This is a genomic window from Acinetobacter sp. GD03645, assembly GCF_029845285.1.
Taxonomy (GTDB): Bacteria; Pseudomonadota; Gammaproteobacteria; order Pseudomonadales; family Moraxellaceae; genus Acinetobacter; species Acinetobacter corruptisaponis.
In genome coordinates this window covers 1-47871 of sequence record NZ_JAOCLL010000025.1, presented here as the reverse complement: position 1 = coordinate 47871, position 47871 = coordinate 1, and the positions used below count along the sequence as shown (strand labels likewise).

Here is a 47871-nt window from a genome sequence, read left to right as displayed (position 1 = left end):
ATTGGGAAAAAATAGAGAATATTATAAATAATGAAAAGAAGAATGTTAAAGGCTGTTTAGCTCCTTTAGGATCGCCTCATTAAACTGAGGGATGTCATCTGGGCAGCGTGAGGTGATCAGGGGCCATTCATGGGTATTGCAGCGATGAACTGCTTCATCCACCCAATGTGCACCTGCATTTTCCATGTCGAGGCGGATACTTTTATAGGAGGTCAGGTTCTTATCCTTGATTCGGTCGGCATTGATCAAGGTCCAGGGTGCATGGCAAATGGCGGCAATTGGTTTGTTTTGATCGGTGAAATATTGAATGATCCTATGGGCATGTTCATTAAGACGGAGGGTGTCTGCGTTGACTGTACCGCCAGGAATGACCAGAATATCGTAGTCTTCCACGGAGACCTGCTCCAGGGAAGCCTGTGGAGGGTAGCTTGTTCCAGGTTCTTTATCACTTTTTACCGTTTGTACAGGTTCCGTCTTTTCGGCGGCATGTATGACTTCAATTCCCTTGCTTTTTAAAAATTCCAGTGGCTGAATCAGCTCATCATGCTCTACGCCTACATTTGAGGTGATAAATAATGCCTTTTTAACCATTGTGAAATTCCTCAATATTATTTGATTTCTAGGTTAACAATGCAAAAGCATGAAAAGTGTAGGGCTTTCATCGGCGGATTGTATCTCGATGGATACGCTGTCAAATTCTGTTACACGATAAGAATAATAAAAAAAGAAGCCCCATCATCCTGACAGGGCTTCTTTTATATTCAGTTTATTGTCGTTTATTTCCTATAAACAACCACATCCTGTGCATCTTGTTATTCTAAATGAGACTTCCTGTCTCTCTATGTTTTACATGATAGTGAAAATCTCCAGATGGGTATATTCGCCAATCTCTGCGATTGTTGTAGGTTTCGGCTTACATTGAGGTTTAGGAATCTATAGTTTTAGATATAAAAAAACGGAATCACTTGATTCCGCTTTTTAATCTGGCCTGGTATTTAGAAATGGATGTCTAAGCCAATATAAGGACCCTTGAAATTGAATTTAAGGTCATTTTTTTCGTAGTCGTCCAATTTAATGTCCAGAATACGGTAACCTGCCTTTAAGCCCACATCAACCAGTAGGTTATCAATAAAGTTGTACTGTAGTTCTGCCTGGGCATCGGTGATCTTGGCATCATTGAAGTTGCTATACAGTACTTCGCCCTTGGCACTTAAACCTGTAAATGGAAGTTTTGCACCTGCTGTTGCATAGATCACAGGAACGGTCTTATCAATATCTGTTTTGCTGAGAGCAAGGGTGGTGACATGGCCGTTCAGGGTGGTTGCACCCACACCAACATCTGCATTTACAATATTATCCAGAATTTCATAGTATAGAATGAAGTCTGCGTGATCCATGTCAATGTCATAGACTGGTTGTCCAGCAACTTCATTTTCAGTTTGGGTTTTCAAATTTACATAGCGAATTTTGGCATTTGGAATAAGTGGAACAGGGTGTTCAATTGCCAGTGACAATTGGGCTGCACCTTTACGCTCAAGGTCCTGATCACTTGCCGCTGTCTGTGCAGCCATGTTGGCCTGACCATCATAAGCCCAGTAACTTAGGTCACCCTTGACACCAATGACATCTGCCTGTGCCAAACCGCTTAAGCCCATTCCTAGAGCAAGCAGTGATAATTTTAATACTTTCATTGAATTGTCCTAATTAAGTCACTAAAAAAGTAATGAATTGTTGTGAATTCATCCAAGATTGGGCGAATCATATAGTGATCCAGAAAAATATGCAGTAGTCTAAATTTAATTTTTTAAAAAGGACAAATGCAAAAGGCTTAGGTGGAAGTGGATTTCACTTGAATATTTTATATGCTGGATGGTAATAATTTGACTATACGGTCAAAAACACATTCAGTTGAAAAATAATCACTTGTATGGAAAACATGATTTTTCCATGCAGAATTTACAGTAAAAAGAAATAAAAACGGGTATTGTTCGGCTATTAAAAAGCAGAAAAACAAAACCCAGTCTTTATGGAAGATGGTTTGGTTTTTGCTTGTTTGTTCATGGAAAAGAGCGGCTCACAAGGTTGAATTTTCATGCAGGCAGAACAGAATTTTTATGGCACTTTTCATGTCTGCTGGATAATAAAAACCTAACGCAGTGTGGAAAATGCCAGTTGTACATATTTAGGTGTTTTATGACAGATTCTCGTGAAAACTGGACATCACGATCTGGTTTTATTATTGCAGCCGTTGGTTCGGCTGTAGGCTTGGGTAATATTTGGCGTTTTCCTTATGTTGCCTATGAAAATGGTGGCGGAGCGTTTCTGATTCCCTATTTACTGGCGTTGATTACTGCTGGTTTACCACTTTTATTCCTTGATTATGCGACAGGGCATCGTGCCCGCAATTCACCACCCAAAGCCTACCGTGCCCTGTTTAAAGGCGGCGAGACGCTTGGCTGGTGGCAGGTGTGTGTCTGTATCATCATTGGTTTGTACTATGCCAGCGTCCTGACCTGGGCGGGAAGTTATATCTATTTCTCAGTCGGTCAGGCGTGGGGCAGTGATCCAGAAAGTTTCTTCTTCAATACCTATTTGCAGACTTCAAAGGCAACGGGTTTTGATTTTCAGTTTGTCAGTCACCTGTTCTGGCCAATTGTGGGAATCTGGGCGCTGACCTTGGTCATTCTATATGGTGGTGTAAAAAAGGGTGTTGAATTATCCAACAAGATTTTCATGCCATTGCTGTTCGTACTGTTCACCATTCTTGTGATTCAGTCACTACGCTTGCCTGGTGCGGTTGAGGGCTTAAACGCATTCTTTACCCCGAACTGGTCTGCGATGATGGACTATAAAGTGTGGCTGGCGGCGTATGGTCATACATTCTTCTCACTATCTGTTGGTTTTGGGATCATGGTGACCTATGCCTCCTATCTCAAGCCTAAAACCAACTTGACAGGTTCTGGTTTGATCGTTGGCTTTGCCAATGCATCGACTGAAATCCTGGCGGGGATTGGTATTTTTGCGGCGTTGGGCTTTATGGCGCATACCGCAGGCAAGGAAGTGCAGGACGTGGTCAGTGGTGGTATTGGCCTTGCATTTATTGCATTCCCGAAAATCATTTCAAGTCTGGGTGCGGGTGCTGACCTGTTTGGCTTATTGTTCTTCTCCTCACTGTTTGTGGCGGGTATTTCCTCCATGGTCAGTATTCTGGAAGTGCCAATTGCGGCAATGCAGGACAAGTTAAAATGGGGCCGCACCAAGGCAGTGACCATTATTGGTGGGGGCAGTGCGCTGGTTTCAGTCATCCTTTTCTCAAGCGTGAATGCGATCAAGCTGGTGGATATTGTCGATCACTTCATCAATAATATTGGCATTATTGGTGGCGCATTGATTTCAATCATCAGTATCGCCTGGTTTAAACGTTCAGCCCTGCTTGAGCTTCGTGACCATGTCAACCGTATTTCCACCATTCAACTGGGCAAGGGCTGGGATTTTACCCTGACCGTGATTACTTCACTCATCCTGCTGACCACCTTGGGCATGACTGTATTCAATCTGATGAAAAATGGATACGATAGTTATAGCATGAGTTTGCAGGGCATCTTTGGCTGGGGCAGTGTGATTTTCTGTGCTGTGGTTGCAATCGTACTCAGCAAGATGAAAGATCGCTAGGAGAATATAGATGAATACCTCAGCAATCGTAATGATGATTATTTCAATGCTGTTTTTATGGGGTGGACTGGCGTTGTCAATCCTGCACCTGATGAAAAATCCAGAAGAACTGGATGACGTTCTGGAAGATGTAAAAGACCAGCATACGCTTTAGTAAATGAGTAAAAAAACAGCCCTCCAATATAGGGCTGTTTTTTTATACGCATTCAAATCAGGCGGAGACCTACAGGGGAATCGGCAGGACACAGCAACAGAAAGCATTCATGGGCTGGGTTGGATGTGCAGCAAGGGTTTTGGCAGCCTGATGGCAACTGGAAAATTGCTGATAAATTGTGGGTAGGCCTGAAATCAGACCCTGTTTTTGGATAATTTTTTTGACTGCACCTGAACAGGTCGTGCCATCATAAAGCTGACCCGCGGCGCATTTAAATCCCTTTATGGGTGATAGGTGTTGCTGATAGGCTTCAATTGTTTTAATTGCCAGTGTATCGGTGAGTTTAGACAGAATAGCCATTTAAAATACCCATTATAATTGTATTTGACCTACCCAAATTAACTGATTTCCTGAAATAATTAGGTTAAAGCCTGTTTGCTTTTTATAATGAAATCGCAGCAATCGTAACAGTTTAAATCACTTGAATTAACTCAATAAAAAAGCAGGCCTGATGCCTGCTGTATGACTTAAGCCAGTTTTTTGATCTGGCAATAATAGAAACCATCACCCTGACCATGACTCGGCAACAGTTGACGGCCATGAAGTTGTTCAATTCCCCAGTCGGCTGCAATTTTAATTTCTTCAGCATCAGGATGTGCTGCCAAGAATGTTGCCATTTGCTGCTCATTTTCAGCCTTTAAGACTGAGCAGGTGATATACAGTAAGGTGCCGCCTACTTTAAGCTGCTGCCACATGTGCTGCAAAATTTGTTGTTGCAGTGCTACGGTCTGGGCAATATCGGTGGACTGTCTAAGCAGGCGAATGTCAGGATGGCGACGAATCACGCCTGTGGCGGAACAAGGTGCATCCAGCACGATACAGTCAACAGGCTCTTTGGCTTGCCATGTAGTGGCATCGGCTGCAACAATCTCAATATGGTCTTGGTTGAGCTGTAAACGCTGTAAATTTTCACTGACCCGAACCAGACGTTTTGCATCATGATCCAGCGCAATCAGTTTTTGAGGATTAAAGCGCTCAAGGATGTGTGCGGTTTTACCGCCTGGCGCAGCACAGGCATCGACAACCACTTGGTTATCTAGGTTGGGTAACAGCATTGCGCACAATTGTGCATGTTCATCCTGAACGGAAAAACCACCTTCTTCAAAACCTGGTAAATGGGTAATATTGCCCGTTTGTTCCAAAACAATACCCACATTTGAAAGCATGCAAGGATGAGCATCAATCTGTTCTTCGTCCAAAATCTCTAAATATTCGTTACGACTGACTTGGCGTTCATTGATGCGCAGGGTCAGTGGTGCAACTTGTTTTAAGGCTTGGCATAGCGACTCTACCTGCTCAGGCCAATCTTTTTTGAGTCGTTTGAATAACCAACTTGGTAAACCATGTGTATTATTCAAAGCTGTTTGAAATTCCGCTGTTTCACGTGAAACACGACGCAGAATTGCATTGACCACGCCACTCATGGGTTCGAAACCGAGTTGCTTGGCAGCATTTACAGTTTCTGAAATCGCAGCATGTACAGGAATGCGCGTACATAAAATTTGATATAAACCAAGATATAAACAACTTTCTAATGCTTCATTGTCTAATGGTTTTGTGAGCAATGGTAAGGTAATCGCTTTTAAAGAATACCATTGGCGTAAACAACCTAAAGTCAGTTCGTGATATAAACCACGGTCACGTTCAGACACCATATTGATATGTTGATTCAAAACGGAAGACAAAGATTGCCCATTTTGAACAGCCAAAAGTGTTTTGATCACTTGCGCACGCAGATTTAAATTTTTTGTAGATGATTGATTCATTTGGCTCATGGCAGGATTTGTCCAATATGCAATTTCTGGGTCTGGGCGATTTGTACGGGGTTGAGGGCCTTGCCACCTGACCATTGCAGGCTGGTGAGGCATACCGCACTATTATCACCACAAGCCACATGAATACCCTGTTTATCCATCGCCAGAATTTCACCGACTTGCGCATCTGCCTTGCTGTGTTCAGAGAACATTGAACCCCAGACACGCAGGGCATTATTTTCATCCAGTTGGATAAAGGCCACAGGCCACGGGTTGAACGCACGGATATTACGGTCAATTTGTACGGCACTCTGCGTCCAGTTAATACGGGCTTCGGGTTTCACCAATTTATGTGCATAAACGGTCAGCGCCTCATCCTGTACTTCACGTTTGGCAATAAAATCCTGCAAGCTTTGCTCTGATTCAAGCACGGTACAAATCGCCTCTGCACCCTGAACAGCCAGTTTGTCATGCAATGTGGCAGAAGTATCTTCGGCTGTGATTGGGCAATAGGTTTTATACATCATATCGCCTGTATCCAGACCTGCGGCCATTTGCATGATGGTAATGCCTGTTTCAGCGTCGCCCGTAGCAATGGCGCGTTGAATCGGTGCCGCACCACGCCAGCGTGGCAGAAGTGAACCGTGAATATTCAGGCAGCCATATTTCGGGGTATCCAGAACGGCCTGTGGCAAGATCAGGCCATACGCAGCCACCACCATGACATCGGCATCCAAGTCCGCCAATTGTTGCTGGGCAGCCAGCCCCTCATCTGTCGATGCTTTAAAATGCAAAGGTTGATAAACAGGTAAATCGTGTTCAAGCGCCAGTTGCTTAACAGGGGATGGGGTTAGTTTTTGCCCACGACCCGCCTTACGGTCAGGCTGGGTGTAAACCGCAATGATCTGGTGTGGTGTTTTTAATAATGCCGCCAATGCGGTTGCCGCAAATTCAGGCGTACCAGCAAAAATGATCTTCACAAAGATAATCCACAGAAAATTTACCCCAAATTATAAGCCAAAAAGCCACTAGCCCCTAATTAGGTGAAAGGAATTGTCTTTGAACAAAAAAAGATAGGTTCGCTGGTCATCAGTTAAACGATAACTTGTAGTATGATGGGAAAAGCTCAGTATCATTTCGCCAGAGAGAATGTCCTATTCATCTCGAGCACAAACTTGTTGGGAATAAAAAATGCCTGATTATCGTTCGAAAACATCAACACATGGAAGAAATATGGCTGGCGCGCGCGGTTTATGGCGTGCGACAGGTATGAAAGATGAAGATTTTGGCAAACCTATTATTGCGGTCGTCAACTCATTTACCCAATTCGTTCCAGGTCACGTGCATCTTAAAGATTTAGGGCAACTGGTTGCACGAGAAATTGAAGCTGCTGGTGGTGTAGCGAAAGAATTTAATACCATCGCGGTAGATGATGGTATTGCGATGGGGCATGACGGCATGTTGTATTCATTGCCATCACGTGATTTGATTGCGGACTCAGTTGAATACATGGTCAATGCGCACTGTGCAGATGCGATGGTTTGTATCTCGAACTGTGACAAGATCACACCAGGAATGCTCATGGCGGCTATGCGCCTTAATATTCCAGTGGTTTTCGTTTCTGGCGGTCCAATGGAAGCGGGTAAAGTTAAATTCCGTGGCGATGAAAAAGCGATTGACCTTGTTGATGCGATGGTTGTTGCTGCTGATGAAAGCTATACCGATGAAGAAGTTGCTGCTTTCGAACGCTCTGCGTGTCCAACCTGTGGTTCATGTTCAGGTATGTTTACTGCAAACTCGATGAACTGTTTAACAGAAGCATTAGGTTTATCATTACCAGGCAATGGTTCAATTGTTGCAACTCACGCCAATCGTGAAAAATTATTCCTAAAAGCGGGTCGTTTAGTTGTTGAACTTGCGAAGCGTTATTACGAACAGAATGATGACAGCATTTTGCCGCGTTCAATTGCAACTAAAGCTGCGTTTGAAAATGCAATGACGCTTGATATTGCAATGGGTGGTTCAACTAACACCGTATTACACTTACTTGCAGCTGCACATGAAGCTGAAGTTGATTTTACAATGGATGATATTGATCGCTTGTCTCGTCAAGTACCAGTGTTGTCTAAAGTTGCACCTGCAAAATCTGATGTACATATGGAAGATGTGCATCGTGCGGGCGGTATTATGGCGATCTTAGGTGAGCTTGATCGTGCCAATCTACTGAATACCTCATGCCCAACCGTACATGAAAAAACACTGAAAGATGCTTTAGATAAGTGGGATATTATTCGCACTGAAGATCCTGATGTTTATGAGTTCTATCGCTCTTCGCCAGGCGGTGTTCCTACGCAAGTCGCATTCTCACAAAACCGTTATTATTCAACGCTTGATGGTGACCGTGAGAAAGGTGTAATCCGTAATGCGGAACATGCGTTCTCTAAAGACGGTGGTTTGGCGGTACTTTACGGTAACATCGCATTAGATGGTTGTATCGTTAAAACAGCGGGTGTAGATGAATCGATTCTGAAATTCACCGGCACAGCACGTGTTTTTGAAAGCCAAGATTCAGCGGTTGAAGCAATCTTAGATCATAAGATCGTTGCAGGTGACATTGTGGTGATTCGTTACGAGGGGCCTCGTGGCGGACCAGGCATGCAGGAAATGCTGTATCCAACCAGTTATTTAAAATCGAAGGGTTTGGGTAAGGACTGCGCCCTGATTACTGATGGCCGTTTCTCTGGTGGTTCTTCAGGTCTCTCCATTGGTCATGTGTCGCCAGAAGCGGCAGAGGGCGGTGCGATTGGTCTGGTTGAGGATGGTGACACCATTCAGATCGACATTCCGAACCGTACCATTCACCTTGATATTGATGATGCAACCATGGCGCATCGCCGTACCGTGCAGGAAGCCAAAGGCTGGCATCCAGCGGAAGAACGTAAACGTAAAGTATCTAAATCATTGAAAATTTATGCGATGCATTCAACCAGTGCTGCCAAAGGTGCGGTACGAGTTTTGTAAAATCCCCCTAAATCCCCCTTTTTCAAAGGGGGACTTTTTTGATGTTTGATTTTTATAATATAAAATACACTTGATTCTCATTTGCCAGTACACTTGAAAGCACAACTTTCATTTTTATAAATTTTCATTAGGCTTAGAGGCGATTGACATGTCTTTGTTACGTCGTTGGTTTGATCCCATCCGATCGAGTTGGTTCTATCAGAAACCCTCTCGTCAGGCGGTGTTACCCACGGAACAGGGTTTAACTATTTACCTGCGTCTGGACGATGTTTATAGCTATCTTGCCGTACAGCAGCTTGACCAACTCAATGAAATCCTGAGTGATGAACTCAAGCCGTTAAAAGTCATTATTTCCAGACAGGATGCCGAACCCCCCAATGGCATGTCCAGACAGGAGTGGCAAAGCTACTGCCTCAATGACGCAAAGATTCTTGCCAGGCAGCACCGTTTTGGCTTTGATGACACCCCAGAAATTCCCAGTGCGGAATCCTTACAGCAAGCCGAAACCATTTTAAGAAATACCCCGTTACGCGAACAAAACTTCCTGCATTTGCTTGAAGATGTGTTTCACATGCTGTGGCAGCAGCAATATGGAAAATTGCGTACCCTGTATGCGATGGCGAGTCGGCATCAGAAAGCACAGGATTATCCTGAGCGTATCTTCAGGGATGTACCTGTCGCCGCCAGTTATTTTGAATTTGGTGAGCGGAAATATCAGGCGGTGGATGACCTGTTGCGTCTTACCCGACGTTTAAAACAGCAGAAACTGCTGACGGGCAACCCAATTTTCCTGATCAATCATATCGAGTGGCGTGAGCACCTGATTAATGATGGTGAGGCACTGACTGAAGTTCAGGCCCTGCATCCCGAGCTGGATTTGTATATTGCGCTTGAAGACCCGATGAGCTGGCTGCTGCTGGCCTATATCAAGGAAGAGCTTGCCAACTACTACAATATTCAACTGAAGGTTTACCCACTGAGTTACCACGGACGCGACTGGTTTGACTGGAGTCTGGCCACCCGTGTCTCGAAACGTACACAGGTGGCATTTACCCCATTCTGTCGTCCGACAAGGGAAGCCACCTATGAAATGGCAAAGCTGTTTTACAGTGTGACTGAAGAGCAGCAGGTGGATGTGATCCACCAGATTCTGGAAAGTGTCTGGACACGGGGCAAGGATTTATCCTTTAAGGCGCATTTTCATCGGATGCAAAAGCGCTTGCAGATTGAGCAGGTCACTGAACAGGATGTTGAGGCCCTGTTAAAACAGAATGATGAGCTATGCCAGCAGAAGCATCAGCCTGACTTTCCTGTACTGGAACTGCGCATTGATGGACAAAGCTATGTGTTTAATAGCCTGTATCGGGTCTGGATGATTGAAAGTATTATCAGTAATGTGCTGGAAGAGAAATATAAGCAGGACAGTCAGGAATAAATAAAAAGGCAGCCTTGGCTGCCTGTAATTCTAGTTTTTATCTTTTAAACTAAATAATAAATTCAGGAAAATCGCAGCAAAAGTTGCTGTGCCAATCCCACCTAGGTTAAAGCTACCAAATAATAATTCAAAGTTGCCTGCACCCAGAATAATGGTCACTGAAGCCACAATCAGGTTTTTATTGTTGGAGAAGTCGACCTTGTTTTCGATCCAGATTTTCGCTCCAGCAATGGTGATCAAGCCAAACACCACGATGGAGGCACCTGTCAGAACCGCCGTTGGAATGGTGCTAATCACCGCACCAAACTTTGGCGAAAGCCCCAGAAAAATGGCAAACACACCAGCGATCACAAATACAATGGTCGAATACACACGGGTCACCGCCATCACCCCAATATTTTCCCCATAGGTGGTCATGCCTGGCGCACCGACACTGCCTGAGAGGGTGGTGGCTAAACCATCGGCAACAAAGGCCTTGCCCAACTGTGGGGTCAGGTTTTCGCCTGTCATCGCTCCCACTGCCTTGATATGGCCTAAATTCTCGGCAACTAGAATCAGTGCCACAGGTGCAATAATCAGAATCGCGTTCATGTCAAACGCTGGATGTGAGAAGCTTGGCATACCGAACCATGGCGCGGCTGCAATCTGGGAAAAATCAATGGCTTTGCCAAAGCCGAGCACATTGGTTGCAACGGCATACAGTCCGTAGGCAATCAACAAGCCCACCAGTAAAAGTAAACGTTGTAGCAGACCTTTGGTAAACACCGCGATAATACCCATACACAGTACGGTGATCAGTGCCATCCACATTTCAAACGGTTGTCCCGCCACACCCTTGATGGTCACAGGGGCAAGGTTGAGACCAATGATCATCACGATTGCGCCTGTCACCACAGGTGGCATCAGTTTTTCAATCCAGCGTGTGCCTGTGAGCATGACGGCAAAGCCAATCAGGGCATAGAAAATACCACAGGCAACAATACCGCCAAGTGCAATCGCAAGGTTTGGATTTGCCCCCGAACCCGTGACATGGCCTGTTGCAGCCGCCACCACACCAATAAAGGCAAAGCTTGAGCCCAGGTAACTTGGTACACGTCCACCTGTGATCAGGAAGAAGATAATGGTACAGATCCCTGACATTAAAATGGCCAGGTTGGGGTTGAACCCCATCAGCAATGGGGCAAGTACGGTTGCGCCAAACATTGCAAAAGCATGTTGAACCCCGAGCACCGCACTTTGTAAGGGCGGTAAATATTCGTTTGTCGCAACAGGGCGATGATCAATCTTTCCCTGATACGGCTGCCATTTTGGAAACCAACTTGACATAGATAAACTCTTGATCAGATAAATCAGCCGCTATGATACTCTGCCTGATCTGCAACTTTCATCTGGTCATGTTGGGCAATGGCTGCAATATCGTGGGTTTAAATGCTTATTTTTATCATTTGGTAAAATATATTTAAAGCTAAGCGCTCATATTCATTGTGGATTTATACAAAGTTGACTATTTGACTCAACAAATAAAAAAGATGGGTTTTTATCATTAAAAAATGACTGAGTAGACATATAGCATCTACAACAGGTTTTGTAGATGCTGCATCAGTTTAAATCATCAGCCTGTATTCCTTAACCCTGCCGCAATCCCAGCAATACTGACCATCAAGGCATGATCGACAGGGCTATGTTCAGTTTGGTGCTGTGCCAGATACAGACGACGACGCTTCATCAATTCTGCCTGTAATAAATGCAACGGCAGTAAATACGGTTTACGCACCTGCATGGACTGGTCCAGCACTTTATTGTTGCTGAGCAGTTTAGATTCACCTTTTAGACCAAGCAGGGTATCGACCGCATTTTGTAGCCGCTGGCGTAACTCTATACCCAATAGTTTTAGCTCCTGATCCTGGGTCAGGTGCGACTCATAGTACAGGGCAATATCGGCATCGGATTTGGACAGCACCATTTCCAGCATATCAATCAGGGTCTGGAAATAGGGCCATTGTGCCAGCATCTCATCGAGCGTCATCTTGTATTGTTCATGCACCTGATTAATCGCCGTACCTGTACCCAGCCATGCAGGCAACATCAGGCGAATCTGGGTCCATGCAAATACCCATGGAATTGCCCGTAGTGATTCGATGCCACCGCTGACCTTGCGTTTGGCTGGACGTGAACCGAGCGGCAACATTTGTAGCTCCAGTTCAGGGGTCACTGTGCGTAGATAGCTGACAAAATGTGGATTTTCCCGCACGGTCTGGCGATAGACCTGTACCGATAAATCGGTCATCTGGTTCATCAGCTCACGCCATTGTTTTTTTGGTTCAGGCGGTGGCAGCAGGGTCGCCTCCAACGTGGCTGCGGTATAGATTTCCAGATTCTGTAGCGCAATGCCCTCCAAACCAAACTTGAAGCGGATCATTTCTCCCTGTTCGGTGACTCGAATCGCGCCAGAAATTGAACCTGGCGGCTGGGAAAACAAGGCTTGCTGGGTCGGTGCGCCGCCACGGCTGATCGAGCCACCACGTCCGTGAAACAGGGTCAGTTGTACGCCATGATTTTTGGCAACAGCAGTCAGTTCTTCCTGCGCCCGATATTGCGCCCAGTTCGCTGACATAAAGCCTGCATCCTTGGCCGAGTCCGAATAACCAATCATCACTTCATGCCTGCCCTGAATATGCTGCTTATACCAGTGCATATTGAACAGGGTGTTCATGGTTTTGGCTGCCCCATCCAAGTCCTTTAATGTTTCAAATAAAGGCACCACACGAAGCGGATGCTGAATCCCAGCTTCTTTTTGCAGTAGCAAAACGGCGAGGACATCACTTGGATATTCTGCCATTGAAATAATATAGGCACCCAGGCTTTCAGTCGGCTGCTCAGCCAGGGTCCGCATGGTGGCAAACACTTCCAGTACGTCAGGATGCTGAATCAGACTGCCCTCTGGTTCATCCAGATATTTAGGCAGCAACGGGCGCTTGCTTTGTAATTCCTGAATCAGGAAGTTTTGGCGCGCCTGTTCTGTCCATGATTCAAAATTACCCAGACCCAGATATTCGGTAATCGCTGAAATGGCCTGACGATGGCGGCCTGATTCCTGACGGATATCCAGTTTCAGCAGTTCGATGCCAAAACAGTTGACACGGTAAATGAAATCCAGCAACTGCCCATTGGCAATTTCGGCTAGATTACTGTCAATCAGGGAGCGATAGCACAACAATAAAGGCTGTAGTAGTTCATCCTTGGTCTTGATGATCTGGCTGTCATCCGCATCCAGCCCATGTAGACGTTGCGTCAGCCAGTGTCGGGTGGCTTTCAGGCGTTCACGGCTATCACGCAGATATTCACGGTAGGGTTCTGGATGATCTGAGCCCAAGGCCTGCTTCATTTCTTCTGAACAGGTTTGAATCGACAGTTCCCAACGCAGGTTTTCAATATCACGTAAATAGAGATCGGCCGCCTGCCAACGTGACAGCCACAATACTTCCTGCGTCACCTGATGGGTGACATTGGGGTTGCCATCACGGTCTCCACCCATCCACGAGGCAAAACGAATCGGGGCAATATCCAGAGGCAAGGATTGCTGGCAATGTTGCTGGGTTAGTTCATTCAGTTCACGGATAAATTGAGGCACTGCATTCCATAAACTCTGTTCAATGGTGGCAAAGCCCCATTTCGCTTCATCCACAGGAGTAGGGCGATGCTGGCGAATCTCATCGGTTTGCCATGCTGAACTCACCAGTTGCTTGAGTGTAGCAATGGTCTGCTGGCGTTCTCTCGGTGTGAGTTTCTGTTGATCAAGCTGTGATAGGCAGTCGGTAATGTCATCATATTTCTGGATCAGGGTACGGCGGCTGACTTCAGTCGGATGCGCGGTGAGCACCAGTTCGATGTTGAGGTCACAGATTTGCTGGAACAGTTGCTGTTCACCAATTTGCTGGGTTTTGAATTTTTCAAATAAATGTGTAAGCGGGTTTGGACTGGGTGCCTGCTCGTCAAACTCAGCCTGACGGCGGTTACGCACCACATGGTATTGCTCAGCGATATTGGCAAAGTTGAGGAAATATGAAAATGCACGGGTCAGTGGCAAAATCTCTTCATCTTTTAGACCGAGGAAAAGTTGTTCGAGCTGTTTTTCTGACTCAATCTGTCCATCACGGGCACCCTTGGCCAGGGCACGAATCTGCTCAACCTGATTAAACAAATCCTGTCCTGCATGCTGCTTTAAGGTCTCACCCAGTAAATTACCCAGTAAACGAACATCTTCTCGTAATGGCGCAGTGATTTGTTGTGTCATTATGCTTCTCCTCTGCTCATGTCTTGACTATAACCTGATTGTCAGACATTCCAAGTGGAGAACGTAAGGAAATGTGAAATTTCTTTAAAATCCAGGTTGATATTTAAGCAGAAAAAGTTCAATGGCCTGTTCAATCATCTGCTCAATTTCAACCGTGGTTGGCACCGAATCCAGACCCAGTAAAACCTTGTGGTGGCGTGTGCCGAGCATCAGCGCCACGATCAGTTCGGTCTGTTTGAGAGGATCATCTGCCTGAATAAAATTGAGTGTGATGGCCTGCTCAAAAAAACCACACCAGATATTACACATACGTGTGTGTGAGGCATCAAAAAACTGCTGGGTGAGGGGGCTTTGTTCAGCGGCAAGTTCAAACAGCACCCGATCCAGCTTCAGCGCTTCAGGCAGGTAAATAATGCCTAGGGCGCGCTGGCACATTAAATACAATGCCTGCCTAAAGTCGGACTCAGGTGTGAGTTCAAACTGCTTGGCCCGAATGGACTCCTCACAGCTTTCCTCAATCGCACAGGTAAACAGGTTGGCCTTGTCCTGAAAATGGTTGTACACCGTGAGTTTGGTGACACCCGCCTCTTTGGCAATCTGGTTCATGCTGGTGGCGTGATAGCCCATTTTTAGAAAAATAGATTTTGCAGCCTGCAAGATCTTGGCTCTTTTTTCTAAATCTTTCGGGCGACCACTGGTTGTCTGCACGTTATCGTTCCCTTTTAATTCAGTTAGAAATCAGGTTGCTAGATTTAATTTTTAATTAATGTACTCATGAGTATATTAATTAAAAATTAAACAATTTATGATGGTCAGGGTCTGTTGACACTTCATCTATGACTTGCGTTATGAGCTAAAACAACTCAAACGAGGCATGAAACGCAGGTAATGGCGACCCCCTTATCAAGTTTCATAACGAAGTTTGAGGAAGTTTTAGCCATAACCCTTTGGGACAGGGATATTTTTTGCCGCTACTACGTTATGTTCTGCTCATTTAGAAAGCTAAATTTCGCAAAACATGCCTTGTATCAACTAAAAATATCCTCTGTCGCAAGCATTTGTGAAGTGTGAACAGACCCTATTGTGCCTTAAAAAATCAATTTGAATAAGAGCGAAAAAGAGATGAATCTGCTAAATCATGTAATTGTGGGGTTGCTCGTACTCAGCAGTGTCACTTTAACAGCATGTCAAAAAGAGGTTCCCAAGACCGAGGAAATTCCCTATGTCATGGTGACGCAGCCAAGTAGCAATCATATTGACCAGAAAAGCTATGCGGGTGATGTACAGGCGAAACAACAGACCGCGCTGGCATTCCGTGTTGGGGGACAGATTACCGAACGTTATGCTGATGTCGGGGATCGGGTTAAGGTCGGGCAGGTGTTGGCAAAACTGGACGTGAAAGATGCGCAGCTGCAAATGAATGCAGCCAAAGCCCAACTGGACAGTGCACAGGCTGCTGCAAAAATTGCATCGGAAGAATATAAGCGTTATCAGCAACTCCTGCCTGTCAATGCGGTGAGCCGTTCGCAATTCGATGCCATTAAAAACCAGTATGAGTCGGCACAGGCAACACTGCAACAGGCCCGTTCAAACTATGAGGTTTCCTCCAACCAAACAGGCTATAACCAGTTGGTCTCCAATAAAAATGGCGTGATCACCCAGCGCAATATTGAAATTGGTCAAGTGGTGGCGGCAGGACAGGCTGCCTATCAACTGGCGATTGATGGCGAGCGTGAGGTGGTGTTTGGTGTGCCTGAGCAGGCGGTCAGTACCCTCAAGGTGGGGCAGCCTGCCTGGGTCACCTTATGGTCACAGCCAGATACACGTTTTGCCGCAAAAGTCCGTGAGGTGTCACCAGCCGCTGACCAGTCACGTACCTTTACTGTCAAGGTCTCCCTGCTTGAGGGACAGTCCACGATTCAACTTGGACAAAGTGCACGGGTGTTCTTTGTGGCAAATGAAAACAATGTCCTGAGCGTGCCTTTATCCAGCGTGACTGCCAATGGCCAGCAGGCCTATGTCTGGGTGGTGAACGCCAACCAAACCCTGCGTAAGGTGCCCGTTACTCTGGGTGCCTATGGCCGTGACAGTGTGCCAGTTGTTTCAGGTTTAAAGGCGAGCGACTGGGTGGTGGTTGGGGGTGTACACCTGCTACGTGACCAGCAAAAGATTCACCCTGTAGACCGTGATAATCGTGAAGTCACGGTAAAAGCGGGAGCCTGATTATGAAATTTAACCTTTCAGAATGGGCGCTCAGGAATAAGGGCATCATTCTCTACTTTATGCTGTTGCTGGGCATTGTTGGGGTGATGTCCTATTCCAAGCTGTCACAGAGCGAAGACCCGCCATTTACCTTTAAGGTGATGGTGGTGCAGACCTATTGGCCAGGAGCAACGGCTCAGGAAGTTGCAACCCTGGTGACAGACCGTATTGAAAAAGAACTGATGACCACAGGGCAATATGAAAATATTCGGGCATATTCACGGCCTGGCGAGTCGATGGTCACCTTTATTGCCAAGGACTCTTATCGTTCCAGTGAAATTCCTGATGTTTGGTATAACGTGCGCAAAAAGGTCAATGACATTCGCTCGCAACTGCCAAGCGGTGTGCAGGGGCCGTTCTTTAATGATGAGTTCGGCGACACGTTCGGCAATATCTATGTACTGACAGGCAAGGACTTTGACTATGCGGTAATGAAGGAATATGCCGACCGTTTGCAGTTGCAACTGCAACGGGTCAAGGATGTCAGCAAGGTCAATCTGGTGGGTCTACAAGATCAGAAAATCTGGATTGAGCTGTCCAATACCAAGGCGGTGCAGCTTGGTGTCCCTGTCACAGCCATTCAGGAAGCGATTCAAAAGCAAAATGACATGGCAGGTGCGGGCTTCTTTGAAACAGGCACAGACCGTATTCAAATCCGTGTCAGTGGACATTTGCATAGTGTTGATGACCTGAAAAAAATGCCATTGCTGGTCGGTGATAAAACCATCCAATTGGGTGACGTTGCTGATGTCTATCGTGGCTTTAGTGAGCCTGCGCAGCCACGTATGCGCTTTATGGGCGAAAATGGGATTGGCATTGCCGTTTCCATGCGTAAAGGTGGTGACATCATTGCGCTGGGTAAAAACCTTGAAACTGAATTTAACCACCTGCAAAAAACCTTACCCTTGGGCATGAAACTGCAAAAAGTGTCTGACCAACCTGTCGCAGTACAACGCAGTATTCACGAGTTCTTAAAGGTCTTGGCGGAAGCGGTCATCATCGTATTATTGGTCAGCTTCTTCTCACTTGGTTTCCGTACGGGGCTGGTGGTGGCGTTGTCGATTCCACTGGTATTGGCGATGACCTTTGCAGGCATGAACCTGTTTGATGTTGGACTACACAAGATTTCATTGGGCGCACTCATTCTGGCCCTAGGTTTGCTGGTCGATGATGCCATTATCGCCGTGGAAATGATGGCGATCAAAATGGAGCAAGGTTATAGCCGACTCAAGGCCGCAGGCTTTGCATGGCAAACCACCGCCTTTCCAATGTTGACAGGAACCTTGATCACTGCGGCAGGCTTCCTGCCTATTGCCACCGCGCAGTCAGGAACAGGGGAATATACCCGTTCGATTTTTCAGGTGGTCACCATTGCCCTGATTGTGTCATGGATTGCCGCAGTTTTGTTTGTACCTTATCTGGGTGAGAAGCTACTGCCTGACTTCACCAAACAGCAGCAGAAAGCGGCATGGTATCTACACCTATGGGCGCGACTGCGTAAGCAACCTGAGCCTGTGGTTGAGGCACATGGAGCGCATCATGATCCGTATCAATCCAGGTTTTACCAGTCTTTCCGCAATGTGGTGGAAATCTGTATCACCTATCGTAAAACCGTGATTGCCGTGACGGTGGGTATTTTTGTGTTGTCAGTCGCCATGTTTAAACTGGTGCCACAGCAATTCTTCCCTCCATCCAATCGTGCAGAAATTCTGGTGGACTTAAAACTGGAGGAGGGTGCATCGCTCACTGCCACTGAGCAGGCGGTGCATAAGGTGGAGCAGTTCCTGTCGAAGCAAAAGGGGATTGATAACTATGTGGCTTATGTCGGCACAGGTTCACCACGTTTCTATCTGCCTTTAGATCAACAATTGCCACAAGCCAGTTTTGCCCAGTTTGTGGTGCTGGCATCGTCTTTAGATGACCGTGATGAAATCCGCCGTTCTTTAGAGACGCAAATTAAGCAGTTGTTGCCTCAGGTACGTACCCGTGTGTCCTTGCTCGAAAATGGCCCTCCTGTGGGTTATCCATTGCAGTATCGGGTCTCAGGCGAAGATTTGGCAACGGTTCGGGTAGAGGCACAGAAAGTGGCTAAAGTGCTGAGCGAAGACCCAAACACCACCAATGTACATCTGGACTGGGGTGAACCAAGCAAGATCATTGCCATTGAGATTGATCAGGACCGTGCGCGTCAAATGGGTGTTTCCAGTGTTGACTTAGCTAATTTCCTGAATGCCTCAGTGACAGGCGCGGTGATGAATCAATACCGCGAAAAGCGTGAGTTGATTGAAATCCGCTTGCGTGGTGATAAAACCGAGCGGGCCGAAGTGGCTTCCTTGGCCAGCTTGGCTGTGCCAACCAGCAAGGGAACAACCGTGCCATTGGCACAAATTGCAAAAATTGAATCACGTTTTGAAGAGGGCTTGATCTGGCACCGTAACCGCCTGCCAACCATTACGGTTCGAGCGGATATTCGTACCCATTTACAACCAGCGACTGTGGTTCAGCAGTTGGCGGAAAAGATGCAGACCTTGCGTGCAGATTTACCAAATGGCTATCTACTTGAGGTTGGTGGTACGGTTGAGGAATCGGCCAAAGGGCAAAACTCAGTCAATGCGGGCATGCCGTTATTTCTGGCGGTAGTCATGACCCTGTTGATGATCCAGTTGCGTAGTATGTCTCGTGCGACCATCGTCTTGCTGACTGCACCGCTTGGTCTGATTGGGGTGGTGGCGTTTCTGTTGCTGTTCAATAAACCCTTTGGTTTCGTGGCCATGCTCGGGACCATTGCCCTGTCTGGCATGATCATGCGTAACTCGCTGATCCTGATTGACCAGATTGAGCAGGACATTCAGGCAGGGCATGAACCGTGGGACGCGGTGATTGGTGCCACCATGCGCCGCTTCCGTCCGATTGTGTTGACGGCCCTGGCGGCGGTGCTGGCCATGATTCCCTTATCACGCAGTATTTTCTTTGGTCCGATGGCGGTTGCGATTATGGGAGGCTTGATTGTGGCCACCCTGTTGACCCTGTTTTTCCTGCCTGCGCTCTATACAGCGTGGTTTAAGGTCAAGAAAGCAACACATCTATCGTAATTATTTTGTGAATAAAGGTGCGAAATATTGAAAATTTCAATATAGTAGCACCTATATTTTAAGACCAAAAAATAATTGAATTTCATTGCATGACTGGTTTGGCAAAATGCGGTGAATGAGGTGATATAGAGCATGGGGCAAGACAATATTGAGCAGCATCGCCGCTATGTGGCGATTTCGTACGTGTTCATGTTTCTTGCATTATTTACAATCGTGTTTGCAGTGTTCGCATACCTGCTGGCACGAAAAGTTGCGATTGTGGATAATGCTGAAGTATGGATACATGCGCATGCACTCTGGATTATGCGTAATGTGCTGCTGTTTATCTTGATGGCTTTCTTTGCTGCCCTATGGTTTATTCCACTGTTCTTTTTTGCCTGGAACAGTGCACTCTGGGTGACTGCCATGACGGTCGCAGGTGTGGTGTTTAGTTCGATTGCATGGTTGTTTTTATTGAATGCATGGCTGAAAGGTATTGCCAAGTACTTTAGAAATAAAGCGGTTTTTTAAATTTATCGCTTTTTTATCACAGGCACCCTTGTAAACGTATTGTACAGCCCCTATTAAGGCTCTGTTGACTTTAGAAATAAAATGTCAGCAGAGCCTATTTGTTTTTTAAGTTTGAATAAATTCCGTGAGGAGCATCGCCAACCATGGCTAAACGTGATTATTATGAGGTTTTAGGCGTTTCGAAAACCGCAGGTGATGATGAGATCAAGAAAGCCTATCGTAAGTTGGCGATGAAGTATCATCCAGACCGTAACCCAGACAACGCTGAGGCGGAAGAGAAATTCAAGGAAGCTTCGGAAGCCTATGAAGTGCTTTCTGACGGTGAAAAGCGCAGCATGTATGACCGTGCTGGACACAGTGCCTTTGAGGGTGGTTTCGGTGGGGCTGGGGGTGGTTTCGGCGGTTTTAGCGCAGAAGACATCTTTAGCCAGTTTGGTGATATCTTCGGTGGTGCATTTGGTGGCGGTGGTCGCCAGCAACAACGTCAGCGCCGTGGTTCAGACCTCCGTTATGTGATGGAGCTGACCCTTGAGGAAGCGGTCAAGGGCGTAAAGAAAACCATCACCTTTACTGCGCCAGCGCCGTGTGAAAGCTGTGATGGCAAGGGTTCGAAAAATCCAAATGATGTGGAAACCTGTCGTACCTGTCATGGTGCGGGTCAGGTGCGTATGCAGCAGGGTTTCTTCTCGGTTCAGCAAACCTGTAGCACCTGTCGTGGTCAGGGCAAAATCATCAAGAATCCATGTAACACCTGTCATGGTTCAGGCGTTGCAGACCGCCAGCAAACCCTTGAAGTCACCATTCCAGCGGGCGTGGACAATGGCGACCGCGTACGCCTAACAGGTAAGGGCGAGGCGATTCGTGATGGTCAGGCAGGCGATCTGTACGTTGAGGTTGTGGTGCGTGAACATGAAGTCTTCCAGCGTGACGGTGCAGACCTGTATATGGATGTGCCTGTCAGTATTGCTGATGCGGCTTTAGGTAAGGAAATTGAAATTCCGACACTGGAAGGTCGCGTTAGTCTGAAAATTCCAGAAGGTACACAGACAGGTAAGCTGTTCCGCCTACGTGGCAAGGGTGTTCGCCCTGTACGTAGCAGCATGGTGGGCGATCTACTTTGCCGTATCGTGGTGGAAACCCCTGTTAATTTAAACAGTCGTCAGCGTGAATTGTTGAAAGAACTGCAAGCGTCTTTTGATGGTGATGGTCATGCTTCATCGCCAAAGAAAAAATCATTCTTTGATCGTTTATTTGATTAATAGACGGCAACAGAAAAACCTGCTTCGGCAGGTTTTTTTATGGGAAATTTTTAGCGTAGGCACAGAGTTTTGCTATAGTAGCGGAATTGTTTAAATAAAAGACTGGGAAAAAATTATGTCAACTTCTCCACGCATTGGAATCTTGGGTGCAGGCGGACGCATGGGGCGAATCCTGATTCAGGCGGTACAACAGGCAGGCTATCAACTTGCGGCGGCCGTTGAGCGTCCTGAAAGCAGCCTGATCGGTGCGGATGCAGGTGAGCTTGCGGGTGTGGGAAGTTTGGGCATCAAGGTGGTGGGAAGCTTGAGTGAAGTGCTCAAGGATTGTGATGTGGTGATTGACTTTACTGCACCAGCCGCCACCGAACAGCACTTGAAGCTGTGCCGCGAAGCGGGTGTGGCCATGGTGATTGGCACCACAGGCATGAATGATGAACAGAAAGCATTTCTGGATGAAACGGCAACACAAACACCAGTCGTGTATGCTGCGAACTATTCTGTGGGTGTAAACGTTTCCATTAAATTACTGGAACTTGCGGCAAAAGTGTTTGGCGATACCGTTGACATTGAAATCATTGAGGCACATCACCGTCATAAGGTGGACGCGCCATCAGGCACTGCGTTTATGATGGGTGAGGCGATTGCGGATACGCTGGGACGCAACCTCAAGGAAGTGGCGGTATATGGTCGTGAAGGCTACACAGGTCCTCGTGACCGTCAGACTATCGGTTTTGAAACCATTCGTGGGGGTGATATCGTGGGTGAGCATACCGTGATGTTTATTGGTGAGGGGGAGCGTGTGGAAGTCACCCATAAAGCCACCAACCGTATGAACTTTGCTTCAGGTGCAGTACGTGCAGCCGCCTGGGTGGTGGGTCGTGAAGCCCGTAAATATGACATGAAAGATGTTTTGGGCTTTAACGACATTCAGGTATAACACATCAATTTTTGCACTATCCAGCGCCTGATTAGCCCCCATTTGTAGGGGTGAAACAGGCGCTCACGACCATTAAAATAAATTGAGCATGACATGAAAAAAAAACATATTGTTGCCGCACTTCTCAGCATCACCAGCCTGACAGCCACGGCTGCAACAGACACAGCCAAACTCAGCCTAAACCGCAATAACATTAAAGTCTGGACCTATCAGACAGAAAACAACCCAATTATTCAATATCGGGCTGAAACCACTTTTGATGTGCCATTGGAGCGTGCCGTTGCGGTGGTGCTGGATGTTGAGCGCACACCGCAATGGGTGCCTTATGTCGGTAAGGCGCAGGTGTTGTCGCGTGATGAGAAGAAAGGCGAGTTTATCCTGTACATGGTGCTGGATTTTCCATTCCCTTTAAAAGATCGTGACTTGGTCATTAAAGGCAAGATGAGCAAGAATGCGGATGGCAGCATCAGTATTAAGAATAACGTCATTCAGAATAACTACCCTGAGCAGCCTGATGTGGTTCGCCTCACCAAATATACAGGCGACTGGACCTTTCAACGCGTGGGCAACAACAAGGTCAAGGTCACCACCACGGGTTATGCCGATCCAGCAGGTTCGATTCCATTGAGTTTCGTGAATATGTTTGTGCAGCAACAACCGTATCAAATGCTGATGAAAATGAAAAAGGAAGTGAATAATCCCTTGTATGCACAACCGCATCTGCCTGACTTACTGAAATAAATAAAAAAGCCTGATTCAATCAGGCTTTTTTATTGGTATTTAACTCTGAGGACATTGCTGTAATGCTGAATTTGCCTTGGTGGATAATTTGATCTGGATAAATACCAAGATTAAACCAATCGCTGCCAACACCGCCCCAATCATGGAAACCGCAGAGTAGTTGAGGCCAAGGCTAAGTACGGCACCGCCTGCTGCTGCGCCAATGGCATTGCCCAGATTAAACGCCCCGATATTGACGGAAGAGGCCAGACCCGAAGCCTCATGCGCAACCGACATCACCCGCATTTGTAAAGGTGGAACGATGGCGAAAGCTGCTGCGCCCCAGATCACCAAACCGATTGCCGCACCGAGTTGTGTTTGTGCAAGCATTGGGAAAATCAGCATTAATCCAATCAATAATCCCAAAAAGCCAATCAGGGTTTTATTCACTGATATATCAGCAAACTTGCCTCCCAAATGGTTACCAATCGAAAAACCAATCCCGATCAACACCAGCATCAGGGTGATAAAGGTCGGTGAGGCATGGTTAAACTCAACCAGACTTGGCGCGATGTAGGTATAGAGGGTAAACATCGCTGATGCGCCAAATACTGTTGTAAGCAATGCCAATACCACAGGCAGGCGAGTCAGGACTTTAAGCTCCATTTTCACATTGGGCTTTTGACCTACAGCACCTATAGGTAGTGCTTTCCACAGCGCCAGCATGGTGATGATACCGAGTGCGGAAATGGCAAGGAACGACATGCGCCAGCCGATGTTCTGCCCCACCCATGTGGCGAGTGGCACACCTCCAATATTGGCAATGGTGAGGCCCATAAACATGGTGGCCACTGCACTGGCCTGTTTATTGGCAGGCACCACACTGGCGGCCACCACTGAACCAATCCCAAAGAAAGCACCATGATTGAGACTGGTTATCAGGCGGGCACCCATCAGGCTCATATAGTTCGGTGCAAAGGCTGCGATCAGGTTACCAATGGTAAAAATTGCCATCAGTAGAATCAGCGCATTACGACGGGCAAAACCACCAAACCATAGGGTCATGATCGGTGCACCGAGCATCACGCCCAGCGCATAACCCGTGATCAGCATGCCCGCACGTGGAATGGAGGCGCCTAGATCATGGGCAATATTGGGCAACAGGCCCATGGGCGAGAACTCAGTGGTGCCAATGGCAAAGGCGCCAATCGCCAAAGCCAGCAAGGGAAGATTGATGCGACTGCTCATGTTATTGGTCCCATTCAGGCGCATAAGGTTCAGGGCTCACTTCACGGCCATTGCGTTCCAGTTGAGCGATCAACTTCATTTCCTCTGCACTTAAAGTTAATTCTTGGGCTTTTAAGTTGCTAATCAGGTTTTCACGCTTGGTGGAAGATGGAATCACGGCATAGCCATTTTGTAAGGCCCAAGCCAATGCTACCTGTGCGCTGGTGGCTTGATGTTGTGTTGCAATTTCAATTAGGGTCGGGTCATTCAGCACTTTGCCATAGGCCAGCGTCATGTATGAGGTCACATCAATATTTTGTTCACGTAAATAGTTCACCAAGTTACGGTTCTGTAAATACGGACTCAACTCGATCTGGTTGGTGGCAATGTGTTCCACGCCAATACTGTCAATAGCTTGCTGGGTCAAGGCGATATTAAAGTTTGAAATCCCGATATGCTGGGTTAAGCCCTGTTGTTTTGCTTCCAGCAGCAGCTGCATCACCTCTGGAATCGAGACATCGAGTTGCGGCGCAGGCCAGTGAATTAATGTCAGGTCAACTGCATCGGTATGTAGGTTTTGCAGGCTGTTTTTTAAACTTGGGATAAATTTATCTGGGGCAAAATTGTCAACCCAGATTTTAGTGGTGAGGAAGATGTCCTGACGTGGCACACCACTTTCCGCAATTGCCTGTCCAATCGCCGCTTCATTGCCATAAATCTGGGCGGTATCGATGGCCCGATAACCTACGTCCAGCGCAGTTTTAACTGAGTCAATCACGGGCTGATCTTTAAGACGGAAAGTTCCTAAACCAAATTGAGGAATACGCATACTGTTCACCTAATCTTTTTCGCTATTCTGTTGATGGCTGCAATTTTGCGATGATTATTGTTGCTAAAAAATAGATGAATTTGCAAAATACAGTTGACGAAATATCAACAATTGAGGCGAGGCAATGAAATCAACCGTGGAAGAACTTGTTGCCTTTATGACTATTGTTGATACGGGTTCCTTTATTGCCGCCGCGGAACGACTCGGGCAGACTGCATCAGGCATGAGCCGTTCACTCAGTCGTCTGGAATCAAAACTTGAAGTCACCTTGCTGGAACGCACCACCCGAAAATTAAAATTGACACAGGAGGGGCAGCAGTTTCTACAGCAGGCCCGTAAAATTCTAGGTGACCTCAGTGCGGCTGAGGAGGCGCTACAAAAGTCCGATCAGGACACCTCAGGCATTATTCGGATTGATTCGGCCACACCCTTTATCCTGCATGTGATCGCACCACTGGTGCAGAAATTTCAACGCTGTTACCCGAATATTGAAATCGAGCTAAATAGCAATGATCTGGTGATTGACCTATTGGAACATAAGACCGATGTGGCGTTTCGTTTTGGGGAGCTGCATGATTCCAGCCTGCATGCCAAGCTGGTATGTAAAAGCCGAATTTATATCGTGGCCAGTTCAGACTATCTCAGGCGTAACGGTACTCCACAGCAGCCATCAGAGCTTCTTGAACATGAGGTGATTGGTTTTACCCGTCCCAGCTATATTAATAAATGGCCGATTAAGGTGAACGGGGAATATTTTCTGGCTCAACCCAAAATTAAGGCATCCAGTGGCGAAACGGTACGGCAACTGTGCTTGCGTGGACAGGGGATTGCACGACTGTCAGAGTTTGAAATCTGGAAAGACCTGAATGAGGGACATTTGCTGGCATTATTTGAAGACCAGATTGAACATTCTTATCAAAGCATCCATGCAGTATATTATCAGCAGGAACACTTGCCGAAACGGGTCCGTTTATTTATTGAGTTCTTGTCTGAGCAATTAAGTCACGGCTTTTCGGTGTGCCAATAGTTTGCTGAGGCAGTTGTAGCTCCAGTACCTGAACATTTGATCCTGTAGGCTGCTTGATTGCCAGCGTGATACGTTGCTGTTGCTGGCGACATACAAACTCTACTGTCGGTAGCAGCAAATTCGACATGATCACGCCATTTTCAGTTGGTTGTTTATAGGTCAGCCTGAGTGTGCTTTGCTGTGCCTGAGTCTGCACCTTTTCCAGCCGCCAAAACTCATAAGTCTGTTGATTCTGGATTTTTAAGTAACCTTGCGCCAAAGTCTTACAGATATTTTGCTGTTGTTCAGCGCCTTGATCTGGCGCATGACAACCCATTAGTAGAACCATACTGAATATAAATAAGCTATTATTTTTCATGATTTTATCCTTTGAATGTTGATTTTGATAGCTTAACCGTGTTGTATAAACCAATACAGATACAGAAATTTATAAAAAAGCAGTACAGAGATGACATTTCAATATCAGCGTCTGGCCGATCAACTGGCACAAAAGATTTATCAGCATGAACTGCAACCCCAGCAAAAGTTAAGTTCGCTGAGGGAGTTTGCCCGTCAGCACAAGGTCAGCCTGAGTACCGCCCAGCAATGTTATGAATTGCTGGAAGCCAAGGGGCTGATCTATGCCAAGGCAAAATCAGGTTATTTTGTCAGTTCACGGCAATATCAAAGTCCAATGCCAGAGAGTCCATCTTTTGAGTCGATGCCTAGACAGGTCTCCAATCTGGACTTGCAGAACCAGATTCAAACTGCCTCCATCCAGAGCCACCTCACACCACTGGGTGCAATTCAGCTTTCTCCACATTTAATCCCCGTGGATGGCTTGCGTCGCTCCTTGCAGCGAGCATTGAAACATTGTCAGCCTGAAGATTTTTTGTATTGCAATAAACAGGGCCATCAGCAGCTTCGACAGGCTTTGTCCGACCATTGGCGGGAAGATGGGATTTATGTGGCAAGTGAGGATATTTTTATTAGCAATGGCTGTATGCCCGCCTTATCGTTGTTGATTCAGCAGCTCAGCAAAGAGGGCGACAGCATCCTGATTCCGACTCCGACCTTTAATGGTCAGTTGCAAATGCTGGCAAGCATGAAACGTAAAATTATCGAGATTCCAGCCGATCATCGTGGCATCGATCTTGAACGTCTGGAATTTTTTATGCAGCAGGGCAGTGCCAAACTGTGTTTATTGACCGCCAACTTTCAAAATCCCTTGGGCTATTGCCTGAGCAATACGCAAAAACAGCAGATCGCCAAACTGGCACAGCAATATCAGTGCTTTATTCTGGAAGATGATATTTATGGTGAATGTAGCTTTCAGAATGAACGGCCTTTGCCGATTCGTTATTGGGATCAGCAGGGCTATGTGATCTGGTGCGGATCGGTATCGAAGTCATTATCCACGGCTTACCGTGTGGGCTGGTTCTGTCTGGGGCCGCAATTAGACGATTTAAGGCCACAATTACTGGCAAATAATGTGGGAGTCAATACACCGCTACAGTTGGGCTTGGCTGATTTTATTTATAGTCGGGGTTATCGGGAACATCTGGATCGTTTAAGACCACAACTGATGCAGCAGGTTGAACAATATCGGGCCTGTATTTTGGAAACCTTTAAAGGAATTCCAATTGCCCTGAGTCAGTCACAGGGCGGTTATGCCTTATGGATACAGCTTCCAGACACGATTACAGGGCTAGAGTTGTATTATCTGGCGCAGGAACAGGGCATTAATATCGTGCCAGGTGAAGTGTTTGGTGAGGATCAGCGTTATCAGCATTTTCTGCGTTTAAATGCAGGACATGCCCTGACCGATGAAATCCGCCAGGCCATTCAGCAATTGGCGGATTGGGTCAGAAACAGTTTGAATTAATCGAAATCGGCCTTGAGCACGATACGATAACGCGCCTGCCCTGAATGAAGCCGTTCAATCGCTTCGTTCAGTTGCGACATCGGATAGAGTTCAATCTGTGGAGCAATGTTTTTACGGGCCGCAAATTTTAACAGTTGGCGCAGGGCCAAAGGTGAGCCTGTCGGTGAACCTGTAATCGATTTTGAACCATCAATCAGTGAACCGACTGCAACAAGTACAGGCTCAAGCGTGAGTCCTAAAAAATGCAGGGTGCCATTCGGAGCAAGGGTGCTTAAGTAGGCCTGCCAATTTAGCGTTACATTGACGGTGCTCAGCAATAAATCAAACTTGCCACGTTGCGCCTTGATTTGCTGCGCATCACGGCTATTCACCACATGATCAGCGCCCATTGCCTTGAGTTCTTCGGTTTTGTCTGGATTGGAACTGAAAGCAGTGATTTCACAGCCCCATCCCTTGAGCAGTTTGATGGCAATATGCCCAAGTCCGCCAATTCCGATTACACCGACATGATGGGTGGCCTGAATGTGATGTTTGAGCAAGGGATCAAATACGGTAATGCCACCACACAGCATGGGACCTGCGCTTTCAGGGGCTAAATCTTCTGGTAGGGGAATGACCCATTGCCAGCCTGCTCGGACTTTCTCGGCAAAACCACCTGCATGCCCAATAATGGTGGCAATGCTATTCCCTGTGCATAACACCTGATTGCCTCCCATGCAGGGGTCACAGGTCTGGCAGCTTTCGGCTGTCCAGCCAATGCCAACACGCTGGCCAATTTGCAATCCTTTGGCTTCTGATCCTAGGGCAACCACCGTTCCAATAATTTCATGTCCTGCAACCACAGGATATTGGGTTGAACGCCATTCATTATTAATCACCGAGACATCAGAATGGCATAAGCCACAGTATTCAACCTTGACTTCAACCTGATGCGCTTGTAAGTCGCCTGCATCAAATTGACAAAGTGTGAGTTTGCCACCCGCCTGCATGGCGGCATAGGCACGAATCTGGTTATTGGTCATTATTATTTTCCTTTTATAAAGAATGGATTATTTAAATTGACAGTGGTTTTCATGGTCATTGACCATGCCCACGGCTTGCATAAAAGCATAGCAGGTGGTTGGCCCAACAAACTTAAAACCACGTTTTTTTAAGGTTTTGGACAACTTCTGGCTGATTTCCGTCTGGGCAGGTGCCTCGCGGTAATTCAGCACATCATTATTCGGTGTTTGATGATCCACAAAACTCCAAAGCCAAGTGGAGACATCATCCACCTCATCCTTAAGCTTGAGCCATGCAATCGCATTATCCCGAATGGCTTTTAATTTGCCTAAATGACGGATGAGGCCTGCATCACTCAGCTTATTTTCCAGTTGCTCATCGGTCAGGGCAGCCACCTGTGTGATGGGATATTGAAAGAAATGTGAGCGATAGCTTTCACGTTTTTTCAACACGGTAATCCATGACAATCCCGCCTGCTGGCCCTCCAGGCACAGCATCTCAAATAGCCGCGCTTCATCATGCTCGGGCTTGCCCCATTCTTCATCATGGTAGGCGATATAGAGCGGATCAGAGGAACACCAGCCACAGCGTTGAATTGTCATATTGGATGCTTCCTATTGTTGTTATCAGGGAAAAATTTAGAGTTTGAATGTGACCCAGTCATCTTGACGGGTATCCCAATAATACAATTCCGCTGTGTTTAAATCATTAAATTTAAGCCAAAAGTCCTTGCCTGATTTATCTGCAAAACCTGTACTGATCAGTAGGGCATCTTCGGTAATTTCCATGATCCAGCCCTGATAGCTGGTGCCATTGATGATGATTTTCTGCTGATTACCCGATTCTGCAAATTCAACCAGATGTTCAATCAATGCTTCCGACATGCTGTGTTCCTAACGTAAATATGGGTATGGATTGACTGCGCCACGCCCTTTGCCATTGAGATAAATGCCATAGTGTAAATGTGGGGCAGTGTGGCGGGCGTTGCCTGTATTGCCTACATAGCCAATCAGGTCCCCTTTGCGTACATAATCCCCGACACTGAGACCATGTTTGTGACCGTCCAGATGTGCATAATAATGCCATGAACCAGAAGGGCCAAGAATCCAGATCACCTTACCGCCTAGATTATTATTACGTAAATCAGCCACTAAGCCCTCAGTGGCACTATACACTCTGGTGCCACGCTCCGCCATGATGTCAATGCCTTCATGGTTGCGACCCTGACTTCGTGCCGCACCCCAGGTATCACGTAATTCATTGCGACTCACGCCCTTGACAGGAACAGGCAGGCGGCTGTCCAGACGCATCATTTTGAGCTTGTTCACCTGTGCATTGGGCAAGGGTACTGGTTTCTTTGGTGCAGTGGTACAGGCTGAAAGGATCAGCATCAATAGGGCAAGAACCGTATAGGAAATCGGGTAACGCACACAAACTCCTTGCGTTCGAATTTACAGCATGCAGGTTTTAGGCCTTTTGTTTTGCTGTAATCAATTTTTTCATGGCGGTTGGAATGCCTTTGGCAACCGCGGCTTCTGGAATGAGCCATATCCCATTCAGTTCAATGCTGAGCTGTTCTTTTTGGTCATGTTCCACGTGGAACAGTTTTTCATTGAGCAACCATGTGAAATGAGTGAAACTATGGCTAATCTGCAACGATGATACTTGAGCTTGCAGCTTAAAGTGCTGCTCAATCTGTTGTAATTCGGTTGCCTGCTCAATGATTGGCAGGCAATATAATCCGCCCCATAACCCATGTGCCTCACGTTGCTGCCATAACCATTGATCACCCGACTGGATCACAACCACATCAGCCGTCCTGACAGGAACAGGTTTCTTGGCTTTTTTAAAGGGCAGTTCCTGTTCAAGTCCTTGTTGATAGGCCTGACAATGTTGCTGCATCGGGCAGTACAGGCATAGGGGTTTTTTCGGGGTACAAATCGTTGCGCCCAAATCCATGATCGCCTGAGTATAGTCATGGTTGCGCTGTTCAGGGCAAAGCTGCTCGGCAATCTCCCATAGCTTGCGTTCATTTTGGGGTTTGGACAGGTCATCTTCGATGGCAAGGAAACGGGATAATACCCGTTTCACGTTGCCATCCATAATCACACCATATTGTCTTAAACCCAGCGACATCAGTGCGCCCGCAGTGGAGCGGCCAATGCCTGGAAGTTCGATCCATTGTTCCAGCATTTCTGGAAATTTGCCTTGCTGGCTGACGATGGCTGCGGCTTTATGCAGGTTGCGTGCGCGGGCATAGTAGCCTAGACCTGCCCAATAGGGTGCAACATCCTCCCAACTGGCCTGGCCTAAATTCTGTACAGTCGGAAATCGTTCAATAAAACGGTCAAAGTATTGCAGTACAGTTTTGACCTGTGTCTGTTGCAGCATGATTTCTGAGACCCAGACCTTGTAGGGGTCATCGGCAATTTGCCAAGGGAGGTCATGGCGACCATGTTGGTCGAACCATCTCAGGAGTGCATCAGAAAATGAAAAATCAGGCATGAATCAGCGTAGGGGCGAATTGCATTCGCCCAATCAATAAATGAGAGCAATGATTATAGCGGAAATAAGGTTAAGGCTCTAACTTAAACTCTCGTAAATATTTGCTGATATGAGTTAAAAACTTAAACTCTCGATAAGAGTCGCTGGTGCAAAGGCGGCATGGATGCCGCCCTCGTTGAGCTGTGGTAACAGGGATATACCATCAGCTCAATAGAGGAGTTTTGCCTACTTTTCATCCCTGAAAAGTAGGTCGTCGAAGACATATCCTGAAATTCGATGAGAATTCGGCATGACTCCGCTAAGTTTGCACTGCCTCATTTGTCTTTCAAAGTTTAGATGTTTACGTGTAGGCGATACCTTACTTTTGACGGGTCAAAAGTAACAAAAACCCTTTGTTGGACTGACATTACATCCATGTAATGCAGTCCAACAGGCGACATCCATGTCGCCTTTGCACGAGCAATGTTTTCGAGAGTTTGGATTTCGTATTTGCACGAGCAAATGTTTTCAAGAGTTTAGATTTCGGATTTGCACCAGCAAATGTTTTCGAAATTTTAAATATCAAAATGATGTTGATGATAATTTAAGTTAAAAAAAACAATCTGAGATAAATCATCTAATCCATGAATTACCGATTATTTTAAATGCTTATCTAACAACTCATACATGGCTTCAAGACCTTGACGTTCAGCCTCTGCGTTATAGCCTAAGTTAACATTATTGGCCTTGGCACGCTCATCAGCAAGTGGATTACTAAAACCGTGTTTGGCATCCTCAAAAATAATCACCTCATGGTCCACTTCTGCATCATGCATTTCCTGACGGAAATTCGCCACATCATCCAGTGTCACCATGCTGTCCAGTTCGCCATGCAATACCAGAATCTCGGCTTTCACCTTACCTTTTTCGGCAGGTGCTTTTGGACTTAAGATCGCATGGAAAGTTGCCACTGCTGCTAAATCTGCGCCAGAGCGTGCCAGATCAAGCACCACCTTGCCCCCATAACAGAAACCGATTGCAGCCAGCTTTTCAGCATTGACTTCTGGTTGCGCTGCTAAAATATCCAAGCCTGCTTGTGCACGGTTGACAATGGTGTCTGGCTGCTCAAAGGTCTGGTTCATCCATTCTGAGGCCTGGGGTACAGCCGTGGTGACTTTTTTGTCACCATACATATCAATTGCCAGCGCAGCAAAGCCATGCTCGGCCAACTCACGGGCGCGCTGTTCCGTATAGGCATTACGGCCCCACCATTCAGGTGCGACAATTACACCCGCAACAGGTTGATCTGTAACAGGTGCAGCAAAATATCCAATAAGGCGTTGGCCATCTGGAGCGGTATATTCAATTTCACGGGTATTGACTGCAAAGCTCATTCTGTAATCCTGATCTATATTTTTAGAATGCATTGATTAAAACATAAAAATAGCAGTTTGCTTGGAGGAAAATAAATAGAAACATGATTTTTATCAATAAAAAAAGAAGAATACGGAGATTCTTCTTTTTTTATTATTTGATGATGTATTTGCTAGACTTTGCCTCTGGACAAGAAACCAACGATTGCCAAAATAACGGCAACCACCAATAAAATTACAGCAAAATCTTTGGATAAGCCTGCAACGCCACCGAAACCTAACAGACTGGCGATCAATGCAATCACAGCAAAAATAATGGCCCAACGGAACATATTGTGTCCTCCTAATTTTTCATTATTTTTCCACTATAGCGTGTGTTTTTTGCTGGAAATGTGGTGTTTCTGTGGTCTGAATGTTTAATAGATAAAGAATTGTTAATGAACAGATCACTACGGTAGCTTATCAAGGCCTTGGGCAATGTTATAATCAGGCCAAACAGGAACTGAAAAACTGCCTATGTCGTCTGAGCTCCGTCCAAACTTCTGGAAACACTATCCGCTTGACCAGCTTAACCTGGCTGAATGGGAAGCCCTATGCGATGGTTGTGGTTTGTGCTGTCTGGTCAAGCTTGAGGATGAGGACACTGCTGAGGTGGCCTATACCAAGGTGGCATGTAAATTACTGGACTGTAAAACGGCACGCTGTTCAGATTATCCAAACCGCCAGCAACAGGTGCCTGACTGTATCCAGCTCACACCAGAACGCTTGCAGACCATTTCATGGCTGCCCCCAAGCTGTGCTTACCGTCGCTTAAAGGAGGGGAAAAACCTGCCCTCCTGGCATTACCTGAACACAGGCTCACGCCAGAGTGTGATCAAGGCGAAGAAATCGGCAGCTGGACGTTGTATTTCAGAAGATGAAGTCGATCAGGAACAGATAGAGGACTATATTGTGCGCTGGGTGCGTTAAGCACAAATTTAACGGTTGGTATTTGATAAAGCAACATTTTTACAGCATTGTTATTGGCTGATCTCCGTAAAATAAATTGTATAAACAGGGAGATAGACAATGAATAAATTGATCATGACGCCTTTGCTGTGTAGCGGTTTTTTATTTTTGCTGGCCTGTGGTTCCAATGAAACCAATTCCAAAACCCCTGAACAGGAGGTAGCACAGGCAAATACTCAAAATACGATTAGCCAGAGCTATCATGTTGAAACGGTTGCCCAATTCAATGAGCCGTGGGCCATCACCAGCTTGCCTGACCAGCGTCTATTGATTACAGAGCGTAAGGGACAATTAAAATTATTCGATCCAAATACCAAAAGCATTGTCAATGTCAGTGGTGTTCCTGCGGTGAGTTATGGCGGGCAGGGTGGTTTGGGTGATGTGATTTTACATCCCGATTTTCAAAATAATCACTGGCTTTATCTCAGCTACGCCAGCAAGGGACAGGGTGGTTACGGAGCTGTCATTTCACGGGCAAAGCTGGATTTATCCAATCCTGCACAGCCAAAACTGACGGACTTGAAAACCATTTGGCAACAGGTGCCAAAAGTCTCAGGACAAGGGCATTATGGACATCGCATGCTGTTTGGGCCTGATGGAAAATTGTGGGTCAGTTCAGGAGAGCGGCAAAAGTTTGATCCTGCACAGGATATGAGTAGTAATTTAGGCAAGATTCTGCGTCTGAATGAGGATGGTACACCAGCACAGGATAATCCATTTATCCAGCAAGGTGGCGTGAGTGCTGAGATCTGGTCACTGGGTCATCGTAATCCATTGGGTATGGCTTTTGATCCACAGGGTCAGCTTTGGGTGGTGGAAATGGGGCCAAAAGGTGGCGATGAGCTAAACCGTATTGTCAAAGGGGAAAATTATGGCTATCCAATGGTTTCCAATGGTAATCATTATTCAGGCTTGCCGATTCCTGACCACCATACCCGACCAGAGTTCAAGGCGCCTGAGATTGACTGGACGCCTGTCATTTCACCCTCCAGTCTGATGATTTATACAGGCAATCAATTTCCCTTGTGGCAACAGAAAGCCCTGATTGGCGGCTTGTCCTCCGAAGCCATTATTGTGGTTGACCTAAACGCCAAGCCTGTCAGGGAAGTGCAGCGACTGGACATGAAACAGCGTATTCGTGGCCTGCATCAGGCACAGGATGGTTCAATCTGGGTGATTGAAGATGGACCGAAAGCGAAACTACTGAAACTGAGTGCCAAATAAACCTGAACTTAAAGTGAAATGATGAATGAATAAATTAAACAATCACCTGATGAATCGAAAAAAACTGTTCCTATGTACCATAATGCTGTGTTGCAGTTCCTCTATTTGGGCGCAGCCGTTAAATGAACAGCGGGTTCAGGACATTGTGGATCAGCAATTTAAACCTTTATTAGAACAATACAAGATTCCAGGCTTGGCTGTTGGCGTGACCCTGAATGGGCAACATTATTTTGTCAATTATGGTGTGGCATCTAAACAAAACCAGCAACCCGTCAGTAACAGTACCCTGTTTGAACTGGGTTCGGTCAGCAAAACTTTTAATGCCACTTTGGCGGGCTATGCACAGGCAACGGCAAAGCTTTCTCTTTCAGATCATCCTGCCACATACTTTCCTGAACTGAAAAATACCGCTGTAAATCGGGCGACTTTACTCAATCTTGGGACGTATACGGCAGGCGGATTTCCCCTGCAATTTCCTGATGAGGTTGTGCAACCACAGGATATGCTCAAGTATTTCCAGACTTGGAAGACAAAAACCAAAATTGGTGCAGCACGGCAATATTCCAATCCAAGTATTGGCTTGATGGGCTATGTCACGGCTTTGGCAATGAAAAAGTCCTATACCGAACTGATTGAAAAAACACTTTTTCCGCAACTGGGCATGACTCAAAGTTTTATTGATGTGCCTGAACAGCAGATGTCACACTATGCATGGGGCTATAAAAATGATCAGCCAATCCGTGTCTCAGCAGGCATGTTTGATGCCGAAGCCTATGGTGTAAAAAGCAGCAGCTCAGATATGTTGAAATTTCTGGATGCCCAGATCAATTCTCAGCAGTTAAAAACGCCTATGCGTAAAGCGATTGAACATACTCATGTGGGTTATTTTAAGGTCGGTGCCATGACCCAAGGGTTGGGTTGGGAGCAATATCATTATCCTGTAAAACTGGAAACGCTATTACAGGGTAATTCCAGCAAAATGGCGTTGCAAAGCCATGTGGTTACACCGATCAAACAGCCAAAGATTGCCCCAGCCACAACTTGGTTCAATAAAACAGGTGCCACCAATGGTTTTGCGAGTTATGTTGCCTTTATTCCCCAGCAAAAAATCGGCATCGTGATGCTGGCCAATACCAATTTTCCTAATGAAGCACGCATTAAAGCCAGTTATCAGGTGGTACAGCAACTGATTCAGGCAAACAGTGCGCAATAGAATGACGCAGGCATGCAGATTCAAATTGTAGATTTGTGCCAGACGCAATAGACTAGGATAAAACAGCAGAAAGCCCTTGATAATGTCAGATACGCATATTCCACTTCCTGAACGCTTACGTCCCCGTGATTTATCCGAAATCATCGGGCAGGATCATTTGCTGGGTGAACATGCACCCTTGCGTCAGATGATTGATCAGGGACATCTGCCATCGATTATTTTCTGGGGGCCGCCAGGGGTGGGTAAAACCACGATTGCCTTGTTATTGGCGCAGGCAGTGGACCGTCCTTTCATTAGCCTGTCTGCATTGAATACAGGCGTGAAAGAATTGCGTGAAGTGATTGCTGAAAGTGGTGATCTGCTTACGCCTGTGGTGTTTATTGACGAGATTCACCGTTTTAATAAATCACAGCAGGACGCCTTGCTGGGTGCGGTGGAGAAAGGCAAAATTACCCTGATAGGGGCCACCACTGAAAATCCATCCTTTGAGGTTAATAGTGCCTTATTGTCCCGTTGTCAGGTCTATACCCTGAACAGTCTGGATGCGGATGCGATTCAAACCCTGATCAATAGGGCGATTCAAACTGATTCATTTTTAAAACAACGTCATATCCAGATTGAGGAATATGATGCCTTGGTTCAGTTTGCCGCAGGCGATGCCCGCAAGGCACTCAACCTGATTGACCTGATTGCCAGTACCTTTGAGCCCGATATTGAAAATATCGTGACCAATGCGATTGTGGTCAAGGTGGCACAGCAGAATATTGCCCGTTATGACAAGTCAGGCGAGCAGCACTACGACATTATCTCAGCATTTATCAAGTCGATTCGGGGCAGTGATCCAGATGCAACGCTGTACTGGATGGCACGTATGCTGAAAGGTGGCGAAGACCCTGTGTTTATCGCCCGTCGCATGCTGATCGCGGCTTCAGAAGACATTGGCAATTCCAACCCCAATGCCTTGTTGCTGGCAGGCGAATGTTTTCGTTCGGTGCAGGCGGTGGGTATGCCAGAAGCACGGATAATTCTGGGACAATGTGCGGTGTATCTGGCCACCAGCCCGAAAAGTAACAGTACCTATTTAGCCATCAATCGCGCGCTGGAACTCGCAGAAAAAACTGCGAATTTGCCTGTGCCTTTACATTTGCGCAATGCACCGACCAAGTTGATGAAACAGCAGGGCTATGGCGTGGATTATCTTTATCCACACAATTTCCCAGAGCATTTTGTGATGCAGGAATATTTGCCGGCTGAGTTAAAAGGCACCAAGCTGTATGAATCTGCCAGAAACAAGCGTGAAGTTGAGGGCGAACGTTTGCAGCAACGTCGTTGGCAGCAGGAACAGCAGCAACAATAAGCTGTCATTGCATCAGCTTAAATTTAGCAGCGATCATGCTATTCCAGTTCTTCAGTCACCTGACCATAAATCAGTAGAGTGAACACGCCTGTACCACCAATAATATTGCCAATGGTGGTTGGAATCAGGAAAGTAAACAGATATTGACCAATGGAGGCATCTCCCTGCCAGACCAGATAGGACATTTCGGTGGAGCCGACCACGACATGAGTAAAGTCACCCAGCCCGATCAGGTAGGTCATAAAAAAGATCAACAGGAATTTATTGCTGACTGAGGGTAACATCCAGACCAGAGCCGCGATTAATAGTCCTGACATAATACCTTTCAGCACGTTCTGGGTTGCAGAAAAGGATGCAACATGGTGTGCCAGCTCATCCAGCGCCTCGTCAATATCTGGATTAAACAGGTCAGTGGTCAGGAAAAATAAACTCGCCAATCCTGTTCCAATCACATTGCAGAGGATCACAATTCCCCACAAGCGTCCCACCGCCCTTAATTTATCAAGACTAAACGGCTTAAATAAAGGCACGACAGTGGTGATGGTATTTTCGGTAAACAGTTGCATGTGCCCCAAAATAGCGATGAGGAATCCAATGGTATAACCAACATTGGTGATTAAATCGGTCCAGGCCGCATCAATCGGGATATAGGATGCGATGATGGCCTTGAATACAAATGAAAAACTCATGACCAAACCTGCGGTAATCCCTGAAAAGATCAGTGCAACCGTTGGACGATCCAGTTCTTCCGCCCCATCACGGCGGATAATTTCATAGACCAGACGGGGCGACAGCTTTTCATGTTCTTCAACCGCCATTTTTTCACGCCAGCTTAGGGTCTGGTCAACCTTTTCCTGTTCTACTTTATGATCCATAAGCTTTACTCCTCACTGAGTAGATAATTTATATTTCTTGTTTTGATTTATTGTTAAGGCAGTGTTCATGATAAATCCAGCCTGTTCCTAACAGCTTTATGTGTCTTTTTATAAATTGTATGGTAAAGCGGGCAGTCAGGAGGCAAAAATCTTGCATCAACAAGGGCAGTCAGTCAGACAGGAAAGCCAGAGACAAGGGGCGATGGAGAGTGTTGGAGTATATAAAAATAACGAGTGGTGGGGTCACATTATTTTGTAAGCGCCCCCTAGACAGGTCAGTGAAAAGGTCGCATCATCGCCGTTTATCACGGATGAGAAAGTTCCATCAATGTCCACCCAAAAAATTAATGCTGCGGAAAGTATTCGGGGCCTTGCCTGCCTTGCGGTGGTGCTGTCACACCTGTCGCTGACATTCTTTCCACAACTGCATAATTTTGGTGAAAGTGCGGTTCCGCAATATGCTTTTTTCGCCCAGTTGCATAACTCACCGCTGGCATTTTTCTATTCAGGAACAGGCGCGGTTTTTGTGTTTTTTGTCCTGAGTGGTTATGTGCTGAGCCTGTCCAGTTTAAACAAGCCCAATGCAACTGAGCGATTAAAAAAGTCATTGCTCAAGCGTTATCCCCGTTTGGCGATTCCCGCCTTTGTTTCCTGTGTGATTGCCTATCTGGTCTGTTATGTGCCTGTTGATGTTTCCCATGTCTCGGAATGGGGGGCTGCCTTGGCCAATCCAGATCCCAAACTTTCCACTGCCCTGTATGAGGGAAGCATTGGCGCATTTCTATTTGGGGATTCCAGCTATAACTGGGTACTATGGACCATGCAGATTGAATTGCTGGGTTCACTGGTGATTTATCTGGGCAGTTATTTTTATAGCAAATTGCCCATTCTATGCGGCCTGTTCCTGATCATCAGTATGGGTATAGCCTATATGATCTCGCAAACGGTATTGCTTGGCATCATCAGTTTTATTCTGGGGATGGGGCTATTTTTATATGCGGTTGAGCTAAGTACTGTTGTTTCAGTACTGTTGTTTATTCTTGGACTGTATTTTTGCGGGGCGCATAACAGCAGCTTAAGTTACCAGTTGTTTACCCAGTTTCTGGGTGAGCAGACCTATGACTATTTAAATTTTCTCGGGGGCTTCTTTATTGTTTACGCGGTTCTGAAAAGTAGATGGTTGGCGCATTTTTTTGATCATGGTTTCCTTGTTCTCTTAGGCAAGCTATCCTTTTCAATTTACCTGATCCATCTGGCAATCCTGTATGCGCTGGGAATTCCATTCTTTAACCTACTGTATGGGCAATTGGGTTGGTCTTATTTAAATGCGGGACTATGGGCAAGTCTTTTTACCGTGATCATGAGTATTGTTTTGGCATATCCGTATAGCCGTTATGTGGATGATGCGGCAATCAAGGTGTCAAATAAACTGGCAAAAATATTTTAATTTCTGGGTACGATATAAAAGTTTTAAGGTCCGAAAGTTTAACAAACAATACAAAAATAATGGATTAAGCCTTTTTATTGGCAAAAGAATACGTTTTAATCATAAAGGCATAATAAAAATATGGTTTTTTATATGAATCTTATTCATTTCAACAGAATGGTTCAGGTATCACTCTGGTCACTGGCTTTTTCTGGCTGTACAACAATAAAAACACCGACAACCGCAACAGAGCAATTATTTTATGGTGGCTCGATTCTAACGATGGAGGGAATGCAGCCTCAATATGCTGAAGCGCTGCTGATTAAGGATGGAAAGATCCGTTTTGTCGGTTCAAGGCAACAGGCTGAAACTCATGCGGATCCAAAAGTCCAATATATTGATTTAAAGAATAAAACGCTCCTCCCCAGCTTCATTGATGCCCATAGCCATGTGAATATGGTGGGCTTTCATCAAATGGTCGCCAATCTTTATCCCTTGCCTGATGGTCAGGTTGCAGATATTGATTCGCTGGTTAAGGTTTTGACTCAGTGGAAAGCGCAAAATCCAGCCCTGATTAAAACAATGGGTGGCTGGATTTTAGGCAATGGCTATGATGATGCACAATTGTCTGAACAGCGTCATCCCACTGCCAATGATCTAGACCGCGTGTCAAAAGACCAGCCCGTGATGATTTTGCATCAATCAGGCCATTTGGCTTCTGTAAACCATAAGGCCTTGGAACTGTTAAAGATCAATGCAAATACACCCAATCCAGCAGGTGGGGTGATTCGCCGTGAAGCCAACTCTAATGCTCCGAATGGGGTTTTGGAAGAGTCCGCTTTATTTACTGCAATTGGCTCAATCTTTAAAGATGTACCGCCAGCCGTGATGTTCCAGATTGCACAAAAAGGCATTGATGCCTATGTGAGGAATGGCTTTACCACCGTGCAGGAGGGACGTGCAGATCAGGGCAGCACGGAAATGTGGCATGCCTTGGCTAAACAAAACCAGTTGCCGATTGATGTGGTGTCCTATCCAGACATTACCACCAGTCAGGACTATATGCTGAAGCAGGGTAGTTCCCTGCATTATGACCATCATTTTCGTATTGGTGGGGTTAAAATCAGTCTGGATGGTTCACCTCAGGGTAAAACCGCATGGCTGACACAGCCGTATCTGATTCCGCCTGAGGGTAAAGATAAAAGCTATGCAGGTTATCCAGCCATAAAGGATGATCAACAGGTCAATCAATACATCAATTTAGCCTTTAAGCAGGGTTGGCAGGTACTCGCCCATGCCAATGGTGATGCTGCGATTGACCAGTTTATTGGTGCGGTAAAGGATGCCACAGCGAAACAGGGGCAGGCGGATCGTAGAAGTGTATTGATCCACTCCCAAACCATTCGTGATGATCAGCTAGACCAGTTAAAGGCACTGGATATTATTCCCTCATTCTTTTCTCTACATACCTTTTATTGGGGAGACTGGCACCGTCAGCAAACGCTGGGCGAGACAAGGGCAGCACATATTTCCCCAACAGCAACCGCCTTGCACAAGAAGCTTATTTTTACTGAGCACCACGATGCACCTGTTGTTCCACCGAACAGCATGATGATGCTGGATGCCACGGTGAATCGTGTGACTCGTAGTGATTATGTTTTAGGTGCTGATGAGCGAATTAGCCCTTACCTTGCACTCAAGTCCATGACCGACTGGGCCGCCTATCAGTATTTTGAGGACAAAACAAAGGGAACACTGAGCTCTGGGAAATTAGCCGATCTTGTGATTCTGGATCGTGACCCACTCAAGGTCCCGCCGAGGGAAATCAAGAATATCAGGATTCTGGCAACCTATAAGGAAGCAAAACTGATCTATCAGAATGAGTAAACCCATTCAGTTGATACACGATTCATGTGCATAAAAACTAAAAAAACCAGCCTAAATGGCTGGTTCTTTATATGAAAACTTAAGCTTTATAGGAGCTTAGATATCATCTAGGTTGATGCCCAAACGTGCAGCAACTTCTTCATAGGCTTCAACCACACCGCCTAAACCCTGACGGAAACGGTCTTTATCCAGTTTTTTCTTGGTGTCTTTATCCCATAAACGGCAACCGTCTGGAGAGAACTCATCACCCAGTACAATGCGGTCATGGAACACACCAAACTCAAGCTTGAAGTCAACCAGAATCATGTTGCCCGCGTCGAACAATGCCTTAAGCACATCATTGACTTGGTAAGTGAGTTCTTTCATCTTTTCAAGCTGTTCAGCATTCGCCCAACCCAAGGCAATCGCCTGAGACTCGTTCACCATTGGATCGCCAAGCGCATCGTCCTTAAAGAACAATTCGAAAGTTGGCGGTGTCAGTTCCTTGCCTTCCTCAACACCCAAGCGACGGCACAGTGAACCCGCCGCGTAGTTACGAATCACACATTCAACTGGGATCATCTGGAGTTTCTTAACCAGCACTTCAGTTGGAGAAAGCAGTTTTTCAAAATGCGTCTCAATGCCAGCTTCAGCCAGTTTTTCCATGATAAAGGCGTTAAAACGGTTGTTGACCTTGCCTTTACGATCTAGTTGTTCGATTTTTTCGCCATTGAACGCAGAGGCATCATCACGAAAGACTAAAATCAGGTGGTCAGCATGATCTGTTTCATAGACAGATTTTGCTTTACCAGTATAGAGCAAGGTTTGTTTTAACATGGGGGAACCTTTATTTAGAAAATGCCTAGTCAACCACTAGGCTGGCCAATTTTGGTAAATCTGGGTTAACACTTCCGTTGCAGTGGCTTGGTCCGCAAAGGTGGTGTCAAGTTTAAACAGGGCAACAGTGTTGCTTGTGCCTACGGCAGAGAGCTTGAGCAGGTAGTTCTGGTCGCCTACCTTGATGGTTGCCTCATAACCATTGTCCGCCTGTGAAACCACCTTGTAGTTGAGGCTGCTCAAGGTTGCAAAGGTATACTGCCAGGCGGTTGCGGTTGGCCCGTCTACCTTAAGCAGTGGATTCTTGTTGCCATCCATCACCAGTTGTGGACGACCTAAAGTCGCAGTTGTGTTTGCAGCGGGATTGCCTGAACTCTGCATTGCCTCTGGACGGGGAAGCGCATAACGGTTGCCCGTCTTGTTTACGAAGTTTGGCGCATGCTCGATGGCAAGCGCGTCAACCGTAGGAGCTGGATACAATGGTGTGAATGGTCTGACCGTTGCATTCTCAGGGAATTTGAGAGGTTCAAGTGCCTGCGCCTTTTTATAATCCAGAGAATGGTTATTCAGGGCAAAACGACCACAACCAGCCAAACTTAAAGCTGAAATGACCAGGACAACACCAAGACGTAATTGCATCATAAATTGCTCGTATTAAATAATTCCCGCAACTTTTAAACCATTGCGAAGAGGTTCACGATATTGTTCCGCAAGCGGGGTCAAAGGCAGGCGAATGCCTGTGCCCATGTAGCCCATCTCATGCAACGCCCATTTCACAGGAATTGGGTTTGATTCGCAAAACAAAATATTGTGTAGATTTGCAATTTGCTGATTCAGGTCTTGCGCTTTTGCCTGCTCTCCCGCCAGTGCGGCCTCACAAACATCGCTCATCTGTTTAGGCGCAACATTTGCGGTGACGGAAATATTGCCTTTGGCACCCAGCAAAATCAGTTCCCATGCGGTTGGGTCATCACCTGAATAAACCGCCATCTTGCCGTTTAGGCCATCAATGAGTGCCTTGCCACGGGGAATGTCACCTGTTGCATCCTTGATACCAACGATGTTCTTGACATCGGCAAGGCGGATCACCGTCTCATTCTGCATGTCTACACCAGTACGGCCTGGAACATTGTAAAGGATCTGTGGAATATCAACCGCTTCAGCAATGGCTTTATAGTGCTGGTATAAGCCTTCCTGCGTCGGTTTATTATAATAAGGCGTGACCAAAAGCGCTGCATCAGCGCCCACATCTTTTGCTGCCTGAGTCAGTTCAATCGCTTCACGTGTCGAATTCGCACCTGTTCCAGCAATGATCGGAATGCGTTTATTGGCAACGCGGATCACCTCCTGAATGACCTTGATATGTTCTTCCATACTCAAAGTTGAGGCTTCGCCTGTTGTGCCGACAGCGACAATGCTATGTGTGCCTTGCTGGATGTGCCACTCAACAAGCTTCTCAAGACTCTTCCAATCCACACCACCATCTTCAAACATAGGGGTAACGATTGCGACAATTGAGCCTTGAATATTCTGTGCTAGCTGAGTCATTTTAAAAAAATATCCTATTTTCCCATCCGAATTTGAAGTGAATAAAAAACGAAATAATGGATGGTTGCAGTATTTTGATTGGTCATTCAGCAATGAGCTTGGTTGAATGACAATTATGCAAATTATGACTGATCGAGCGCATAAGAACAATATGCTTTAGTCAAACTGTGGAAAACTTTAATTCATCTCGATAAAAATTCAGGGAACAGTGGCGGGAAAGCCAGCAGCAGGGTAAGGTAAAAACAGCAGCTTAAGGTTGAATTATAAAATGCAGAAACATTCCAGACATAGCGCATTGATCGTGGTCGATGTCCAAAATGGCTTTACGCCAGGCGGCAATCTGGCGATCGCCGATGCGGACCAGATTATTCCATTGATTAACCAGTTGGCGCAGCAGTTCGATACGGTTGTGCTGACACAGGACTGGCATCCTGAACAGCATATTTCCTTTGCGGAAAACCATAAGGATAAAATGCCCTTTGAAACGGTTGAACTGGCTTATGGTACGCAGGTGCTATGGCCAAAACACTGTGTGCAGGGCAGCCATGATGCTGAATTTCATCCCCGCCTAAATATTCCAGCCGCGCAGCTGATTATCCGTAAGGGCTTTCATCCAGATATTGATAGCTATTCCGCCTTTATGGAGGCTGATCGCAAGACACCCACAGGTCTCAATGGCTATTTAAAGGAACATCAGGTGGATACCGTTTATATTGTTGGAATTGCCACGGACTTCTGTGTGGCATGGACGGCTTTGGATGCTGTACATTTTGGCTTTAAAACCTATGTGGTTGAGGATGCCTGTAAGGCGATTGACCTGAATGGCTCACTGCAAAAGGCCTGGCAGGAAATGTCTGGGCAGGGGGTTCAGCGGATACAGTCATCCAACCTGCTTACCTAGGCTTGTGACGGCTGTGCTAAAAACGTAAACTTTTGTTCACGAGTAAATGCCTTATTGTATTTGCGGACTAGAACAGTAATAGAGAGTGTTATGACTGAAGAAATAGATGATTTTGACCGCAAAATTATTCATCACCTCCAGTTTAATGGGCGTTTGGCCAATCAGGAACTCGCTGAGTTGGTGGGATTGTCCACTTCCCAGTGTTCACGCCGTCGGATTAACCTCGAACAGAAGAAAATTATCACAGGCTATTATGCACAGATTGCCCTGGATGCCGACCCAACCCCGATTATGGGGATTATTGAGGTGAAATTGCAGAATTATAATGATGCAACCCATGATCGTTTTGTTGAGTTTCTTTTGCATGAACCCGCAGTTAAAGATATTCATAAACTCACGGGCAGTTATGATTTTGTACTCAAAGTTGCGGTCAAGAGTTTGGATGAAATGGTGAAATTAATTGGTACTTTGTCATCCAGTAACTTTGGAGTCAGTAATTTAAATACATCTATTGTTTTAGAAAAATTAAAGGAAAATGGCATTGCGATTAAATAATAAATACTTTGCTGCCCTTGTAACGCCAGTCAAGATAACGCTATCACAACGCAACCTTTGTGTATTCTAGTGTGTTATTTTAATTATAAATTGCATTTATGATAAAAATATAATAATAAATTGCGTAAAAGCCATAAAAATGATCAAATATATCAATCCGCATCCCTATTCAGGATGCTCTCCCTGCTGTTGTCTTCTTTCTTGAGTTATGCCGTTATGAGTACTGATCAACATGTATCTTTGCTAAGCCCAGCCGTGCCTGTGGTAGACCAACACTCAAGAGTGGAGGATGTTCTGGCGATGTTGATTGGAACATTCATTTTATCGTTTGCCATGACCCTGTTGCAGCAGGCAGGCATTATGACAGGTGGAACAGCAGGGTTATCATTGTTGATTCACTACATCACTGACATCAAGTTTGGCGTGTTATTTTTCCTGATCAACATTCCATTTTACTATTTTGCCTATAAAAAGATGGGTATTGCCCTTGTGGTGAAAACCTTTGTTGCGGTGGCATTACTGGCTGGGTTTACGGAAACCATTCCCCATTTCTTTCAGTTGTCAGAGGTCAATCCAATCTATGCCACGATTTTTGCCAATATGCTGATGGGAGTAAGTTTCCTGATCCTGTTTCGGCATCGTTCAAGTCTGGGTGGCATCAACCTGCTTGCGCTGTATTTGCAGGAACATTTCAAGATCCCAGCTGGAAAGGTACAGATGGGAATTGATGTGGCGATCTTATTAACGTCACTGTTTTTTGTGGACTGGAAACTGGTTTTAATTTCTATTTTAGGTGCGGTAATCCTGAATTCAATTATTTTGCTAAATCATAAAAACAGCCGCTATGTGGCATAAAATAAATTTTTAATTGAAATGATGGTAAAGGATAGAAGAAAGGCGAACCTGTGTTTGAACAATAAAGTTGTAAACTTATGATTTAATAAAATCAATGAGTTAAAAATTTCATACCATTCAATTTTTACATTAAAGTCTTAAACTAAGTTTAAGACTTTAATTTTCCATTTAACAATATAGTTGTAAACTAAAAATGCCTACTTGATCAGAGGCCAATCTTCTTTTCCAACTTTGCTAAAAGCTTTAGTTCTTTAGGTTCTAAAGAACTTTGTTGATCAAGTAGCCTACCCCACATAACAATATCTGATTGTATACTGGCACAGATCCAAGCATTAGGGCTAGTGTCATTTTTTCGAATTACTTTAAAGCCCATATGTAGTGCTGCACAAATAAAGGCTCCATTTGACACATATACATTATCAAAGTGGTTCAACTGACGGTGGTAGTATTCAACGCTATGTTTAAATGTATAACTACTTAGATTGTAGCGAGTAGCTTTTATTTTTTTCAGATGCTGTAGATACATACAGCATCGCTGGCATTCATCAAGCGCTTTTTTTAGGCTTTCTCTATTCTTTTTAAAATTTTGAAGATATTCAGCTTTAGAGTCCTGAAACGTATACCGTTTATAAAAAGATTCATGGTATGAGTCAGAGTGGCCAAAGCCGTTATAGTCTAGTAGAGGTTCTTGCTCCAGAATTCTTTCAATATCAGCCAATGTAATTAAATGATTTAATGAGTCTGATTTTTTTTGAAGTTGCGCCATTGCTAAAGCCCATGGCTTATTCATTTCTTTGAAAGAAATTACATCAAGTGCATCAGTTTGTGTTTTTACTTGTTCACTTTTGACAAGTTCTTTGGCACGTTTTTTTGCTCTCTGAACAGATAATCCTGATGGGAAAACTAAGTTTTGCATAAGTACTAACCTTATAGCTCGCCATTTTCATTGTGCAGCCCACATCACCCTTATGGCATATAATAAGGATAGAAATATTCATCTCAAGACGAGAAATATACATTATCGCAAGGGGATATTCGCCAACTCAACTAAAATTGAGCGGTGGACTGACTAGCATAGTATCGATGCTTGATATCAAATTAATGTCCAAACAAGTAAATGTCAAAATATTTTTAATATGGAATAAAAAAGAGTTCTTTTGAAATCTTTTTTAGGATATGAAATTTTTTTAATTTTTTATTTAACTTTAGATAGGGTGTATAGACTATGAA

General features: G+C 45.7%; 45 protein-coding genes. 22 read left to right on the top strand and 23 right to left on the bottom strand.

What is annotated here, in order from left to right; translation table 11 throughout:
- Window positions 1–45: 45 nt before the first annotated feature.
- A complete protein-coding gene (locus tag N5J47_RS16510) occupies window positions 46–591 on the bottom strand; it encodes a type 1 glutamine amidotransferase (RefSeq protein ID WP_279961090.1) in 546 nt (181 codons plus the stop codon).
- A 404-nt stretch (window positions 592–995) separates the two neighbouring features.
- Window positions 996–1691 (bottom strand): TIGR04219 family outer membrane beta-barrel protein, encoded by a 696-nt coding sequence (locus tag N5J47_RS16505; RefSeq protein ID WP_279961089.1) that lies wholly within the window; start codon window positions 1689–1691, stop codon window positions 996–998.
- Window positions 1692–2193: 502 nt separating this feature from the next.
- Between N5J47_RS16505 and N5J47_RS16500 the strand changes: the two genes are divergently transcribed.
- Together N5J47_RS16500 and N5J47_RS16495 are read left to right on the top strand one after the other, a co-directional pair.
- Complete coding sequence (locus N5J47_RS16500) at window positions 2194–3672, top strand: sodium-dependent transporter (protein ID WP_279961088.1); 1479 nt, start codon at window positions 2194–2196, stop codon at window positions 3670–3672.
- A 10-nt stretch (window positions 3673–3682) separates the two neighbouring features.
- Window positions 3683–3826: a methionine/alanine import family NSS transporter small subunit gene (locus N5J47_RS16495; RefSeq protein WP_067668587.1), complete on the top strand. Its 144-nt coding sequence runs from the start codon at window positions 3683–3685 to the stop codon at window positions 3824–3826.
- A gap of 69 nt (window positions 3827–3895) precedes the next feature.
- Here N5J47_RS16495 and yidD read toward each other — a convergent pair whose 3' ends face one another.
- The 3 genes from yidD to fmt form a co-directional block, all read right to left on the bottom strand.
- Window positions 3896–4186, bottom strand: a complete 291-nt coding sequence (gene yidD / locus N5J47_RS16490) for a membrane protein insertion efficiency factor YidD (protein ID WP_279961087.1) — start codon at window positions 4184–4186, stop codon at window positions 3896–3898.
- Between the two features lie 167 nt (window positions 4187–4353).
- On the bottom strand, window positions 4354–5661 hold the full coding sequence (rsmB, locus tag N5J47_RS16485) for a 16S rRNA (cytosine(967)-C(5))-methyltransferase RsmB (protein ID WP_279961086.1): 1308 nt from the start codon (window positions 5659–5661) through the stop codon (window positions 4354–4356).
- Window positions 5658–6620 carry a methionyl-tRNA formyltransferase gene (gene fmt, locus N5J47_RS16480; protein WP_279961085.1) on the bottom strand — a complete coding sequence of 321 codons (963 nt, stop codon included), beginning with the start codon at window positions 6618–6620 and terminating at the stop codon, window positions 5658–5660. Before fmt ends, rsmB begins: the two co-directional genes overlap by 4 nt.
- Before the next feature lie 211 nt (window positions 6621–6831).
- On the opposite strand from fmt, the gene ilvD reads away from it, so the two are divergent.
- Window positions 6832–8661, top strand: coding sequence for a dihydroxy-acid dehydratase (gene ilvD, locus N5J47_RS16475; protein WP_279961084.1), 1830 nt, complete (start codon window positions 6832–6834; stop codon window positions 8659–8661).
- 148 nt (window positions 8662–8809) lie between these two features.
- Window positions 8810–10096 (top strand): hypothetical protein, encoded by a 1287-nt coding sequence (locus N5J47_RS16470; protein WP_279961083.1) that lies wholly within the window; start codon window positions 8810–8812, stop codon window positions 10094–10096.
- Between the two features lie 30 nt (window positions 10097–10126).
- Here N5J47_RS16470 and N5J47_RS16465 read toward each other — a convergent pair whose 3' ends face one another.
- The 3 genes from N5J47_RS16465 to N5J47_RS16455 form a co-directional block, all read right to left on the bottom strand.
- Complete coding sequence (locus N5J47_RS16465; protein WP_279961082.1) at window positions 10127–11422, bottom strand: solute carrier family 23 protein; 1296 nt, start codon at window positions 11420–11422, stop codon at window positions 10127–10129.
- 286 nt (window positions 11423–11708) lie between these two features.
- Window positions 11709–14390, bottom strand: coding sequence for a phosphoenolpyruvate carboxylase (gene ppc / locus N5J47_RS16460; protein WP_279961081.1), 2682 nt, complete (start codon window positions 14388–14390; stop codon window positions 11709–11711).
- Between the two features lie 84 nt (window positions 14391–14474).
- Window positions 14475–15098, bottom strand: a complete 624-nt coding sequence (locus tag N5J47_RS16455; protein WP_279961080.1) for a TetR/AcrR family transcriptional regulator — start codon at window positions 15096–15098, stop codon at window positions 14475–14477.
- A gap of 414 nt (window positions 15099–15512) precedes the next feature.
- Between N5J47_RS16455 and N5J47_RS16450 the strand changes: the two genes are divergently transcribed.
- The 6 genes from N5J47_RS16450 (at window position 15513) to N5J47_RS16425 (ending at window position 23191) form a co-directional block, all read left to right on the top strand.
- Window positions 15513–16613: an efflux RND transporter periplasmic adaptor subunit gene (locus tag N5J47_RS16450; RefSeq protein ID WP_279961079.1), complete on the top strand. Its 1101-nt coding sequence runs from the start codon at window positions 15513–15515 to the stop codon at window positions 16611–16613.
- 2 nt (window positions 16614–16615) lie between these two features.
- On the top strand, window positions 16616–19744 hold the full coding sequence (locus N5J47_RS16445) for an efflux RND transporter permease subunit (protein ID WP_279961078.1): 3129 nt from the start codon (window positions 16616–16618) through the stop codon (window positions 19742–19744).
- Between the two features lie 132 nt (window positions 19745–19876).
- Window positions 19877–20254: a hypothetical protein gene (locus tag N5J47_RS16440; protein WP_279961077.1), complete on the top strand. Its 378-nt coding sequence runs from the start codon at window positions 19877–19879 to the stop codon at window positions 20252–20254.
- Between the two features lie 143 nt (window positions 20255–20397).
- Window positions 20398–21513 carry a molecular chaperone DnaJ gene (dnaJ, locus tag N5J47_RS16435; protein ID WP_267981406.1) on the top strand — a complete coding sequence of 372 codons (1116 nt, stop codon included), beginning with the start codon at window positions 20398–20400 and terminating at the stop codon, window positions 21511–21513.
- A 115-nt stretch (window positions 21514–21628) separates the two neighbouring features.
- Window positions 21629–22450 carry a 4-hydroxy-tetrahydrodipicolinate reductase gene (dapB, locus tag N5J47_RS16430; RefSeq protein WP_267981404.1) on the top strand — a complete coding sequence of 274 codons (822 nt, stop codon included), beginning with the start codon at window positions 21629–21631 and terminating at the stop codon, window positions 22448–22450.
- Window positions 22451–22543: 93 nt separating this feature from the next.
- Window positions 22544–23191 (top strand): START domain-containing protein, encoded by a 648-nt coding sequence (locus N5J47_RS16425; RefSeq protein ID WP_279961076.1) that lies wholly within the window; start codon window positions 22544–22546, stop codon window positions 23189–23191.
- Between the two features lie 39 nt (window positions 23192–23230).
- On the opposite strand, the gene N5J47_RS16420 is transcribed toward N5J47_RS16425, so the two are convergent.
- The gene (locus N5J47_RS16420; protein ID WP_279961074.1) at window positions 23231–24418 is read right to left on the bottom strand and encodes an MFS transporter; all 1188 of its coding nucleotides are present in this window, start codon (window positions 24416–24418) and stop codon (window positions 23231–23233) included.
- Between the two features lies 1 nt (window position 24419).
- Entirely contained in the window at window positions 24420–25226 is an 807-nt protein-coding gene (gene dkgB, locus N5J47_RS16415) for a 2,5-didehydrogluconate reductase DkgB (protein ID WP_279961073.1), read from the bottom strand.
- Window positions 25227–25350: 124 nt separating this feature from the next.
- On the opposite strand from dkgB, the gene N5J47_RS16410 reads away from it, so the two are divergent.
- A complete protein-coding gene (locus tag N5J47_RS16410) occupies window positions 25351–26253 on the top strand; it encodes a LysR family transcriptional regulator (RefSeq protein ID WP_279961072.1) in 903 nt (300 codons plus the stop codon).
- On the opposite strand, the gene N5J47_RS16405 is transcribed toward N5J47_RS16410, so the two are convergent.
- Window positions 26201–26611: a hypothetical protein gene (locus tag N5J47_RS16405; RefSeq protein WP_279961071.1), complete on the bottom strand. Its 411-nt coding sequence runs from the start codon at window positions 26609–26611 to the stop codon at window positions 26201–26203. The genes N5J47_RS16410 and N5J47_RS16405 overlap by 53 nt on opposite strands.
- Before the next feature lie 90 nt (window positions 26612–26701).
- On the opposite strand from N5J47_RS16405, the gene N5J47_RS16400 reads away from it, so the two are divergent.
- On the top strand, window positions 26702–28117 hold the full coding sequence (locus N5J47_RS16400; RefSeq protein WP_279961070.1) for a PLP-dependent aminotransferase family protein: 1416 nt from the start codon (window positions 26702–26704) through the stop codon (window positions 28115–28117).
- On the opposite strand, the gene N5J47_RS16395 is transcribed toward N5J47_RS16400, so the two are convergent.
- The 7 genes from N5J47_RS16395 to N5J47_RS16365 all read right to left on the bottom strand — a co-directional run bounded on the left by N5J47_RS16395 (window position 28114) and on the right by N5J47_RS16365 (window position 33308).
- A complete protein-coding gene (locus tag N5J47_RS16395; protein WP_279961069.1) occupies window positions 28114–29139 on the bottom strand; it encodes an NAD(P)-dependent alcohol dehydrogenase in 1026 nt (341 codons plus the stop codon). The two genes, N5J47_RS16400 and N5J47_RS16395, sit on opposite strands and share 4 nt — an antisense overlap.
- A gap of 27 nt (window positions 29140–29166) precedes the next feature.
- Window positions 29167–29721 (bottom strand): DNA-3-methyladenine glycosylase I, encoded by a 555-nt coding sequence (locus N5J47_RS16390; protein WP_279961068.1) that lies wholly within the window; start codon window positions 29719–29721, stop codon window positions 29167–29169.
- Window positions 29722–29757: 36 nt separating this feature from the next.
- Window positions 29758–30003 (bottom strand): hypothetical protein, encoded by a 246-nt coding sequence (locus tag N5J47_RS16385; RefSeq protein WP_279961067.1) that lies wholly within the window; start codon window positions 30001–30003, stop codon window positions 29758–29760.
- Between the two features lie 9 nt (window positions 30004–30012).
- Window positions 30013–30549, bottom strand: a complete 537-nt coding sequence (locus N5J47_RS16380; RefSeq protein ID WP_279961066.1) for a M23 family metallopeptidase — start codon at window positions 30547–30549, stop codon at window positions 30013–30015.
- Window positions 30550–30586: 37 nt separating this feature from the next.
- On the bottom strand, window positions 30587–31624 hold the full coding sequence (gene mutY, locus N5J47_RS16375; protein WP_279961065.1) for an A/G-specific adenine glycosylase: 1038 nt from the start codon (window positions 31622–31624) through the stop codon (window positions 30587–30589).
- 635 nt (window positions 31625–32259) lie between these two features.
- Window positions 32260–32997: a dienelactone hydrolase family protein gene (locus N5J47_RS16370; RefSeq protein ID WP_279961064.1), complete on the bottom strand. Its 738-nt coding sequence runs from the start codon at window positions 32995–32997 to the stop codon at window positions 32260–32262.
- 152 nt (window positions 32998–33149) lie between these two features.
- Entirely contained in the window at window positions 33150–33308 is a 159-nt protein-coding gene (locus tag N5J47_RS16365; protein ID WP_004656956.1) for a DUF1328 domain-containing protein, read from the bottom strand.
- A gap of 184 nt (window positions 33309–33492) precedes the next feature.
- Between N5J47_RS16365 and N5J47_RS16360 the strand changes: the two genes are divergently transcribed.
- The 4 genes from N5J47_RS16360 (at window position 33493) to N5J47_RS16345 (ending at window position 37778) form a co-directional block, all read left to right on the top strand.
- Complete coding sequence (locus N5J47_RS16360) at window positions 33493–33945, top strand: YcgN family cysteine cluster protein (RefSeq protein WP_279961063.1); 453 nt, start codon at window positions 33493–33495, stop codon at window positions 33943–33945.
- A gap of 99 nt (window positions 33946–34044) precedes the next feature.
- Entirely contained in the window at window positions 34045–35208 is a 1164-nt protein-coding gene (locus N5J47_RS16355; RefSeq protein ID WP_279961062.1) for a PQQ-dependent sugar dehydrogenase, read from the top strand.
- Window positions 35209–35233: 25 nt separating this feature from the next.
- Window positions 35234–36421 carry a class C beta-lactamase gene (ampC, locus tag N5J47_RS16350; RefSeq protein WP_279961061.1) on the top strand — a complete coding sequence of 396 codons (1188 nt, stop codon included), beginning with the start codon at window positions 35234–35236 and terminating at the stop codon, window positions 36419–36421.
- 82 nt (window positions 36422–36503) lie between these two features.
- On the top strand, window positions 36504–37778 hold the full coding sequence (locus N5J47_RS16345) for a replication-associated recombination protein A (protein ID WP_279961060.1): 1275 nt from the start codon (window positions 36504–36506) through the stop codon (window positions 37776–37778).
- A gap of 38 nt (window positions 37779–37816) precedes the next feature.
- Here the strand turns inward: N5J47_RS16345 and N5J47_RS16340 are convergent, their stop codons facing one another.
- Complete coding sequence (locus tag N5J47_RS16340) at window positions 37817–38653, bottom strand: formate/nitrite transporter family protein (RefSeq protein WP_267981374.1); 837 nt, start codon at window positions 38651–38653, stop codon at window positions 37817–37819.
- A 100-nt stretch (window positions 38654–38753) separates the two neighbouring features.
- Between N5J47_RS16340 and N5J47_RS16335 the strand changes: the two genes are divergently transcribed.
- The 3 genes from N5J47_RS16335 to N5J47_RS16325 all read left to right on the top strand — a co-directional run bounded on the left by N5J47_RS16335 (window position 38754) and on the right by N5J47_RS16325 (window position 41966).
- Window positions 38754–38912: a hypothetical protein gene (locus N5J47_RS16335; protein ID WP_279961059.1), complete on the top strand. Its 159-nt coding sequence runs from the start codon at window positions 38754–38756 to the stop codon at window positions 38910–38912.
- Between the two features lie 69 nt (window positions 38913–38981).
- Window positions 38982–40100 (top strand): acyltransferase, encoded by a 1119-nt coding sequence (locus N5J47_RS16330; RefSeq protein WP_279961058.1) that lies wholly within the window; start codon window positions 38982–38984, stop codon window positions 40098–40100.
- Window positions 40101–40232: 132 nt separating this feature from the next.
- Window positions 40233–41966, top strand: coding sequence for an amidohydrolase (locus tag N5J47_RS16325; protein WP_279961057.1), 1734 nt, complete (start codon window positions 40233–40235; stop codon window positions 41964–41966).
- A gap of 96 nt (window positions 41967–42062) precedes the next feature.
- Here N5J47_RS16325 and purC read toward each other — a convergent pair whose 3' ends face one another.
- From purC to dapA, 3 genes are read right to left on the bottom strand one after another with little or no spacing between them, the layout of a single operon-like run.
- Complete coding sequence (purC, locus tag N5J47_RS16320; RefSeq protein ID WP_004679174.1) at window positions 42063–42782, bottom strand: phosphoribosylaminoimidazolesuccinocarboxamide synthase; 720 nt, start codon at window positions 42780–42782, stop codon at window positions 42063–42065.
- Window positions 42783–42818: 36 nt separating this feature from the next.
- On the bottom strand, window positions 42819–43421 hold the full coding sequence (locus N5J47_RS16315) for a lipoprotein-34 precursor (NlpB) (protein WP_279961091.1): 603 nt from the start codon (window positions 43419–43421) through the stop codon (window positions 42819–42821).
- A gap of 15 nt (window positions 43422–43436) precedes the next feature.
- On the bottom strand, window positions 43437–44330 hold the full coding sequence (dapA, locus tag N5J47_RS16310; RefSeq protein WP_267981368.1) for a 4-hydroxy-tetrahydrodipicolinate synthase: 894 nt from the start codon (window positions 44328–44330) through the stop codon (window positions 43437–43439).
- Window positions 44331–44598: 268 nt separating this feature from the next.
- Between dapA and pncA the strand changes: the two genes are divergently transcribed.
- From pncA to N5J47_RS16295, 3 genes are all read left to right on the top strand, one after another.
- Window positions 44599–45231 (top strand): bifunctional nicotinamidase/pyrazinamidase, encoded by a 633-nt coding sequence (gene pncA, locus N5J47_RS16305; protein ID WP_279961056.1) that lies wholly within the window; start codon window positions 44599–44601, stop codon window positions 45229–45231.
- 90 nt (window positions 45232–45321) lie between these two features.
- Complete coding sequence (locus tag N5J47_RS16300; protein WP_267981366.1) at window positions 45322–45786, top strand: Lrp/AsnC family transcriptional regulator; 465 nt, start codon at window positions 45322–45324, stop codon at window positions 45784–45786.
- A 216-nt stretch (window positions 45787–46002) separates the two neighbouring features.
- A complete protein-coding gene (locus N5J47_RS16295) occupies window positions 46003–46641 on the top strand; it encodes a YitT family protein (RefSeq protein WP_279961055.1) in 639 nt (212 codons plus the stop codon).
- 205 nt (window positions 46642–46846) lie between these two features.
- Here the strand turns inward: N5J47_RS16295 and N5J47_RS16290 are convergent, their stop codons facing one another.
- A complete protein-coding gene (locus N5J47_RS16290; protein WP_279961053.1) occupies window positions 46847–47557 on the bottom strand; it encodes a hypothetical protein in 711 nt (236 codons plus the stop codon).
- Between the last annotated feature and the right edge of the window lie 314 nt (window positions 47558–47871).

Excerpts from the sequence above, each read along its gene's own strand:
- N5J47_RS16510 (WP_279961090.1), bottom strand. The coding sequence starts at position 591 with ATGGTTAAAAAGGCATTATTTATCACCTCAAATGTAGGCGTAGAGCAT.
- N5J47_RS16505 (WP_279961089.1), bottom strand. The coding sequence starts at position 1,691 with ATGAAAGTATTAAAATTATCACTGCTTGCTCTAGGAATGGGCTTAAGC.
- N5J47_RS16500 (WP_279961088.1), top strand. The coding sequence starts at position 2,194 with ATGACAGATTCTCGTGAAAACTGGACATCACGATCTGGTTTTATTATT.
- N5J47_RS16495 (WP_067668587.1), top strand. The coding sequence starts at position 3,683 with ATGAATACCTCAGCAATCGTAATGATGATTATTTCAATGCTGTTTTTA.
- yidD (WP_279961087.1), bottom strand. The coding sequence starts at position 4,186 with ATGGCTATTCTGTCTAAACTCACCGATACACTGGCAATTAAAACAATT.
- rsmB (WP_279961086.1), bottom strand. The coding sequence starts at position 5,661 with ATGAGCCAAATGAATCAATCATCTACAAAAAATTTAAATCTGCGTGCG.
- ilvD (WP_279961084.1), top strand. The coding sequence starts at position 6,832 with ATGCCTGATTATCGTTCGAAAACATCAACACATGGAAGAAATATGGCT.
- N5J47_RS16470 (WP_279961083.1), top strand. The coding sequence starts at position 8,810 with ATGTCTTTGTTACGTCGTTGGTTTGATCCCATCCGATCGAGTTGGTTC.
- N5J47_RS16465 (WP_279961082.1), bottom strand. The coding sequence starts at position 11,422 with ATGTCAAGTTGGTTTCCAAAATGGCAGCCGTATCAGGGAAAGATTGAT.
- ppc (WP_279961081.1), bottom strand. The coding sequence starts at position 14,390 with ATGACACAACAAATCACTGCGCCATTACGAGAAGATGTTCGTTTACTG.
- N5J47_RS16450 (WP_279961079.1), top strand. The coding sequence starts at position 15,513 with ATGAATCTGCTAAATCATGTAATTGTGGGGTTGCTCGTACTCAGCAGT.
- N5J47_RS16445 (WP_279961078.1), top strand. The coding sequence starts at position 16,616 with ATGAAATTTAACCTTTCAGAATGGGCGCTCAGGAATAAGGGCATCATT.
- N5J47_RS16440 (WP_279961077.1), top strand. The coding sequence starts at position 19,877 with ATGGGGCAAGACAATATTGAGCAGCATCGCCGCTATGTGGCGATTTCG.
- dnaJ (WP_267981406.1), top strand. The coding sequence starts at position 20,398 with ATGGCTAAACGTGATTATTATGAGGTTTTAGGCGTTTCGAAAACCGCA.
- dapB (WP_267981404.1), top strand. The coding sequence starts at position 21,629 with ATGTCAACTTCTCCACGCATTGGAATCTTGGGTGCAGGCGGACGCATG.
- N5J47_RS16425 (WP_279961076.1), top strand. The coding sequence starts at position 22,544 with ATGAAAAAAAAACATATTGTTGCCGCACTTCTCAGCATCACCAGCCTG.
- N5J47_RS16420 (WP_279961074.1), bottom strand. The coding sequence starts at position 24,418 with ATGAGCAGTCGCATCAATCTTCCCTTGCTGGCTTTGGCGATTGGCGCC.
- dkgB (WP_279961073.1), bottom strand. The coding sequence starts at position 25,226 with ATGCGTATTCCTCAATTTGGTTTAGGAACTTTCCGTCTTAAAGATCAG.
- N5J47_RS16410 (WP_279961072.1), top strand. The coding sequence starts at position 25,351 with ATGAAATCAACCGTGGAAGAACTTGTTGCCTTTATGACTATTGTTGAT.
- N5J47_RS16405 (WP_279961071.1), bottom strand. The coding sequence starts at position 26,611 with ATGAAAAATAATAGCTTATTTATATTCAGTATGGTTCTACTAATGGGT.
- N5J47_RS16400 (WP_279961070.1), top strand. The coding sequence starts at position 26,702 with ATGACATTTCAATATCAGCGTCTGGCCGATCAACTGGCACAAAAGATT.
- N5J47_RS16395 (WP_279961069.1), bottom strand. The coding sequence starts at position 29,139 with ATGACCAATAACCAGATTCGTGCCTATGCCGCCATGCAGGCGGGTGGC.
- N5J47_RS16390 (WP_279961068.1), bottom strand. The coding sequence starts at position 29,721 with ATGACAATTCAACGCTGTGGCTGGTGTTCCTCTGATCCGCTCTATATC.
- N5J47_RS16385 (WP_279961067.1), bottom strand. The coding sequence starts at position 30,003 with ATGTCGGAAGCATTGATTGAACATCTGGTTGAATTTGCAGAATCGGGT.
- mutY (WP_279961065.1), bottom strand. The coding sequence starts at position 31,624 with ATGCCTGATTTTTCATTTTCTGATGCACTCCTGAGATGGTTCGACCAA.
- N5J47_RS16370 (WP_279961064.1), bottom strand. The coding sequence starts at position 32,997 with ATGAGCTTTGCAGTCAATACCCGTGAAATTGAATATACCGCTCCAGAT.
- N5J47_RS16365 (WP_004656956.1), bottom strand. The coding sequence starts at position 33,308 with ATGTTCCGTTGGGCCATTATTTTTGCTGTGATTGCATTGATCGCCAGT.
- N5J47_RS16360 (WP_279961063.1), top strand. The coding sequence starts at position 33,493 with ATGTCGTCTGAGCTCCGTCCAAACTTCTGGAAACACTATCCGCTTGAC.
- N5J47_RS16355 (WP_279961062.1), top strand. The coding sequence starts at position 34,045 with ATGAATAAATTGATCATGACGCCTTTGCTGTGTAGCGGTTTTTTATTT.
- ampC (WP_279961061.1), top strand. The coding sequence starts at position 35,234 with ATGAATAAATTAAACAATCACCTGATGAATCGAAAAAAACTGTTCCTA.
- N5J47_RS16345 (WP_279961060.1), top strand. The coding sequence starts at position 36,504 with ATGTCAGATACGCATATTCCACTTCCTGAACGCTTACGTCCCCGTGAT.
- N5J47_RS16340 (WP_267981374.1), bottom strand. The coding sequence starts at position 38,653 with ATGGATCATAAAGTAGAACAGGAAAAGGTTGACCAGACCCTAAGCTGG.
- N5J47_RS16330 (WP_279961058.1), top strand. The coding sequence starts at position 38,982 with ATGTCCACCCAAAAAATTAATGCTGCGGAAAGTATTCGGGGCCTTGCC.
- N5J47_RS16325 (WP_279961057.1), top strand. The coding sequence starts at position 40,233 with ATGAATCTTATTCATTTCAACAGAATGGTTCAGGTATCACTCTGGTCA.
- purC (WP_004679174.1), bottom strand. The coding sequence starts at position 42,782 with ATGTTAAAACAAACCTTGCTCTATACTGGTAAAGCAAAATCTGTCTAT.
- N5J47_RS16315 (WP_279961091.1), bottom strand. The coding sequence starts at position 43,421 with ATGCAATTACGTCTTGGTGTTGTCCTGGTCATTTCAGCTTTAAGTTTG.
- dapA (WP_267981368.1), bottom strand. The coding sequence starts at position 44,330 with ATGACTCAGCTAGCACAGAATATTCAAGGCTCAATTGTCGCAATCGTT.
- pncA (WP_279961056.1), top strand. The coding sequence starts at position 44,599 with ATGCAGAAACATTCCAGACATAGCGCATTGATCGTGGTCGATGTCCAA.
- N5J47_RS16300 (WP_267981366.1), top strand. The coding sequence starts at position 45,322 with ATGACTGAAGAAATAGATGATTTTGACCGCAAAATTATTCATCACCTC.
- N5J47_RS16295 (WP_279961055.1), top strand. The coding sequence starts at position 46,003 with ATGAGTACTGATCAACATGTATCTTTGCTAAGCCCAGCCGTGCCTGTG.
- N5J47_RS16290 (WP_279961053.1), bottom strand. The coding sequence starts at position 47,557 with ATGCAAAACTTAGTTTTCCCATCAGGATTATCTGTTCAGAGAGCAAAA.